At 36.6% G+C, this 57671-nt stretch carries 51 protein-coding genes (2 of these 51 only partly in view); 48 read left to right on the top strand and 3 right to left on the bottom strand.

Annotated features, from left to right (window positions below):
- The 41 genes from dapG to glnA all read left to right on the top strand — a co-directional run.
- A protein-coding gene (dapG, locus tag ACWPVE_RS21135) for an aspartate kinase (protein WP_453996850.1) crosses the window boundary here: on the top strand, positions 1 to 278 show its 3' portion. It extends 964 nt beyond the left edge of the window; 278 of the gene's 1242 nt are visible here — the last part of the coding sequence; its start codon lies off the left edge, out of view; the stop codon is at positions 276 to 278.
- 132 nt (positions 279 to 410) lie between these two features.
- Positions 411 to 1280: a 4-hydroxy-tetrahydrodipicolinate synthase gene (gene dapA / locus ACWPVE_RS21130; RefSeq protein ID WP_453996848.1), complete on the top strand. Its 870-nt coding sequence runs from the start codon at positions 411 to 413 to the stop codon at positions 1278 to 1280.
- A gap of 115 nt (positions 1281 to 1395) precedes the next feature.
- Positions 1396 to 2151, top strand: coding sequence for a ClpP family protease (locus tag ACWPVE_RS21125; RefSeq protein WP_453996846.1), 756 nt, complete (start codon positions 1396 to 1398; stop codon positions 2149 to 2151).
- A complete protein-coding gene (locus tag ACWPVE_RS21120) occupies positions 2148 to 2357 on the top strand; it encodes a YlzJ-like family protein (protein ID WP_453996844.1) in 210 nt (69 codons plus the stop codon). Before ACWPVE_RS21125 ends, ACWPVE_RS21120 begins: the two co-directional genes overlap by 4 nt.
- 94 nt (positions 2358 to 2451) lie before the next feature.
- Positions 2452 to 4782 (top strand): DNA translocase FtsK, encoded by a 2331-nt coding sequence (locus ACWPVE_RS21115; RefSeq protein ID WP_453996842.1) that lies wholly within the window; start codon positions 2452 to 2454, stop codon positions 4780 to 4782.
- Positions 4783 to 5377: 595 nt separating this feature from the next.
- Positions 5378 to 6103: a GntR family transcriptional regulator gene (locus tag ACWPVE_RS21110; protein WP_453996840.1), complete on the top strand. Its 726-nt coding sequence runs from the start codon at positions 5378 to 5380 to the stop codon at positions 6101 to 6103.
- 101 nt (positions 6104 to 6204) lie between these two features.
- Positions 6205 to 7308, top strand: a complete 1104-nt coding sequence (locus ACWPVE_RS21105; RefSeq protein ID WP_453996838.1) for a BMP family lipoprotein — start codon at positions 6205 to 6207, stop codon at positions 7306 to 7308.
- A 134-nt stretch (positions 7309 to 7442) separates the two neighbouring features.
- A complete protein-coding gene (locus ACWPVE_RS21100; protein WP_453996836.1) occupies positions 7443 to 8969 on the top strand; it encodes an ABC transporter ATP-binding protein in 1527 nt (508 codons plus the stop codon).
- A complete protein-coding gene (locus ACWPVE_RS21095) occupies positions 8966 to 10030 on the top strand; it encodes an ABC transporter permease (protein ID WP_453996834.1) in 1065 nt (354 codons plus the stop codon). The genes ACWPVE_RS21100 and ACWPVE_RS21095 overlap by 4 nt, the downstream gene beginning before the upstream one ends.
- A 1-nt stretch (position 10031) precedes the next feature.
- A complete protein-coding gene (locus tag ACWPVE_RS21090; protein ID WP_453996832.1) occupies positions 10032 to 10985 on the top strand; it encodes an ABC transporter permease in 954 nt (317 codons plus the stop codon).
- 258 nt (positions 10986 to 11243) lie between these two features.
- Positions 11244 to 12713 carry a sodium:solute symporter family protein gene (locus tag ACWPVE_RS21085; protein ID WP_453996830.1) on the top strand — a complete coding sequence of 490 codons (1470 nt, stop codon included), beginning with the start codon at positions 11244 to 11246 and terminating at the stop codon, positions 12711 to 12713.
- 178 nt (positions 12714 to 12891) lie between these two features.
- Positions 12892 to 14172 (top strand): EF-P 5-aminopentanol modification-associated protein YfmF, encoded by a 1281-nt coding sequence (gene yfmF / locus ACWPVE_RS21080; protein WP_453996828.1) that lies wholly within the window; start codon positions 12892 to 12894, stop codon positions 14170 to 14172.
- Positions 14172 to 15458 carry an EF-P 5-aminopentanol modification-associated protein YfmH gene (gene yfmH / locus ACWPVE_RS21075; protein ID WP_453996826.1) on the top strand — a complete coding sequence of 429 codons (1287 nt, stop codon included), beginning with the start codon at positions 14172 to 14174 and terminating at the stop codon, positions 15456 to 15458. Before yfmF ends, yfmH begins: the two co-directional genes overlap by 1 nt.
- A 55-nt stretch (positions 15459 to 15513) precedes the next feature.
- Complete coding sequence (gene ymfI, locus ACWPVE_RS21070) at positions 15514 to 16239, top strand: elongation factor P 5-aminopentanone reductase (protein WP_453996824.1); 726 nt, start codon at positions 15514 to 15516, stop codon at positions 16237 to 16239.
- An 85-nt stretch (positions 16240 to 16324) separates the two neighbouring features.
- Positions 16325 to 16570, top strand: coding sequence for a DUF3243 family protein (locus tag ACWPVE_RS21065; protein WP_453996822.1), 246 nt, complete (start codon positions 16325 to 16327; stop codon positions 16568 to 16570).
- 175 nt (positions 16571 to 16745) lie between these two features.
- Positions 16746 to 17531, top strand: coding sequence for a YmfK family protein (locus ACWPVE_RS21060; RefSeq protein ID WP_453996820.1), 786 nt, complete (start codon positions 16746 to 16748; stop codon positions 17529 to 17531).
- 92 nt (positions 17532 to 17623) lie between these two features.
- Complete coding sequence (locus tag ACWPVE_RS21055; protein ID WP_453996818.1) at positions 17624 to 18532, top strand: helix-turn-helix domain-containing protein; 909 nt, start codon at positions 17624 to 17626, stop codon at positions 18530 to 18532.
- Positions 18533 to 18622: 90 nt separating this feature from the next.
- On the top strand, positions 18623 to 19201 hold the full coding sequence (pgsA, locus tag ACWPVE_RS21050; RefSeq protein WP_453996816.1) for a CDP-diacylglycerol--glycerol-3-phosphate 3-phosphatidyltransferase: 579 nt from the start codon (positions 18623 to 18625) through the stop codon (positions 19199 to 19201).
- A gap of 17 nt (positions 19202 to 19218) precedes the next feature.
- Positions 19219 to 20466 carry a competence/damage-inducible protein A gene (locus tag ACWPVE_RS21045; protein ID WP_453996814.1) on the top strand — a complete coding sequence of 416 codons (1248 nt, stop codon included), beginning with the start codon at positions 19219 to 19221 and terminating at the stop codon, positions 20464 to 20466.
- A gap of 177 nt (positions 20467 to 20643) precedes the next feature.
- A complete protein-coding gene (locus tag ACWPVE_RS21040; protein ID WP_453996812.1) occupies positions 20644 to 20832 on the top strand; it encodes a hypothetical protein in 189 nt (62 codons plus the stop codon).
- Positions 20829 to 21476: a DsbA family oxidoreductase gene (locus ACWPVE_RS21035; RefSeq protein WP_453996810.1), complete on the top strand. Its 648-nt coding sequence runs from the start codon at positions 20829 to 20831 to the stop codon at positions 21474 to 21476. Before ACWPVE_RS21040 ends, ACWPVE_RS21035 begins: the two co-directional genes overlap by 4 nt.
- Before the next feature lie 808 nt (positions 21477 to 22284).
- Entirely contained in the window at positions 22285 to 23319 is a 1035-nt protein-coding gene (recA, locus tag ACWPVE_RS21030) for a recombinase RecA (protein WP_453996808.1), read from the top strand.
- Positions 23320 to 23849: 530 nt separating this feature from the next.
- On the top strand, positions 23850 to 25412 hold the full coding sequence (gene rny / locus ACWPVE_RS21025; RefSeq protein ID WP_453996806.1) for a ribonuclease Y: 1563 nt from the start codon (positions 23850 to 23852) through the stop codon (positions 25410 to 25412).
- 134 nt (positions 25413 to 25546) lie between these two features.
- On the top strand, positions 25547 to 26341 hold the full coding sequence (locus ACWPVE_RS21020) for a TIGR00282 family metallophosphoesterase (RefSeq protein ID WP_453996804.1): 795 nt from the start codon (positions 25547 to 25549) through the stop codon (positions 26339 to 26341).
- Positions 26342 to 26640: 299 nt separating this feature from the next.
- Positions 26641 to 26901: a stage V sporulation protein SpoVS gene (gene spoVS / locus ACWPVE_RS21015; protein WP_003181955.1), complete on the top strand. Its 261-nt coding sequence runs from the start codon at positions 26641 to 26643 to the stop codon at positions 26899 to 26901.
- A gap of 113 nt (positions 26902 to 27014) precedes the next feature.
- Positions 27015 to 27938: a dipeptidase gene (locus ACWPVE_RS21010; protein WP_453996802.1), complete on the top strand. Its 924-nt coding sequence runs from the start codon at positions 27015 to 27017 to the stop codon at positions 27936 to 27938.
- Positions 27939 to 28248: 310 nt separating this feature from the next.
- Positions 28249 to 30003, top strand: coding sequence for a 2-oxoacid:acceptor oxidoreductase subunit alpha (locus ACWPVE_RS21005; RefSeq protein WP_453996800.1), 1755 nt, complete (start codon positions 28249 to 28251; stop codon positions 30001 to 30003).
- Entirely contained in the window at positions 29990 to 30856 is an 867-nt protein-coding gene (locus tag ACWPVE_RS21000; RefSeq protein WP_453996798.1) for a 2-oxoacid:ferredoxin oxidoreductase subunit beta, read from the top strand. Before ACWPVE_RS21005 ends, ACWPVE_RS21000 begins: the two co-directional genes overlap by 14 nt.
- 347 nt (positions 30857 to 31203) lie before the next feature.
- Complete coding sequence (miaB, locus tag ACWPVE_RS20995; RefSeq protein ID WP_453996796.1) at positions 31204 to 32733, top strand: tRNA (N6-isopentenyl adenosine(37)-C2)-methylthiotransferase MiaB; 1530 nt, start codon at positions 31204 to 31206, stop codon at positions 32731 to 32733.
- A 1-nt stretch (position 32734) separates the two neighbouring features.
- Positions 32735 to 33166, top strand: a complete 432-nt coding sequence (locus tag ACWPVE_RS20990; RefSeq protein WP_453996794.1) for a RicAFT regulatory complex protein RicA family protein — start codon at positions 32735 to 32737, stop codon at positions 33164 to 33166.
- Between the two features lie 412 nt (positions 33167 to 33578).
- The gene (locus tag ACWPVE_RS20985) at positions 33579 to 34124 is read left to right on the top strand and encodes an outer spore coat protein CotE (protein WP_453996792.1); all 546 of its coding nucleotides are present in this window, start codon (positions 33579 to 33581) and stop codon (positions 34122 to 34124) included.
- A 245-nt stretch (positions 34125 to 34369) separates the two neighbouring features.
- Positions 34370 to 36967, top strand: a complete 2598-nt coding sequence (gene mutS / locus ACWPVE_RS20980) for a DNA mismatch repair protein MutS (RefSeq protein WP_453996790.1) — start codon at positions 34370 to 34372, stop codon at positions 36965 to 36967.
- 15 nt (positions 36968 to 36982) lie between these two features.
- Entirely contained in the window at positions 36983 to 38875 is a 1893-nt protein-coding gene (gene mutL / locus ACWPVE_RS20975) for a DNA mismatch repair endonuclease MutL (protein WP_453996788.1), read from the top strand.
- Positions 38876 to 39070: 195 nt separating this feature from the next.
- Positions 39071 to 40018 (top strand): tRNA (adenosine(37)-N6)-dimethylallyltransferase MiaA, encoded by a 948-nt coding sequence (gene miaA / locus ACWPVE_RS20970; RefSeq protein ID WP_453996786.1) that lies wholly within the window; start codon positions 39071 to 39073, stop codon positions 40016 to 40018.
- A gap of 93 nt (positions 40019 to 40111) precedes the next feature.
- Positions 40112 to 40336 carry an RNA chaperone Hfq gene (gene hfq, locus ACWPVE_RS20965; protein ID WP_057999880.1) on the top strand — a complete coding sequence of 75 codons (225 nt, stop codon included), beginning with the start codon at positions 40112 to 40114 and terminating at the stop codon, positions 40334 to 40336.
- A gap of 160 nt (positions 40337 to 40496) precedes the next feature.
- Positions 40497 to 41717 carry an ISL3 family transposase gene (locus ACWPVE_RS20960; protein ID WP_453996783.1) on the top strand — a complete coding sequence of 407 codons (1221 nt, stop codon included), beginning with the start codon at positions 40497 to 40499 and terminating at the stop codon, positions 41715 to 41717.
- 538 nt (positions 41718 to 42255) lie between these two features.
- Positions 42256 to 43200: a stage V sporulation protein K gene (gene spoVK / locus ACWPVE_RS20955; protein ID WP_453996781.1), complete on the top strand. Its 945-nt coding sequence runs from the start codon at positions 42256 to 42258 to the stop codon at positions 43198 to 43200.
- Between the two features lie 108 nt (positions 43201 to 43308).
- Positions 43309 to 44574 carry a GTPase HflX gene (gene hflX / locus ACWPVE_RS20950; protein WP_453996779.1) on the top strand — a complete coding sequence of 422 codons (1266 nt, stop codon included), beginning with the start codon at positions 43309 to 43311 and terminating at the stop codon, positions 44572 to 44574.
- Positions 44575 to 44587: 13 nt separating this feature from the next.
- The gene (locus ACWPVE_RS20945) at positions 44588 to 45868 is read left to right on the top strand and encodes a methionine gamma-lyase family protein (RefSeq protein WP_453996777.1); all 1281 of its coding nucleotides are present in this window, start codon (positions 44588 to 44590) and stop codon (positions 45866 to 45868) included.
- A gap of 158 nt (positions 45869 to 46026) precedes the next feature.
- A complete protein-coding gene (locus ACWPVE_RS20940; RefSeq protein WP_453996775.1) occupies positions 46027 to 46428 on the top strand; it encodes a MerR family transcriptional regulator in 402 nt (133 codons plus the stop codon).
- A gap of 143 nt (positions 46429 to 46571) precedes the next feature.
- A complete protein-coding gene (glnA, locus tag ACWPVE_RS20935) occupies positions 46572 to 47906 on the top strand; it encodes a type I glutamate--ammonia ligase (RefSeq protein WP_453996773.1) in 1335 nt (444 codons plus the stop codon).
- Between the two features lie 90 nt (positions 47907 to 47996).
- Here glnA and lexA read toward each other — a convergent pair whose 3' ends face one another.
- On the bottom strand, positions 47997 to 48623 hold the full coding sequence (lexA, locus tag ACWPVE_RS20930; RefSeq protein ID WP_453996770.1) for a transcriptional repressor LexA: 627 nt from the start codon (positions 48621 to 48623) through the stop codon (positions 47997 to 47999).
- 410 nt (positions 48624 to 49033) lie between these two features.
- Here lexA and ACWPVE_RS20925 point away from each other — a divergent pair, with 410 nt between their 5' ends.
- The 4 genes from ACWPVE_RS20925 to ACWPVE_RS20910 all read left to right on the top strand — a co-directional run bounded on the left by ACWPVE_RS20925 (position 49034) and on the right by ACWPVE_RS20910 (position 52274).
- Positions 49034 to 49264, top strand: coding sequence for a DUF896 domain-containing protein (locus ACWPVE_RS20925; RefSeq protein ID WP_453996768.1), 231 nt, complete (start codon positions 49034 to 49036; stop codon positions 49262 to 49264).
- A gap of 106 nt (positions 49265 to 49370) precedes the next feature.
- Positions 49371 to 51374, top strand: a complete 2004-nt coding sequence (tkt, locus tag ACWPVE_RS20920; RefSeq protein WP_453996766.1) for a transketolase — start codon at positions 49371 to 49373, stop codon at positions 51372 to 51374.
- A gap of 146 nt (positions 51375 to 51520) precedes the next feature.
- Entirely contained in the window at positions 51521 to 51961 is a 441-nt protein-coding gene (gene sirA, locus ACWPVE_RS20915; RefSeq protein WP_453996764.1) for a sporulation inhibitor of replication protein SirA, read from the top strand.
- An 88-nt stretch (positions 51962 to 52049) separates the two neighbouring features.
- Positions 52050 to 52274 (top strand): YneF family protein, encoded by a 225-nt coding sequence (locus ACWPVE_RS20910; RefSeq protein ID WP_453996762.1) that lies wholly within the window; start codon positions 52050 to 52052, stop codon positions 52272 to 52274.
- A gap of 365 nt (positions 52275 to 52639) precedes the next feature.
- On the opposite strand, the gene ACWPVE_RS20905 is transcribed toward ACWPVE_RS20910, so the two are convergent.
- Positions 52640 to 53029 (bottom strand): VOC family protein, encoded by a 390-nt coding sequence (locus ACWPVE_RS20905; RefSeq protein WP_453996760.1) that lies wholly within the window; start codon positions 53027 to 53029, stop codon positions 52640 to 52642.
- Between the two features lie 168 nt (positions 53030 to 53197).
- Between ACWPVE_RS20905 and ACWPVE_RS20900 the strand changes: the two genes are divergently transcribed.
- Complete coding sequence (locus ACWPVE_RS20900) at positions 53198 to 54946, top strand: ABC transporter transmembrane domain-containing protein (RefSeq protein ID WP_453996758.1); 1749 nt, start codon at positions 53198 to 53200, stop codon at positions 54944 to 54946.
- 3 nt (positions 54947 to 54949) lie between these two features.
- The gene (locus tag ACWPVE_RS20895; protein WP_453996756.1) at positions 54950 to 56725 is read left to right on the top strand and encodes an ABC transporter ATP-binding protein; all 1776 of its coding nucleotides are present in this window, start codon (positions 54950 to 54952) and stop codon (positions 56723 to 56725) included.
- An 8-nt stretch (positions 56726 to 56733) separates the two neighbouring features.
- Here ACWPVE_RS20895 and ACWPVE_RS20890 read toward each other — a convergent pair whose 3' ends face one another.
- The gene (locus tag ACWPVE_RS20890) at positions 56734 to 56907 is read right to left on the bottom strand and encodes a Spo0E family sporulation regulatory protein-aspartic acid phosphatase (RefSeq protein ID WP_453996754.1); all 174 of its coding nucleotides are present in this window, start codon (positions 56905 to 56907) and stop codon (positions 56734 to 56736) included.
- A 202-nt stretch (positions 56908 to 57109) separates the two neighbouring features.
- Here ACWPVE_RS20890 and ACWPVE_RS20885 point away from each other — a divergent pair, with 202 nt between their 5' ends.
- A protein-coding gene (locus tag ACWPVE_RS20885; RefSeq protein ID WP_453996752.1) for a cytochrome c biogenesis CcdA family protein crosses the window boundary here: on the top strand, positions 57110 to 57671 show its 5' portion. 146 nt of this gene lie beyond the right edge of the window; the window shows 562 of its 708 coding nt (coding positions 1-562); the start codon lies at positions 57110 to 57112; the stop codon falls past the right edge of the window.

Raw genomic sequence — 57671 nt, 5'->3', positions numbered from 1 at the left:
TTACAAAATTGAAGGAATTGGGCTATGATCCAATTGTAACCGAAAAATGTGCAAAAGTAGCAACAGTTGGCGCGGGAATGAATGGTGTACCTGGTGTTACCGCTAGAATTGTAACTGCACTTTCGGAAAAAGGAATCCAAATTCTTCAATCGGCAGATAGCCTTTCAACGATTTGGGTGCTAGTTAAAGAATCAGAAATGAAGGAAGCGATTAATGCTCTTCACAAGGCATTCCATCTATCTGATGGACCTGTTGGAGCAGAAGTGGTAGACTTCTAATTAAAAGGGCCCCCATTCGTATGGGGTGTCCCTTTTTAATCAATTCCATTTCAATTTAATATTTTTTAGAGCAAGCCTAGGTATTTAGTCTGATAAATACCTAGGGTAATTGATAGGAGTGGGTGTAGAAGCATGATTGATTTAGGAAGAATCTCTACGGCAATGGTGACACCATTTGATAGTAAAGGAAACATTGATTTCGGTAAGACAACTCAGTTGATCAACTATTTATTAAACAATGGTACTGAATCGCTGGTTGTAGCAGGTACAACAGGTGAATCTCCTACATTATCATCAGAGGAAAAGGTAGCTCTTTTCCGTCACGTAGTAAAAGTTGTGGATGGTAGAGTTCCAGTCATTGCAGGAACGGGAAACAATAATACGTACGCTTCAATTGAACTTACTAAAAAAGCTCAAGAAGCTGGTGTTGACGCAATTATGCTTGTTGCACCATATTATAATAAACCAAACCAAGAAGGACTTTATCACCATTTTAAAACAATTGCAGAAAGCACGAATCTACCTATAATGCTTTACAATATACCTGGTAGGTCAGTAATTAATATGTCTGTAGACACAGTCATTAAACTGTCTAAGATTCCTAATATTGTAGCCATCAAAGAAGCAAGTGGTAGCTTAGAAGCTATGACTGAAATTATTGCCAACACTGCTGAAGATTTTGTTTTATATAGTGGTGATGATGGAATCACATTACCAGCACTTTCCATTGGTGCAAAAGGTGTGGTATCGGTTTCTTCACATGTAATTGGAAACGAAATGCAACAAATGGTAAAGGCATTTTTTGAAGGTAATGTAACAGAAGCTACTAGACAGCACCAAAAGCTATTACCAATTATGAGAGGACTTTTTGCGGCCCCAAATCCTGTCCCTGTAAAAACAGCTTTACAAATAAAGGGTCTAGATGTTGGGTCTGTCCGTTTACCGCTTGTACCATTAAGCGAGCAAGAACGTGTTCAAATAACCAAATTATTATCAAATTAAATAGGAATAAGTTTAAAGTCAATCATAAGATTGGCTTTTTTCTTTGCCTAGATTTCAGAATGAAAAGGAAACATGTGTTTATACTAAATGGTAAATGGCTTGAAAGGAGAATATAATGAATAATAATCAATACATAAACGAACAACAACCTCAAGGGGATCAAGATAAAAAAGATGAAAAAAGCTCTACCTTGGTAGAAAAAATACAGGCATTAGGACAAACAAATGTCCCACAAATGTCAAATGACAGTAAAGTTCATTGCTTAACCATTGTGGGACAAATTGAAGGGCATATCCAATTGCCACCTCAAAATAAAACAACTAAATATGAACATGTTATTCCACAAATTGTAGCGATTGAACAAAATCCTAAAATAGAGGGTTTATTAGTCATACTAAATACTGTGGGAGGAGATGTTGAGGCAGGACTCGCGATTTCTGAGATGCTAGCATCACTGTCTAAGCCAACAGTCTCCATTGTTTTAGGAGGCGGTCATTCAATTGGAGTACCAATAGCCGTTGCATGCGATTATTCTTTTATTGCAGAGACCGCTACGATGACAATCCATCCAGTTAGGCTGACTGGCCTTGTTATCGGGGTTCCACAAACGTTTGAATACTTGGATAAAATGCAAGAGCGTGTTGTGAGTTTTGTGACAAGTCACTCCAATATTACGGAAGAAAAGTTCAAAGAATTAATGTTTACAAAAGGAAATCTAACGAGGGATATTGGAACAAATGTAATTGGTTCAGATGCGGTAGAATATGGACTTATAAATGAGATAGGCGGGATTGGTCAGGCAATCAAAAAATTAAACGAGTTAATTGAGGAACGAAATGTTACTGACGAAAGCGGGAAGATGATTCAATGATTTTGTATACAATGATGCCACAGGAGTTAATATATCCACAAACTGAGATGGAGGCAAGTAATTTTAAATATGTAGATGTTGATGGTGTTTCATTAGCTGTTAGTCAGGGATCAAATGGCGAATATACAATTGAGAGAGTCATGAGCACCAATCCACAACATTATTTAGACGGAAAGTATGCACCAGGGCAGAAAATAAGATTTTGAGACAAATTGGTATATTGTGTTATAATTTAAGAAGATTAACTATAGCAGCCATTATATGGCTGCTTTATCTATTGATTGGTAGAGTAGGTGTAGTATGGCAAAACGAAAACGAAGACAATCTAAACGAAAAGATGAATGGAAAAAAACACTTAAATTTGAATTACTTGGACTATTATTGTTAGCTCTAGCATGTATAGGACTTGCAAGACTAGGAACAGTAGGAGTCGGTCTGGTCTATTTATTTCGATTTTTCCTTGGAAACTGGGACATTCTTGGATTAATCGGACTTTTACTCGTTTCGCTTTATATCATTTGGAATCGAAAATGGCCGCAAATCATTACGAGACAATTACTAGGTGTCTACTTAATCATAAGTGCGATTTTGTTATTAAGTCATATTCCATTATTTAATTTGCAAACGAATGAAGGCAAATTCACAGACCCAAGTGTCATTAAAAACACATGGAGTATGTTTTGGGCAGTTGTGAATGGCAATACGAGTACAACTGATCTTGGTGGAGGAATGATTGGTTCACTTCTCTTTGCAATCTCTTATTTTTTATTTGATGAAGCTGGTTCGAAGATCATTTCTGTTTTTTTAATCGTAATAGGTGGTGTACTCGTAACTGGTAAATCACTTCATGACACGATTGCAAAAATCTTTGGTCCAGTTGTAAGATTTATTAGAAACCAATGGATCGCTTTTATTGAAGATATCAAAAATTACTTCCAGAAACGTAAAAACCAACCTAAAAAAGATAAACAAAAGAGGAAGAAAGATAAGGGTCTGGATGTCGAACCTGAAACAGATCATGTGATGGAAGAATCACCAGTTGAGATCCCAATCGAACCGATTATTTCAAACTTTGCCGATAAAGCTTATACAAAAGAAACTCAAGTACCTCTTGATAAAAAAGCGGATAAGCAACAAAAGGTCGATGAGGTTGACCATGATGAAAAAATCGCAATCACCTTTACAGAAGGTGAACACGAGAATGTAGATTATGAATTACCACCAATCGATCTGCTTCATCCACCAAAGCAAACGAGTCAAAGTGCAGAACATGAAAACATCTATGAAAATGCTAGAAAGCTAGAAAAAACATTTCATAGCTTTGGTGTAAAAGCAAAGGTTACAAAAGTTCACCTTGGACCAGCTGTAACTAAATATGAAGTGTATCCAGATGTTGGAGTAAAGGTAAGTAAAATCGTAAATTTAAGTGATGATTTAGCCCTTGCTTTGGCGGCTAAAGATATTCGGATAGAAGCACCAATCCCAGGGAAATCGGCTGTTGGTATTGAGGTTCCAAATTCTGAAATTGCGGTTGTATCATTGCGTGAAGTATTAGAGGATATTGATCCTACTCTTGATTCGAAATTATTAATTGGTCTTGGGCGTGATATTTCAGGTGAAGCAAAATTTGCAGAGCTAAATAAAATGCCTCACTTATTAGTCGCAGGGGCGACAGGAAGCGGAAAAAGTGTTTGTATAAATGGGATTATTACAAGCGTATTAATGAGGGCAAAACCTCATGAGGTAAAAATGATGATGATTGACCCGAAGATGGTTGAATTGAATGTTTACAATGGGATCCCACATTTATTAGCACCTGTTGTGACGGATCCAAAAAAGGCATCACAAGCCCTTAAAAAAGTCGTAAATGAGATGGAACGACGATACGAATTATTTTCACACTCACATACACGAAATATTGAGGGATATAACGAGTATATACGCCGTCACAACAACGAGGAAGAGGCGAAACAACCGACTCTCCCTTATATTATTGTGATTGTCGACGAGCTTGCAGATTTAATGATGGTTGCTTCATCAGACGTCGAAGATTCTATCACACGTCTAGCACAAATGGCACGGGCAGCAGGAATTCACTTAATTATTGCAACACAAAGACCTTCTGTTGATGTAATAACAGGTGTCATAAAAGCAAATATTCCATCCAGAATTGCATTTAGTGTTTCGTCCCAAACAGACTCTAGGACTATTTTAGATATGGGAGGAGCAGAAAAACTACTAGGCCGAGGTGACATGCTATTTCTGCCTGTAGGAGCTTCAAAGCCTGTACGTGTTCAGGGAGCTTTCTTATCAGATGATGAGGTTGAAGAGATTGTAAACTTTGTTATTTCTCAGCAGAAAGCTCAATATCAAGAGGAAATGATTCCTACTGACACTGTTGAAACAACCGAAGAAGTCGATGATGAATTATATGATGAAGCAGTACAGCTTATCATTGAAATGCAAACGGCATCTGTTTCAATGTTGCAACGTAGATTCCGAATTGGTTATACAAGGGCTGCTAGACTTATTGATGCAATGGAGGCAAGAGGTGTGGTAGGTCCTTATGAAGGAAGTAAGCCTAGAGCTGTACTCATAACGGCAAAAAAAGATGAAGACGTCGGAAGTTAAAAGAAAAGGACATTGCACATTGGGATAGATATTTATTTCAGTTTTTACTAATAAAGAAAGGCAATTGGTCTTCTTTCAGAGTGTAGACAAAGTCAAACTTGACTTTGTCTACACTCATTTTTATAGGAAACACTAGCAAGAATCACTTTCCCAGACATTATTAAAAACGCTTGTCAGACGAGGCGAGCAGCCGATCGAAGACGCGAATATAAGTTGCCTTCATGTGCGGACGAGTGAGGCTAGGAACGAAGTATGCGAGCGTTTGTCAACGGTTTGGAAGAAGGGTGAATGCTCTTCTTTTTTTGTTTTAAGGGTATAATAAGCATCCAACACTAGTCTCAAGACAAAAAGTAATTTTAAAAAAAGTTCATTACTCTTAAACAAAGACTTAGTACGACAGATAACATCTTATTGTTTAATACGTACTAGATAAATCTTGCAAAGCATGAAGGATGAGGAAATTCTACGCTTTATTTTTCGACAAATTCCGCAATTGTTATTTATTTCTTTATTAAAAAATGTTATATTAAATTTTGGTAATACCAGTCTAACATCAGAGGTCTGATGACTACACAAGATAACTGGGGGGAAGGCAATGACTATAAAAATAGATAATCGGCCATTGTACTTGCAAGTAATTGATAAAATCAGACTTGATATTGATAATGGCGTTTACAAAGAGAAGGAGAAACTACCATCTGAATTTCTCCTAGCTAAACAATTAGGAGTAAGTAGAGCGACATTAAGAGAGGCGTTACGAATTCTTGAAGAAGAGAACGTCATTATTAGAAGACATGGTGTTGGAACATTTGTAAATGCGAAACCTGTATTCAATTCAGGAATCGAGCAAATGAGCAGTATTACTGATATGATTATTCAAGCTGGAATGTCCCCTGGTACGATTTTTCTGTCAAAAACGATAAAGGGACCGACAGACAATGATATAAAAGGTTTTAATTGTTCAGATGATGAGGAAATAACTGTGATTGAAAGGGTCCGAACTGCAAACGGAGAGCCTGTCGTGTATTGTATTGATAAAATACTAAGTAAAAATTTGCCATCCAGCTATTCACATGAAGAATCAATTTTTGAATTACTAGAAAAGATAGCTGGAAGAAAAATAACATATGCAATTACACATATCGAACCTATCGGATATCATGAAACAATCTCACCGACTTTAAATTGTGAACCAGAAACGGCCTTATTGTTATTAAAACAGATGCATTATGATGAAAATGACGAACCTATTTTATTCTCATTAAATTATTTTAAATCAGATAAGTTTTCTTTCCATGTTGTAAGAAAGCGAATCTTGTAGAAATGGAAATAATCTATTTTAAGGAGGTGAATAAAGAATCTGTTACTAACAGATATTTATAGTATGGCAATACTTTAATTAAAATTTTAGGGGGTTAATCCATGTTTAAAAAGAAGGCTGGTTTTGGTCTTGCATTCCTTCTTGCAGCTGGAACATTGCTAGGTGCATGTGGAAGCACAGATGAAGAAGGGACAGGCACAGGAAATGAAAAAGGTGCAGATCTTAAAGTAGGTATGTCAACCGATGCAGGTACAATTGATGATAAATCATTTAACCAAGGTGCATGGGAAGGAATTCTAGCAGCTAAAGAAGAGTATGGGATCCAAGAAAAATATCTGAAGCCTGCAGGAACAACAGAAGCAGATTATCTTAAAGAAATTGGTAACTTATATGATGCTGGTTATAAATTTATCGTAACACCTGGTTTTAAATTTGAAACAGCAATCTATCATGCACAATCTAAATATGAAGATGCAAAATTCGTAATTTTAGATGGTACTGCTCATAAAGGTGACTTTGTTCCAGCTGTAGCTGACAATACGGTTGCTGTATTCTTCGCGGAGCATGAGTCAGGATTCTTAGCTGGTGTTGCTACTGCTCTGGAGTTAAAAGAAGGAGAAGCAGGATTTATCGGTGGGATGGAAATTCCAGCTGTTCAAAAATTCAACTGGGGCTTCCAACAAGGTATAGCCTATGCAAATGAAAACTATGGAACAAACGTAACGATTGACGAAAATAATGTCGTTTATACAGGAACGTTTGAAGATTTAAATATCGGTGGACAAATTGCGTCACAAATGTATGATCGTGGAGTAGATGTTATCTTTGTTTCAGCAGGTGGTGCAGGTAATAGTGCAATTACTGAAGCGAAAAACCGTGCTAAAGCAGGAGAAGAAATTTGGATCGTTGGTGTTGACGTTGACCAATATGCAGATGGAATTTATGATGGAGATAAATCTGTTGTCTTGACTTCTGCAATGAAAAAAATTAGCCATTCAACTAAAGATTTGATCAAAAAAGAACTTGATGGAGAATTCCCTGGTGGTGAAACCCTCACTTATAATGTGAAAAATGATGGTGTTGGTATCCCAGAAGAAAATCCGAACTTAAGCGATGATACCACAAGTAAAATTAAAGAAGTATATGAAAAGATTAAAGCTGGTGAAATCGAAGTCTCGGATGAACAAGGTGACTTAATCAAGTAATATTTTTTGTTGATCAAGAGACGGTTTCATCCGTCTCTTTTCTATGTAACCCTTTGTGTAACAACACATTTTTTGTCTATGATTGGGGACTCCTACTATTAAAGAATTGAGTCTAGAAAAAGGTGAGTGCTACTATGGAATATGTTGTAGAAATGCTTAATATAAGGAAGGAATTTCCTGGTATTGTAGCTAATGATAATGTCACTCTTACTTTGAAAAAGGGAGAGATACATGCTTTACTAGGTGAAAATGGAGCAGGAAAGTCCACGCTCATGGGTGTATTATTTGGTATGTACCAACCAGAACAAGGAATGATTAAGGTAAATGGGGAACAAGTACAAATCACGAACCCGAATGTGGCAAACCGTCTTGGTATAGGGATGGTTCATCAACACTTTAAGTTAGTAGAAAACTTTACAGTAACTGAAAACATTATTTTAGGTAATGAACCATTAAAAAGTGGGGTTGTCCTTGATATTCATTCTGCTGCAAAAAGAATCGAAGAGTTGTCTAAATATTACGGACTAAATGTAGACCCTCATGCAAAAATAGAAGATATTTCTGTGGGTATGCAACAACGCGTAGAAATCATGAAAATGCTTTTCCGTGAAGCGGATGTGCTTATCTTTGATGAGCCCACTGCTGTGTTAACCCCAAGTGAAATAGATGAATTAATGAATATTATGAAGAATCTAATTAAAGAAGGAAAATCCATCATTATTATTACTCATAAATTGAAGGAAATAAAAGCTGTAGCTGACCGCTGTACCGTAATCCGAAGAGGAAAGTACATAGGAACAGTAGATGTGGCTGAAACAAGTGAAGCAAGCTTAGCTGAAATGATGGTTGGTAGACATGTTTCCTTTAAAGTTGATAAAGAAGAAAGTAAACCAGGTGAACTGGTTTTAGAAATAGATTCACTTTCCGTAAAAAATAATCGAAAAGTCATGGGGTTAAAAAACTTTTCTCTTTCTGTACGAAAAGGAGAAATCGTTGGGGTTGCTGGAGTTGAAGGGAATGGCCAGTCAGAATTAGTCGAAGCAATTACTGGTCTTCGTAAAGTAGAATCTGGAAAAATTCTATTCAATGGTGAAGATATCACGAATCTTCCAGTACGTACTAGAATTGAAAAAGGTATAGCACATATTCCAGAAGACAGACAAAAACGTGGTCTAGTACTAGATTATACACTTCAATCCAACATGGTATTAGAGGTCTATAAAAAGCCACCATTTTCAAAACATGGACTATTAAATTTATCCGCAATGAAAGAATATGCAAAAAATATCATTGAAAAGTTCGATGTGCGCTCTGGTGAAGGTGAAGTCTCCATTGCTAGAACATTATCTGGTGGTAACCAACAAAAAGCGATCATTGGGAGAGAACTTGAGTTAGACCCTGATTTACTAATTGCCGTTCAGCCTACACGTGGTCTTGATGTTGGGTCAATCGAGTATATCCATAAGCGTTTAATTGAACATCGTGATAGAGGTAAAGCTGTACTGTTAATCTCGTTAGAATTAGATGAAGTCTTACAGCTTTCTGATCGAATTGCTGCCATTAACAATGGGGAACTCATAGGGATTGTCAATGCCTCTGAAACAAATGAGAATGAGGTTGGTCTCATGATGGCTGGTGTAAGTAAGGAGAGAAGTGTATGAGAAATACAATCATTTCATTAATTGCCGTACTTTTTGGTCTAATAGCTGGCGGTCTGTTAATGCTATTTATAGGGAGCAATCCTTTTGAAGGGTATCTTTACTTATTTCAAGGGGGATTGAAAAATATTTCAAGGTTTGGTGATACATTAGCAACTGCCACTCCGCTCATTTTTACTGGGTTATCTGTTGCTTTTGCATTCCGTACTGGCTTATTTAATATCGGTGCTTCTGGACAAGTTCTAATTGGAGGATTACTTGCTACTGCAGTTGGCTTAACATTCGACTGGTCACGTCCATTTTTATTACTTGTTATGATTTTAGTAGGTTTTCTTGGTGGAGCTTTATGGGCATTAATTCCAGGGGTACTTAAAGCTAGATTTAATGTACATGAAGTAGTTTCAACTATTATGATGAACTGGGTTGCCTATTGGACAGTTTATTATGTAGTTCCAGGATATTTTAAAGGTGAATTTCTTGAGACCGAATCAAGAAAATTACCTGATGAAGCTACATTACGAACACCATTTCTAACAGACCTTTTCCAAGGCTCTTATATTAACATTGGATTGTTTTTAGGTGTTATTGCAGTAATCGTCATTGGATTTATTATAAATAAAACGACGTTAGGTTTCGAATTAAAAGCTGTTGGATTTAACCGTCATGCCGCAGAATATGCAGGTATGCGAGTGAATTCAAATATTGTTTTATCTATGCTGATCTCTGGTGGTTTAGCTGGTCTTGGTGGAGTAGCCATGTATACAGGAAATGCAACGAGTATGCAAATTGGAATTTTGCCATCTCAAGGATTTGATGGAATTGCTGTAGCCCTATTAGGTGCTAATAGTCCAATTGGAGTATTCTTTGCAGCTGTCTTTTTTGGGATTCTATATTCGGGAACCGGTTTTATGAATGCCATGACTGAAATTCCACCTGAAATTGCGAATACAATCATTGCAATCATCATCTACTTTGCTGCTACTAGTATTTTAATTGAGCGATTACTAAATAAATTAAAGAAACGAAGAACGAACAGTACTGCTGTGAAAAAGGAGGAAGTGTAAAATGTGGACTATTATTGAACAGATCTTTCCATATGCTATTGTTTTTACAATTCCTCTTCTCATTACAGCACTTGGTGGATTATTCAGTGAACGAAGTGGTGTTGTCAATATTGGTTTGGATGGATTAATGATTTTTGGTGCTTTTGCAGCAGCTCTGACCATTAATGCACTTCAAGGAACGATTCCGAACCATAATCTAGTGTTATGGATTGGTGTACTTGCTGGAGCGGTTATGGGTATGATATTTTCTTTATTACATGCGTTTGCTAGTATCAACCTCAATGCAAACCAAATCATTAGTGGTACAGCGATCAATATGATTGCAGGGGCATTAACCGTATTTTTAGCTAGAAATATGACAGGTAGTGGAAATATCCGAATTACGAGTGGGTTTTTCCCAACAGACGTTCCAGTATTATCTTCTATACCTGTTATTGGTGATTTGTTTTTCACAAGAACCTACCCAACAACATGGTTTATTTTACTCGTTTTATTAATTAGCGCATTTGTATTGTTTAAGACAAAAACAGGACTTCGTTTACGTTCTTGTGGTGAATTTCCACAGGCAGCGGAAGCAGCGGGTGTAAACGTAAGAAAAATTCGATATTTGGGAGTTATCCTATCTGGAGCGTTTTCAGGTTTAGGTGGCGCCATTATTATTGTGACTTATGCAGGAGAGTTCACCGGGAATGTTTCTGGTTTAGGGTTTTTAGCACTTGCTGCCTTAATATTTGGTCAGTGGAAGCCGCTTGGAATTTTAGCAGCTACTTTATTCTTTGGATTTGCAACAACTGTTGCAAACGTATCGTCTGTTATACCAGAGCTTTCAGCGATCCCACCAATTTTCTTGAAGATTTTCCCATATGTAGTGACATTAATTGCATTGGTGATATTTTCTAAATCTTCACAAGCTCCAAAAGCTGCAGGGGAACCATTTGATTCAGGTAAGCGATAAGATAAATTTTTTAAAGGAATGGCAGTTTTGTCATTCCTTTTTTGAAATAAAAATGTACAGGAGGATACCAAATGAGCAACAAGGAGAAATTATGGGGGAGCATATGTCTCTTGTTAGTCCTGTTAGCCTATATTGTACCGTACATCTTTTTATCAGACGTGACAGCGTGGTATGGCAGTTTTTTTCTATGGCTAGTTTTGGGTCTGTTTATTATTTTAATTAATCACATCATAACTAGGAATTGGAGGTGATATATGTATGGATTTAACAGTAATTTGGTGGGGAATTATCATTTATATTGTACTTTCCTTACTTGTCGCCTACTTATCTAGAAGTGATAAACCGCTAAATATGGAAGGATATTTTTTAGGGAATCGGAAAATGAACGGTTTTGTTTCAGCCTTAAGCTATAGTGCAACAACGTATAGTGCATTCATGATGGTTGGTTTGGCTGGATTAACATATCGTGGTGGTGTTGGTGCGTTTGGGTTTGAAATTATTTATTTCATGGGAGTAAGCCTTGTTGCCTTTTTTGGACCGAGATTTTGGATCGTAGGGAAGAAATATGGGTATGTGACCCCATCTGAAATGTTAGGTGACCGCTACGATGATAAGCGGGTGGCGGCTGTTATTTCAATTTCTAGCTGTATTTTTCTTATACCATATAGCGCAGTACAACTAGCGGGAATTGGTTATTTACTTGAAGGGATGACTGGCGGTGGAATTTCCTTTACCACAGGCGCAGTTTTAGCAACCGTATTAGCACTCATTTTTACATATATATCAGGCATTCGCTCAGTAATGTGGACAGATTCCCTGCAAGCGCTCGTGATGATTGTTTCATCAACCCTTGTTGTAATCATACTTGTTAATGCTCTGGGAGGATTCGGAAGCTTTTTCAATGAATTAAGGACGAGCCATCCAGATTCGTTAACAGTTCCTGGAAATGGGTATTTTAGTTTTCCGACTTTCTTATCACTAACCATTCCGTGGATTTTCTTTAGTTTATCTAATCCACAAGTGAGCCAGCGACTGTATATGCCTGCTTCTTTAGGTAGTTTACGAAAAATGCTATTCGTTTTCCTTATATTTGGTTTTATTTATACGATTGTTTCGGTCATGTGGGGGTATTCAGCACTTTTATTATTCCCAGGCCTTGAAAATCCAGATGTGGCAACACCAACTTTGCTTTCATCTAAATATGTCCCAACGATATTAGGTGTAATTGTCATGGTTTCCATTATGGCGGCAGCCATTTCTACAATTGATTCCATTTTATTAACGCTTTCTTCTCTTTTTGCAAGAGATGTATATGGAATGTCCTCAAAAAATAAGGATGAAAAACGACAATTAAAAGTTGGTAAATTTATAATTCCAGTTATTGCTATACTTGCCTATGGATTTGCTGAATTACAGTTAGATTTAATAGCTGTACTCTCGGTGGCCTCTTCTGCAGGCTTAATTGTTGCTGTCCCAGCCATTATTGGAGCATTTTTCTGGAAAAGAGGGACTGCAGCAGGAGTTATGACGAGTGTAATCATCAGTGGATTAGTAGTAGTAATCCTTGAATCCATGCAACTTAAGCCGTTTGGATATGGTTCTGGTGTTTGGGCATTACTTCTTTCAATTGGATTATTTGTTGGAGTAAGTCTAGTCACTCGACCACCTGAAAAGAAAGCAAACGAATTCTTATCATATTTAAAGAGTGAACTTGTCAAAATTAAATAATGATAACAACAAACCAGGATCATTTCTGGTTTGTTTTTCTTTTTAAGGAAATAATAGGTGCCATTACTTGAATTAATTGCTATTCTGAGGTTATAGTGATTTTAAGATTATTTACGCAGGTTTAGTTGAAAAATAGCTATATAGGAATTGCAATGACCATAAAGGAGGCAATGCTTAGATGAATTTATTGGATGAAACTGAACATAAGTTAAATGGCTTTACTCTTCATACGATTAATACAGATAAATTTAAAACGAATACGCTTGTCCTTAGAATGAAAGCTCCGCTTGAGGAGGAGTATGTAACACAGAGAGCATTACTGCCCTATGTTTTGCAAAGTGAAACACCAAGCTATCCTTCTACAACAAGTTTACGCTCCTATTTAGATGAATTATACGGTGCAGTCCTTTATGTCGACCTCGCTAAAAAAGGGGAGCACCACATTATTACATTTTTTATTGAAATCGCGAACGAATTGTTTTTAAAAGACCAAACACCTTTACTTGACAAAGCAATTTCTTTATTACAAGAAATCGTTCTTTCACCTGTCACTGTAGACGGTGGTTTTAAAAATGAGGTCGTAGAAAGAGAAAAACGTAGCCTTAAACAACGAATACAGGCGGTCTATGATGATAAAATGAGGTATTCAAATTTACGACTAATAGAAGAAATGTGTAAAGATGAACCATATCATCTCCATGTCAATGGACGAATTGAAGACCTTGATCAGATTTCAGCCGAATCACTTTACAGTTATTATCAAAAAGCATTAGCAGAAGATGAGATAGATTTATATGTAATCGGGAATATTGAGCCAGAAAAGGTAAAAGATGCAGTTTCTTCTGCATTTGTATTCACAGATAGAAGTAAGCGTCCTCAACAAGAAACAAAAACAAACCAATTTGTTGAAGTGAAAGAGGTTATTGAAAAGCAAGATGTAAAACAAGGAAAACTTAATATTGGTTTTAGAACTAATACGACATATAGTGACCCAGATTATGATGCACTTCAAGTTTTTAATGGAATTTTTGGTGGCTTCTCGCATTCAAAGCTATTTATTAATGTACGTGAAAAAGAAAGCTTAGCCTACTATGCAGCTTCAAGGGTTGAAAGTCATAAGGGTCTACTAATGGTGATGTCTGGAATCGAATTTGCTAATTTTGATCGTGCAGTCACCATTATAAAGGAACAAATGAAAGCAATGGTTGTTGGCGATTTTTCAGAGGACGTATTAGCTCAAACTAAAGCAGTCATCATAAACCAACTATTAGAAACCATCGATACATCAAGAGGAATGGCAGAGGTTTTATATCACAATGTTATTTCTTCAAATGTAAGAAAACTCGAAGATTGGATTGCTGGAATAGAGTCAGTTACTAAGGAAGAAGTTGTCAAAGTTGCAAAGAAAATTGAACTTGATACCATCTACTTCCTTACTGGATTGGAGGGCGGTAAGTAATGGAGAAAATCTCATTTGATCAACTTCAAGAAGACCTTTTTCACGAAAAGCTACAAAATGGCCTAAACGTATACATCCTCCCCAAAAAAGGTTTTAATAAAACGTATGCAACTTTTACAACTAATTATGGTTCAGTCGATAATCAGTTTATACCACTAGGGAAGAATGAATATGTCCATGTACCCGATGGAATAGCCCATTTTTTAGAGCACAAGTTATTTGAAAAAGAAGATGGAGATGTGTTTCAGGATTTTAGTAAACAAGGTGCATCGGCCAATGCCTTCACTGCATTTACAAGAACTGCGTATTTGTTTTCAAGTACTTCTAATGTGGAACTGAATCTTGAAACTTTAATTGACTTTGTTCAAAGTCCATATTTCACCGAGAAAACAGTTGAAAAAGAAAAAGGTATCATTGGTCAAGAAATCACGATGTATGACGACAATCCTGATTGGAGACTATATTTTGGTGTAATTGAGAATATGTATAAAAATCATCCAGTTAGGATTGATATCGCAGGTACAATTGATTCAATTTCAAAAATAACGAAGGATATGCTGTATGAATGCTATGAAACCTTCTACCACCCAAGTAATATGGTGTTATTTGTTGTAGGTCCGATTGAGCCAGAAAAAATAATGGAACAAATTCGATCAAATCAAGCAAAGAAGGATTATAAAGATCAGCCCGAAATTAAACGCCATTTTGAGGAAGAACCAGTTGAAGTAAATGTAAAAAAGAAAGTGCTTGAGATGAATGTTCAATCCTCTAAATGTATGGTAGGCGTTAAGGCGTTGAATCCGTCACTTAGTGGTAATGCATTATTAAAACGCGAATTATCCATTACAATTATTCTTGATTGGCTTTTTGGAAAGAGCTCAAAGCATTATCAAGAATTGTATGAAGAAGGCTTAATTGACGATACCTTTTCTTACGATTATACCGAGGAACATGGATTTGGTTTTGCAGTTGTTGGTGGTGATACCCCAAATCCTGATGTATTGTCAAAAAAGGTAAGAAATATTATGCTTTCAAGCAAGGGTGCAGGGATCACCTCCGAGGAGCTAGAGCGAGTAAAGAAGAAAAAAATTGGAGCCTTCCTCAGGTCATTAAACTCACCAGATTATATTGCAAATCAGTTTACACGGTATGCCTTTAATGATATGAATTTATTTGATGTAGTACCAATGATGGAAAGTTTAACAGTTGATGATATTACGAATACTGTGAATGAGTTTTTCGATGAAATTCGAATGACAGAGTGTCAAGTGGTACCTAAAAAATAAGTAAGTCTTAAGCATCCTTTATAAAATAAGGATGCTTTTTTAAGGGGAAATCAGGATGAAAAAATATGCATTAATAACAGGAGCTAGTGGAGGGATTGGCAGCGCGATTGCAAGAGAAATTGCAGCTTTAGGTTTTTCACTCTATCTCCATTTCAATGAGAACGAAAAAGCAGTAAGAAACTTATCAGATGACTTAGCAAAAGAGGGTGTAGAAACATACCTGGTTAAGGCTGATTTTAGTCAACCAAATGGAGTTGAACAGGCAGTCAACCAAATTCAGCACCCGATTGATGCAATTATTCATAATTCGGGTAAAAGTTTATTTGGACTTATGACTGATTTTAGCCAAGAAACAGTTGATAAGATGGTGCAGTTACATGTCACTTCTCCCTATCTTTTAACAAAAGCTTTACTTCCTACCATGATTACGAAAAAAAGCGGGAATATCATCGTTGTTTCATCGATTTGGGGAATCACTGGTGCATCATGTGAAGTACTTTATTCGATGGTGAAGGGTGGTCAAATTTCGTTTGTTAAAGCATTAGCAAAGGAGGTCGCAATAAGCGGTATACGTGTAAATGCTGTTGCTCCAGGGGCAATTCATACGAATATGCTTCAAGAGTTTTCTGCTGATGATTTAGAAAGCATTAGTCATGATATCCCAATGGGGCGAATAGGGAACCCAAAAGAGGTAGCGGGTGCTGTTTCATTTTTACTTTCAAATAAAGCCTCTTATATTACAGGACAAGTATTGTCTGTAAATGGCGGGTGGCATTGTTAGATTTTTTGAACCGTTAATTATTACGAATAATTTATTATACATTCGACAAACTAACAATGTACTAACCTAATAAGGAGGGTCACTTATGTCAGTACTAGACAACTTTGAAGAGTGGAAAGATTTTTTAGGTGATCGTTTGCAGCATGCAAAATCACAAGGAATGGATCAAAACGTTATCAATGATATGGCTCATCAATTAGGTGACTACCTAGCGAGTGAGGTTGAGCCGAAAAATGCTCAAGAAAAAGTGTTACGAGATCTTTGGAACGTTGCATCTGAAGAAGAGCAGCAAGCGATTGCAAATGTTATGGTCAAGCTTGTCCAAAGCTAAGATGTATCAATGCGAAGTAGAGAGGATTTTCCTCTCTTTTTTTTAGGTAAAAATTCGATCAATTTTTTTCCTCCTCTATAAAATATGAAATGATTCGTTTATAATGAAAATGATGCAATCTTTTATATTTTAGAGACTATAACCACAACCTATTGGTGATGAGGGGCTGGGAAAATTGGAGAAAAAAGAATGGTATTTAGAATATGAAATAGCAAAAAACCGTCCGGGACTTCTAGGTGATATATCTTCTCTATTAGGGATGCTTTCAATAAATATTGTGACAATAAATGGTGTAGACGATCGTAGAAGGGGTATGCTTTTATTAAGTGATTCGAATGAGCAAATTGAAAGACTGGAATCAATTTTGCATACGATGGATACGATAAACGTTACGAAACTAAGGGAGCCTAAGCTTCGTGACAAGCTTGCTGTAAGGCATGGAAGATATATACAACGTGATGGTGATGATAAAAAAACCTTTCGCTTTACTCGGGATGAATTAGGGTTGCTTGTTGATTTTATGGCTGAACTCTTTAAACAAGAAGGTCACAAGCTAATTGGGATTCGTGGTATGCCAAGGGTTGGTAAAACTGAATCAGTTGTTGCGGCAAGTGTTTGTGCACATAAAAAGTGGTTGTTTGTTTCATCTACTTTACTAAAACAAACCATGAGAAATGAACTTATTCAAGATGAGTATAATGTAGATAATCTTTTCATTATAGATGGAATTGTTTCAACAAAGCGTGCAACGGAAAGACATTTACAGCTAGTGAGAGAAATAATGAGGCTGCCAGCAGTCAAATTAGTAGAACATCCCGATATGTTTGTTCGTCACACAGAGTATACATTGAAGGATTTCGATTATATCATCGAACTTCGCAAAGAACCTGATGAGGAAATTACATATGATTTTGAAGATGGACATTTTTCACAATCTAATTTTTCAGGTTTTGATTTTTAATAAGTAAAAATCTTTACTGAAAAGGATAAAAATGCTAGTATTATGAACGCAAATACACCAATAGATATCTTGAGAATTGGTAGGTGAATAAAATGACAGAGTTAGGATCCCGACTTAAAGAAGCGAGAGAACAAAAAGGTTTAAGTTTGGATGATTTACAGCACATGACAAAAATCCAAAAAAGGTATTTGGTAGGGATTGAAGAAGGAAACTATAGTGTGATGCCTGGTAAGTTCTATGTTCGTGCATTCATTAAACAATATGCGGAAGCTGTAGGGATAAATCCTGAGGAATTATTTGAAGAATTCAAGTCGGAAATTCCCGGAACGCAAAATGATGAAATTCCTGAGCAGATTTCTAGAGTACAATCAAGAAGACAGATTTCATCAGCAAGTTCGAAAATGATAGATAAGGTACCGATGATCATCTTGGCCCTTTTTCTTATTGGCGGTGCAATGACAATTTACTGGTTTGTATCGAAAAAGGATGTAGCCCAAGAACCAGATACCCAAATTGAAAATCCAGCAACAGAATACGATGAATCAGATGAGCCACCACCTACATCTGCTGAAGAAAAAGAAAAGTCAGATGAAGAAGAGAAAGTAGCTGGTGAAACAGATAATGCTCCTTCAGATGATGAGGAATCAGTTGATGAGCCTCCTACTCAAGAACTAGTTGAACTTGAAAGGGGTAAAAGTACTGCAACCTATGAGTTAAAAAATACCGATTCGTTTAAGGTCAAACTTACAGCTAAAGAAGGTGGGCAAGCGTGGGTTGCTGTCACCAATAAACAAAATGAAAGATTTGTCTGGAAAAACATTGCGGATGGTCAAACAGAGGAAGTAGATTTGTCTAACCAATCAGAAATTAATTTTAATATTGGAAGATCCTCAGATCTTGCAATCGAAATTAATGGTGAACCATTCCAATATCCATTTAACACTGGAGAAGTTGTTCAACAGATTATTAAGGTGAAATTTACTCCTGTAACAGGGGAATAACAAAAAAGTCATCATAGTGATGGCTTTTTGTTTCGTATAAGTGGTATTATCACTATTATAGATATTTTAGTATTACCTGGAGGTATGAATGTGAATTTACCAAATAAGATTACTGTAGCAAGAATTTGTTTAATCCCACTTTTTTTAATTGTCATGTTTGTTCCATTTGGATGGGGAAATGTTGAGGTTGGTTCAATGTCTATCCCTGTTGCCCATTTAGTGGGTGCGATTATATTTATCGTAGCTTCTAGTACAGATTGGATTGATGGACATTTGGCAAGAAAGTATAACTTAGTAACAAATCTTGGAAAGTTTTTAGACCCTCTCGCTGATAAGTTACTTGTATCAGCGGCATTGGTCAGCTTAGTTCAGTTTGGACTTGCACCTGCATGGATGGTTGTCATTATCATAAGTAGGGAATTTGCCGTTACGGGCTTACGACTGTTACTGGCTGAAGGTGGCGAGGTTTCAGCAGCGAAAATGCTTGGGAAAATTAAAATGTGGGCTCAGGTAGTTGCTGTTTCGGTTCTATTATTACATAATTGGCCATTTGAATTTCTTTCAATCCCGTTTGATATGATTGCACTTTGGGTTGCTGTCATTTTTACTGTTATTTCTGGTTGGGATTATTTTGCAAAAAACAAAGGTGTGTTTGCAAACTCAAAATAGGATGGTGATCTAATCGAATGAATGCTGAAATAATTGCAGTAGGCTCTGAGCTCCTACTGGGTCAAATCGCTAATACAAATGCACAATTTCTATCCAAACAACTTGCTGAGATTGGAATCAATGTCTATTACCATACGGTTGTAGGTGACAATCCAGCTCGATTAGCAGATGTCATTAAAATCTCACAATCTCGTTCAGATTTAATCATTTTCACAGGTGGCTTGGGACCAACTAAGGATGACTTGACAAAAGAGACAATCGCCAAGATGTTGGATAAGCAACTCGTGTTTGATGAGGATGCATTACATAGTATTGAAGATTATTTTAAGAGAACAAATCGTCATATGACCGAAAACAATAAAAAGCAAGCACTCGTAATTGATGGATCAACTATTTTACCAAATGATCATGGGATGGCACCAGGAATGGCATTAGAGGTTAATAAGATTACATATATGCTTTTTCCTGGTCCACCAAAAGAGTTAAATCCAATGTTTTTATCCTATGGAGCACCTTTTTTATTAGAATCACTTGGTGTTGTGGAACGCATTGAATCAAGAGTACTCCGTTTTTTTGGCATTGGGGAATCACAGCTTGAAACAGAGCTTGAGGATTTAATTGATAATCAAACAAATCCAACAATCGCACCTTTAGCAGGTGATGGAGAGGTTACCATTCGCTTGACGGCAAAACATAGTTCACTAGAGGCTGCTAATCAACTATTAGATGAAACAGAGGCTGAGATATTAAAAAGAGTTGGCCCTTTCTTATACGGGTATGATTCGACTTCGTTAGTTAGTGAGGTTATGAACAAACTCAAGAGTACAAAGTTAACGATTGCTAGTGCTGAAAGCTTAACAGGTGGGTTGTTTACTGAGGATCTTACCAATCTAGCGGGTTCTTCTGCCGTCGTGAAGGGCGGAATAGTTTGTTACACAAATGAAGTGAAGGAACATGTCCTTCAAGTTAAGAAAGAAACACTTGCAACAGATGGAGCTGTTAGTTGTAAAGCAGCTGAGCAACTTGCTGAGAATGTCAAGAAGCTCTTACAGTCTGATATTGGAATTAGCTTTACAGGAGTTGCAGGGCCTAGTGAATCGGAAGGAAAACCAGTAGGTACTGTCTATATTGGGATTTCATATTTAGATCAGCCAACTAAAGTTTATTCTTTACAATTGGCTGGTTCCCGTCAAGGTATTCGAAATAGAACAGTCAAATACGGTTTTTATTACTTACTACAATTATTAAATGAACAGAATAGCTAATTAATTTTACAAGACGATCTTTTAGGTCGTCTTTTTTTCAAATGTATGTAAGTATGGCTAAATATAAACGTCTTGTCTTTGTCTAAATTTTTACATACCTTTCTTCAGTTAAATTATTAGAAATCAAGGGGAAATTCATATAAACTAATCATAGCGGTAATAAAAGGAGGAATACCTGTGTTAAATGACAAGCAAACTAAACCTGTTGAATTTTCAACAGAAGGTAAAGGTAGTCAAGGAACTCTGAACGAACAAAAAAGTATCAAGAAATTCAAAAGCTTGGAATTTGACAGTTCCTCAGGATTTATTTGCGACATTAATACTGGAATTTGTGGTCCAGTAAAAAAGGAAGAGGGAAAAGAATGAAAATAACAATATGGTCCGATTTTGTATGTCCCTTCTGTTTCATTGGAGAAGCACATCTTAATAAAGCATTAGAGAATTTCACCCATGCTAATGAGGTGGAAATCGAGTATAAAAGCTTCTTATTAATGCCAGATGCGAAATATGTTCCAGGGCATAGCTATGCTGAAACATTTTCTAGCATGAAAGGTATGCCAGTTGAGCAAGCGCAAGCAATGCTTAAACAAGTGACTGACATGGCTGAGAACTCTGGAGTTAAAATCAACTATGATATAGCAAAACTCACGAGTACGTCTGATGCACATCTTGTTTTTCAATATGCAAAAGAGCAAGGAAAAGGAAATGAATTTTTCAGTCGTTTCTATAAAGCTCACTTTCAAGAAGGTGAAATGATTAGTGATATAGAATCGATTGTTCGATTGGCGGAAGAGGTTGGACTTGACGGCACTGAGGTAAGGCAGGTTATTAACAGTAAGGACAATATGGATAAAGTAACAAATGATATCTCTGAAGCACGTTCAGTTGGTGTACAAGGTGTTCCTTTCTTCGTATTTGATAATAAGTATGCTGTCTCTGGTGCACAGCCAGTTGAAGCGTTTAGTCAAGTACTTGATAAAGTTTGGGATGAAGAACATTCTAATAAGTAGTTACTCGCATTGTCTCTAATATAGTCTTAAATAAGGAATGGTGTAAGCTCCAAATGCTTACGCTATTTTTTTATAGGAAATAAAATGCAATCATGTGGTTATTAATTGGCTTTTTTCCAGGCTGTTTTCGATTATTGACATAATTGATTTCCGCTGCAGGTCGACGCTCCTGAGCGGGCGTGGCTTGAGCCTCCTCAACGAAATGTGGAGGAGGCTTGCAGTCAAAACGAGAAAATTGGCCGAATAAAATCGCAACGTCCTCAGTCTAGTCGGCACCAAGCACGTCCTGTGCGTCGGAGACTCGGTCAAAGAGGCGTATTTTGCCTCTAAAGGAGGAGTTGAAATTACTCGAGTTTCTAGCTGGTGCAACTGAACAAGTCGCTAAACGCTCCTGGGGGGTCTCAGGTCTCACGCTTGTCTGAGCAGGACTTTAAAAAGCTTCCTTGAATCAACCTACGCACGAAGAAAATGTGAATACATTTTCGAGGAGTCGCCACATTCCGCTGAAATCAAAAGATTGTTGTTATGAATTGTTGGACTTTCACAGGACAAGGGAGCTGTAAGAGCAGCAGGATCACCTTGAAGGTGATAGCGTAATAGTTCTTATGTTTAAATTTTTTTAATGTATAATCTTCCAATTTGGTAGTCTTACTTTCTAAGAAAATATAATTATCTACCATTAAAATTGGATTTATGGGAAAAAACTATTAATGAAAATAATCGAATGAATGTTCGACTTTTTGCTTGGCAAATCGAATAAAACATTGTATAGTAATAATAGTGTTTCACGAATAAAGGAGGAAAAATAGTGAGTGATCGTCAAGCGGCCTTAGAAATGGCATTGAAGCAGATAGAGAAACAATTTGGTAAGGGCTCAATCATGAAGCTCGGAGAACAAACCGATCGTATAATATCCACTGTATCTAGTGGTTCACTTGCAGTAGACGTAGCATTAGGTGTTGGAGGATATCCAAGAGGACGGATAATTGAGATATACGGGCCAGAAAGTTCTGGTAAAACAACTGTAGCACTTCATGCGATCGCTGAAGTACAAAAAACAGGTGGACAAGCTGCGTTTATTGACGCAGAACATGCATTGGATCCAGTTTATGCACAAAAGTTAGGTGTAAATATCGATGAACTATTATTATCTCAGCCTGATACTGGTGAACAAGCACTAGAAATTGCTGAAGCATTAGTACGAAGTGGTGCTGTTGATATTTTAGTAGTTGACTCTGTTGCAGCACTTGTTCCAAAAGCGGAAATCGAAGGTGAAATGGGAGACTCCCATATGGGGCTACAAGCTCGTCTCATGTCACAAGCACTACGTAAGCTATCTGGTGCAATTAATAAATCAAATACAATTGCAATTTTCATTAACCAAGTCCGTGAAAAAATTGGCGTTATGTTCGGAAACCCAGAAACAACTCCAGGCGGACGTGCGCTTAAATTCTATTCTTCTGTAAGACTAGAGGTTCGTCGTTCAGAACAATTAAAGCAAGGTAATGAAATTGTAGGGAATAGAACAAAAGTCAAGGTTGTCAAAAATAAAGTAGCGCCTCCATTTAGAACGGCAGAAGTAGATATTATGTACGGAGAAGGTATCTCAATTGAAGGCGAAATAATTGATATCGGATCTGATCTCGATATCGTCCAAAAGAGTGGTTCTTGGTATTCTTATAATGATGAGCGAGTTGGTCAGGGTCGTGAGAATGCAAAACAATTTTTAAAAGAAAATCCTGATGTGCGTAGCGAAATTCTTCAGCAGATTAGAGATCATTATGGCCTTGATGGTGTGAAAACTGCTCCTGAAGATGAAGAACAAGAAGAATTTGACTTATAAAATTTATAAAGAAGGAGACACATTACTCGTGTCTCTTCTTCCTTTTCCCCTCTCTACAGTTTTATCACTTCTACAGATAAAAATTTTCCAATAAGAAAAGCGTAAATCCACAATTTTTCTACCCGAAATTTCCATTTTCATGCAACACTATTTCTGACAGGTCTTGACAATAAAAATTCACACATTTACAATTAAAATGTATATTTTATACTTTGTTAGTATTAAAACGTTAGAAGCAAAACTCGGTTTGAGCTTTTGCTATTCAGACCCGGAGTAGCATTTAAGTTGCTTTCGGTCGTAACCTAAGAATCTGATTAGCTTAAAAAGCCTTTGTGCTGTATATTGTCTAACTTTATTTAGCAGGCTTTTTAAATCCTGTTGAATAAAGTCTAAGCCGTTGGTGTAGAAATACGATTAATCGAGAAGACTCGAAAAAATCTGAGTACACATACGCCAAGGTGCATTGATTATGTACATGCCGACATTTTGATCTAGCAAGAAAAAGTTCATAGCAAGAGGAGGTGAAGAAGATGGATCCCATTTCTATAATCATCTCCGCTTTGTTTGGCCTAATCGTCGGTGCGATTGTTGGCTTTTATGTTCGTAAGTCTATTGCCGAAACTAAAATTGCAGGAGCAAAAAGTGTTGCCGATCAAATTATTGAAGATGCGAATAGGGAAGCAGATTCATTAAAGAAGGAAGCACTGTTAGAGGCAAAGGATGAAATTCACAAACTTCGTACAGAGGCAGAAAAGGAAATCCGAGATCGAAGAAACGAACTACAAAAACAAGAAAATCGTTTATTGCAGAAAGAAGAGAACCTTGATCGTAAGGATGAAACATTAGATAAACGTGAATCCGTATTAGAGAAGAAAGAGGATTCTCTCGCTCAAAGACAACAGCATATTGAAGAGATGGAAAGCAAAGTGGAAGAGATGGTGCAAAAACAACAAGCTGAACTTGAGCGTATTGCTAGCTTAACACGCGATGAAGCAAAGCAAATCATCCTTGAACGCATTGAAAATGAGCTTTCCCATGATATAGCCGTGATGGTGAAAGAAGCAGAAAGTCGTGCAAAGGAAGAATCAGATAAGAAAGCAAAAGAAGTGCTTTCGCTTGCTATTCAAAGATGTGCCGCTGATCATGTAGCAGAAACTACTGTATCTGTAGTGAACTTGCCAAATGATGAGATGAAAGGACGTATTATTGGTCGAGAAGGAAGAAATATCCGTACGCTAGAAACATTAACGGGTATTGACCTAATCATTGATGATACACCTGAGGCAGTCATATTATCTGGATTTGATCCAATTCGACGTGAAACAGCAAGAATTGCGCTTGAAAAACTTGTTCAAGACGGACGTATTCACCCTGCACGTATTGAAGAGATGGTTGATAAATCTAGACGTGAGGTAGATGAATATATTCGCGAAGTGGGTGAACAAACAACCTTTGAGGTTGGTGTTCATGGACTCCATCCAGATTTAATTAAGATTTTAGGTCGCTTGAAGTATCGTACAAGCTATGGCCAAAATGTCTTAAAACACTCAATGGAAGTATCAATCTTGGCAGGATTAATGGCTGCTGAGTTAGGTGAAGATGAAACCTTAGCTCGTCGTGCTGGTCTATTACATGATATCGGTAAAGCTATTGACCATGAAGTGGAAGGTAGCCACGTTGAAATTGGAGTAGAACTAGCAATGAAATATAAGGAGCATCCAGTAGTAATCAATAGTATTGCTTCCCACCATGGTGATACAGAACCTACAACGATTATTGCTGTTCTAGTAGCTGCTGCTGATGCTTTATCTGCAGCAAGGCCAGGTGCAAGAAGTGAGACACTTGAAAATTATATCCGTCGCTTAGAAAAGCTTGAAGAGATTTCAGAGTCCTATGATGGGGTTGAAAAATCCTTCGCTATTCAAGCGGGACGTGAGGTAAGAATAATTGTAAAACCTGATGCAGTCGATGATTTAAATGCACATCGACTAGCCCGTGATATCCGTAAACGAATCGAAGAAGAGTTGGATTATCCAGGCCATATCAAGGTAACCGTTATTCGTGAAACAAGAGCAGTTGAATATGCAAAATAAGAGCGGACTTTTGACCGCTCTTATTTTTTTGCCTATATAGGAAACATTTAGATCGAATTTTATTGGAAATCTCCCTTTGATTATTGAGATTTTTTTCTATTTGTGCTTCACTTAATGATGAAAGGGGCTTTTACATGAAGATTTTATTTATTGGTGATGTAGTTGGATCACCAGGAAGAGAGATGATTCAGGAATATCTTCCGAAACTAAAAGCAAAATTCCATCCCACATTGACAATTGTGAATGGAGAAAATGCTGCATCAGGTCGAGGAATTACAAAAAAAATCTATAACCAATTTCTCGAAAACGGTGCTCAAGCAATAACTTTAGGTAATCATACATGGGACAATAAAGATATTTTTGAGTTTATTGATACAGCAAAAAACATGATTAGACCAGCGAATTTCCCAGAGGGAACGCCAGGTCAAGGAATGATGATTAGCAAAGTGAATGGACAAGAGGTGGCCATCATTAATCTGCAGGGAAGGACATTTCTTCCAGCGATTGAGGATCCTTTTAAAAAGGCCGATGAATTAATTGAACAAGCGAAAAAAAGAACTTCTATTATTTTTGTTGATTTCCATGCAGAGGCTACAAGTGAAAAAATCGCAATGGGCTGGTATTTAGATGGGCGGGTTACTGCTGTTGTTGGAACACACACACATGTACAAACAGCTGATAACCGTGTTTTACCACAGGGAACAGCATTTATCACTGATGTCGGAATGACAGGACCTTATGATGGGATATTAGGGATGGATAAAGAGGCTGTCATTCAAAAATTTAAAACCGCATTACCTGTACGCTTTGAGGTCGTTAAAGGAAGAACTCAATTAAATGGAGTTCTTATTAATGTAGACTCTAAGAGTGGTAAGGCAAAAGGGATTCAACGTATCCTTATAAATGACGATCATCCATTTTTCGATTAAATGTAATAAAAAGGTAGTCTAACCAAGATAAGCCATAATTATCTTGGTTTTTTAATGGAATGATTAAGTTTTTGAATTTTTAGAAAAAGATTAGAAACAAGCAGGAATACAAGTAGTTTCTAGTGAATATAGTAGTTATGGGATCATTATTCGTTGTTCAATAGGACTCGGTAATCCCTGTTAACTTTATATGCCATGGTAGATTTGCGATGATCGTAAAATTACTGATGGTGTGTTAGTGGGTATGGTTCTACCAATCACTCAGGGAAACATTGTAAAGAACAAGGAGGAAAGTAGAAATGGAAATATTAAAAGTTTCAGCAAAATCTAATCCTAACTCTGTAGCTGGGGCACTTGCGGGGGTATTACGTGAAAGAGGAGCTGCAGAAATTCAGGCGATTGGTGCAGGTGCATTAAATCAGGCAGTGAAGGCAGTAGCGATAGCTAGAGGGTTTGTGGCACCGAGTGGAGTGGACCTAATTTGTATTCCAGCGTTTACTGATATTCAAATTGATGGTGAAGAAAGAACAGCTATAAAATTAATCGTCGAACCACGATAATGGTATGTACTTATATAAAAGTAAGGTAAGTGACGGGTGATTGCCTGTTTGTCAACCAAGAGACAAACAGGTATTTTTGTGTACAATAGACAAAAGAAGGAGTTGATCTCGACTTGAAAATATTTGATGCCCATTCAGATGTTTTATATAAAATGTGGATGGATCCTACGATCGATTTTAGAAATTCATCGAAATTACATATTACCTATGACCAATTAAAAGCAACTGGTAGTAAGGTACAATGCTTTGCGATTTATATTCCTGAAGGGGTAAAACCTGAGAGTCGTTTTGAAGTGGCGTTGGAAATGGTAGAGATTTTTTATCAAAAAGTAATTGCCCCATTTCCTTTATTAAAAATAGTAAGAACTAGGGAAGATATCTTATCTTTAAAGGAGGGTGAGATTGGGGCTTTCTTAACCCTAGAGGGCTGTGATGCGATTGATCAGAGTATCGTAAAGCTACAGTCATTAATTAGGCTTGGAGTTTCTTCTGTGGGACTAACATGGAATTATGCCAATTTTGTTGCCGATGGGGTAGGTGAGCCACGAGGAGGAGGATTATCTAGTTTTGGTGTTGAAGTAGTAAAAGAACTCAACAACGCATCTATTTGGACAGATGTCTCTCATTTGTCAGTAAAAGGGTTTTGGGATGTCATGGAAGTAGCTGATTATCCAATTGCTTCACATTCAAATGTAATTGAAATTTGTAATCATCGTCGAAATTTAAACAAGGAACAGATTGAAGCATTAATTAAAAAGAATGGTATGATTGGAATCACATTTGTTCCACAATTTTTACAAAATCAAGGTGATGCATCCATTGAGGATGTTGTGAAGCATCTCGACTATATTTGTTCATTAGGTGGAGAAAATAATGTGGGATTTGGCTCTGATTTCGATGGAATTACAGATACTACAATGGGGCTTGAAAATTACAAAGGATATGAAGCACTGATTAATAAATTATTAAAACATTATTCTGAAAAACAAGTAAAAAAATTCTTGTATGACAATTTTATAGAAAATTTACCTGTGTAAAAAATAAGTAATTGGTTCATAAAGTATAATTTATTGAAAAGTTAAAAAATAATTATTTTTCACTGTTATTTTCTTTGCTAAGGGTTGCTTTTTTTCCTTGATAGGTCTAGAATTGAAAGCGTTTAGTACATATCCAACCAAATAAAATTGGACAGCTTATTGCACCAAAAATTCGGGAAATTTAACCACTCTGTTGTTAAAAAAAGTCCATTTTTATTCCTATAGAAAAATGTACAACTCAGTTGGTAGGTGCTATTCACTGAATATCCAAAAGATAATATATAGAATGTATTCCAAAGGGGTGTAAATCATGATCAATCAACTTTCGTGGAAAGTTGGCGGGCAACAAGGGGAAGGAATTGAAAGTACTGGGGAAATCTTTTCCGTCGCTCTAAACCGTCTAGGTTACTATTTATATGGATATCGCCACTTTTCATCGCGTATTAAAGGTGGACATACGAATAACAAAATTCGTGTAAGTACAACTCAAGTTCGTTCTATCTCTGATGATCTTGATATTTTAGTAGCTTTTGACCAGGAAACAATTGATTTTAATTTTCATGAACTTAGAGATGGTGGAGTAGTGCTAGCGGATGCAAAATTCGGACCTACTATTCCAGAGAATACTAAAGTTCGATTGTATGCTGTACCTTTTACTGAAATTGCTACGGAACTTGGGACTTCCCTCATGAAGAACATGGTTGCGATTGGTGCAACTAGCTCATTATTAGACCTGGATTTGAATGTCTATCTCAATGTAGTAGAAGAAATCTTTGGTCGAAAAGGTCAGCAAGTTGTAGAGAAAAATATGGAAGCAATCAAAGCTGGGGCAGAATTCCTAAATAACCAACTTAGCGAAGACGTAAAGATGAAGCTAGAAAAAGCAGATGGAAAGCAGCGCATGTTTATGATTGGTAATGATGCTATTGCTTTAGGTGCTCTAGCAGGTGGAGCAAGATTTATGCCTGCATACCCAATTACCCCTGCCTCTGAAATCATGGAATACTTAATTAGCAAATTACCTGAATTTGGGGGAACAGTTATTCAAACAGAGGACGAAATTGCAGCTTGTACGATGGCAATTGGGTCCAATTATGCAGGTGTTCGTGCATTTACTGCTTCTGCTGGACCAGGACTATCATTAATGATGGAATCAATCGGTTTATCGGGTATCACAGAAACTCCACTTGTTGTTATTGACACACAACGCGGAGGACCGAGTACTGGCCTTCCAACAAAGCAAGAGCAATCTGACTTAATGGCGATGATCTATGGTACTCATGGTGAAATACCTAAGATTGTGATGGCGCCAAGTACTGTACAGGAAGCATTTTATGACATCATTGAAGCATTTAACCTTGCGGAAGAATATCAATGTCCAGTTATTTTCCTAACAGATTTACAGCTTTCACTAGGTAAGCAAACAGTTGAACCGCTAGATTATTCAAAAATTGAGATTCGACGCGGCAACCTGATTTTAGATGATGATAAATTACAAGAGTTAGATAAAAAAGAATACTTTAAGCGTTATGAAGTGACAGAAAGTGGTGTATCTCCACGCGTCGTTCCAGGTGTAAAAAATGGAATACACCATGTTACTGGTGTTGAACATAATGAACAAGGTAAACCATCTGAGGTTGCAAGTAACCGTAAAGACCAAATGGATAAACGCCTTAAGAAGATTAATAACATTCAATTCAAGACACCTGTCCATAAAAATGTGAAGCATGATGAGGCGGACCTTCTGTTAGTTGGTTTTAACTCAACTCGCGGTGTGATTGAAGAAACAATGACTCGTCTTGAGGAAGATGGTATTAAAGTGAATCATGCACAAATTCGTTTAATCCATCCATTCCCAACGGATGAAATGTTGCCTTTAGTTGAATCAGCTAAAAAGGTATTGGTCGTTGAACATAATGCTACTGGTCAGCTCGCAAACATTATGAAGATGAATGTAGGACATGCAGACAAGATTACTAGCTTCTTAAAATATGACGGTAATCCATTCCTACCTCATGAAGTTCATACAAAATGTAAGGAGTTGTTCGAATATGGCAACGTTTAAAGATTTTCGTAATAATGTAAAACCTAACTGGTGTCCAGGGTGTGGAGACTTCTCCGTACAGGCAGCAATCCAACGTGCCGCTGCAAATGTTGGACTTGAGCCTGAACAGTTAGCTGTTATTTCAGGGATTGGATGTTCTGGACGTATTTCTGGATATATTAATGCATACGGATTACACGGAATACATGGACGTTCATTACCAATTGCGCAAGGTGTAAAAATGGCAAACCGGGATTTAACTGTCATTGCTTCTGGCGGAGATGGTGACGGATATGCAATTGGAATGAGCCATACGATTCACGCAATCCGTCGTAATATTGATATCACATATATTGTCATGGATAATCAAATATACGGTTTAACTAAAGGACAGACTTCACCACGAAGTGAGATGGGCTTTAAAACAAAAAGTACGCCTAAAGGATCAATTGAATCCGCCCTTTCGGTAATGGAGATGGCATTAACTGCTGGAGCTACATTTGTCGCACAAAGTTTTTCAACAGACCTTAAAGATCTAACAGCAATCATTGAAGCTGGAATCAAGCATAAAGGTTTCTCTTTAATTAACGTATTTAGCCCGTGTGTAACGTATAACAAAGTCAACACATATGACTGGTTCAAAGAAAATCTAACAAAGCTAGCTAATGTTGAAGGATATGATCCAACAGACCGATCCATGGCTATGCAAACATTAATGAAGCATAATAGTCTTGTAACAGGAATCATCTATCAAAATACTGAAAAACCTTCTTATCAAGAACTTGTACACGGTTATAGTGAAACACCACTTGTGCATGCAGATTTAAAACTGGATAAAGAAAAGTTTGATAAACTTGTTGAAGAATTTATGTAAAACAAAATGACCCTACTGAGGCAGATTCCCTTAGTAGGTTTTTTCTTTGTCTAGGTAACCACATTGAAAGTGTAATACTCTTCTGTCAGAAGGTTAAGTTGTAAGAGTGAGCATTTTTTTGATAACACATAATGGCTAAGGTGCCTATACATTTCTATATCTTTACTCGTCGTTTGTTGAGTGATAAAATAGGCATGTATGTCTTGTCTATCAATAATGTACAATTTTCTACAATTTTATGGTTTTATTGTAATAAAACATATTAAACCTTATACTAGTAAAATGTGTAGGTTTTGTAGCGAAACTTAAACGTCAAAGATAGTGTTGAAAGAGGAAGGAGATTTTGCATGAACGAAAAACAACGTCTTGAAAGTACCCAAGTAAAGCCTGCGGACAAAAAATCCGAGAAGGATTACAGTAAGTATTTTCAGGCTGTTTATCAACCACCTTCATTAAAAGATGCGAAAAAACGTGGTAAAGAACAAGTCAATTATTTAAAAGAATTCTCAATTCCTGAAGATATGAAAAACGCAGGAAAAGGAAAACGCTTTTTAATCCGTACGTATGGTTGTCAAATGAATGAACACGATACAGAAGTCATGGCAGGTATATTCATGGAAATGGGCTATGAGCCAACTGAAAATACCGAAGATGCGGACATTATTTTACTAAATACATGTGCGATTCGTGAGAACGCAGAAAACAAAGTATTTGGTGAAATCGGCCATCTTAAACCATTAAAACTTGAAAAACCAGATCTTTTAATTGGTGTTTGTGGATGTATGTCCCAAGAAGAATCAGTAGTTAATAAAATTCTTGAAAAACATCAATTTATCGATATGATTTTTGGTACACACAATATTCATCGCCTTCCTTACATTGTAAAAGAAGCAATGTTCAGTAAAGAGATGGTTGTTGAAGTGTGGTCGAAGGAAGGAGACATCATCGAAAACCTTCCAAAAGTACGTAAGGGTAATATAAAAGGTTGGGTAAATATTATGTACGGATGTGATAAATTCTGTACGTACTGTATCGTCCCTTATACTCGTGGTAAAGAACGTAGTCGTCGCCCTGAGGATATTATTGAAGAAGTCCGTCATTTAGCACGACAAGGGTACAAAGAGATTACCTTACTTGGTCAAAACGTAAATGCTTATGGGAAAGACTTTACTGATATGAAATATGGTTTGGGAGACTTAATGGATGAGATTCGTAAAATCGACATTCCACGTGTTCGATTCACAACAAGTCATCCGCGTGATTTCGATGATCATTTAATTGAGGTACTTTCAAAAGGTGGAAACCTCATGGAACACATTCATCTTCCAGTTCAATCAGGAAGTTCACAAGTGTTAAAATTAATGTCTCGAAAATACACTAGAGAATCCTATCTTGAGTTAGTTCGCAAAATGAAGGAACGAATCCCAAATGCATCCTTTACGACTGATATTATTGTTGGTTTCCCAAATGAAACGGATGAGCAATTTGAAGAAACCCTTTCTTTATATAGAGAGGTAGAATTTGATTCAGCATATACCTTCATTTATTCACCACGTGAAGGTACACCAGCAGCAAAAATGGAAGATAACATTCCGATGGAAGTGAAAAAAGAAAGACTTCAACGTCTAAATGCATTAGTTAATGAGATTTCTGCGAAGAAAAATCGTGCATACCAAGGGCAAATCGTTGAAGTGCTTGTTGAAGGTGAAAGTAAAAACAATCCTGATGTTTTAGCAGGATACACAACTAAAAATAAATTGGTCAATTTCATAGGACCAAAATCAGCAATTGGTAAAATTGTAAAAGTAAAAATAACACAAGCAAAAACTTGGTCATTGGATGGGGAAATGATCGAAGAACCGGTAGAGGTGAAATAACATGGCACTATACACAAAAGAGCAAATTGTAGAACGCGCAACAGAACTAGCAAAAATGATTGCAGAAACTGAAGAAGTTGATTTCTTCAAACGTGCAGAAGCACAAATCAACCAGAATAAAAAAGTTCAGGAAATTATCGAAACCATTAAAAGCTTGCAAAAACAAGCTGTTAACTTCCAACATTATGGAAAGTCTGAGGCGTTAAAGCAAGTTGAAGATAAAATCGATCAATTACAAGAAGAACTAGACAGCATTCCAATTGTTGAAGAATTTAAGAATTCACAAATTGAAGTGAATGACCTTTTACAACTTGTCTCACATACAATTTCAAACAATGTCACAAATGAAATTGTTTCATCGACAGGTGGAGACTTGTTAGCAGGTGAAACGGGATCTAAAGTAAAGAATAAAAGTGGATGTGGCTGCCACTAATCGAACGAAAAAAAGCAAAAGCGTAAAGCTTTTGCTTTTTTTATTGTTTTAAAGTGATTACGTTTTAACCTTACATATGATTTGAATAAGGGCTTCTGCATTTGTTCTATTAGGGGATGGTTATATCAAGTTTTTCATTTTGGCTTGTACGCTTTTAAAAAATGGTACATAAATGGGCGAACGCGCATACAATTAATTATACGGTAATCGTAAGTTCATCTATAAAAAGAAGGACAATGCGTATTTTTAGGTACTTACTCTACATTTCAAATTTACCCTTTTTTGAGTGTACATCAAGAAGGAACATCGAAGTGACTTGTAAAAAGTTTTGAAAAAGAAATCAGTCTTTAGCACACTAGTCAAATGTCCCGCATAGGATGAATTGAAGATTGATTGAGGAGGGTTTGCTCGAATGTCTAATAAATACAGAGAGATTATAACAAAAGCTGTTGTAGGTAAAGGACGTAAGTTTTCACAATCTACTTATACCATTAGTCCACCACACCACCCATCAAGTATTTTAGGGTGTTGGATCATTAATCACCGTTATAAAGCCGAGAAAAAAGGTAATACGGTAGAGGTGCATGGCACATTCGATGTCAACGTGTGGTATTCGTTCGGTAACAATACAAAAACAGAAGTCGTTACTGAAACACTCTCATACACAGACCATATCAAATTGAAGTATAGAGATGAGAATTTCTTAGGCGATAGTTGTGATGTAATCGTTGAAGTGTTACAACAACCAAATTGCTTAGAATGCACAATTTCACCTAATGGAAACAAAATTCTAGTAGAAGTGGAAAGAGAGCTTCTTGCAGAGGTAATTGGTGAAACAAAAGTATGTGTTCATGTAAATCCTGATGGATGTTATGAAGACATCAAAGATTGGGATGTTGACGATGAAGATTTTGAGGACTTAAATCCTGATTTCTTAGTTGGAGACTTAGAGGAATAATTGAAACTAGGAGGCATGACTTCCTAGTTTTTTTTCATGTTTTGGAAGACAAGTCCTGCCCAACTCAATTTTAACTTATGTTATAATATGAAAGGAATTAATCTATAGAGTCGGTATCCGACTTTATAAGATAAAGCCTCTGGCAGATGCCACGATTTTTAAATGGAAAGTTTTCGGATAAGCCGAAATAAAATCGGGCGCAAATACGCCAAGGCGGATTTGAAAAAGTGTTGGGGGATTTATAGATGGCAGAGTATACGCCGATGATAAAGCAATATTTAAGGATTAAGGCAGACTATAAAGATGCCTTTTTATTTTTTAGACTTGGTGATTTTTACGAAATGTTTTTTGAAGATGCAATCAACGCATCTCAAATTTTGGAAATTACATTAACAGCTCGAGATGGCGGTTCTGATGAAAAGATCCCAATGTGTGGGGTTCCATACCACTCAGCTGCAGGATACATCGAACAATTGGTGAATAAAGGATATAAAGTTGCAATTTGTGAACAAACAGAAGATCCAAAACAGGCAAAAGGTGTTGTAAAACGTGAGGTAATCCAATTAATTACTCCTGGAACTGTCATGGAGGGTAAAAACCTTCTAGATAAAGAAAACAATTTCTTAGCATCTATTTCTAGTTTTTCAGATGGTTCTTTCGGATTTGCTTTAACTGACATATCGACTGGAGAAAATCGTGTAACATTATTATCTTCCCATTTTGAAGATGTTATTGGAGAAATCTATGCGAATGGGGTCAAAGAGGTTGTGGTATCCTCTGAATTTGATGAGGATAACCAAAAAGCAATTATCGAACGGTGTCACGTTACAATTTCTTATGAAGACAATTGTGAGGTAGCAAATGAATTTGAACAACTAACAAAGGACCTTGAAGATGAAAAATTGGTCCACACGTTTGGAAGGTTATTAAATTATTTAATAAAAACTCAAAAACGTTCACTTGATCATCTGCAACAGGTCCGTATTTTTTATACAAATCAATTTATGAAAATTGACCTGTATTCAAAGCGAAACCTAGAACTAACTGAAACAATTCGAAGCAAAGGTAAGAAAGGTTCTTTACTATGGCTATTAGACCAAACGGTTACGGCAATGGGTGGACGCTTATTAAAACAGTGGATTGATCGACCGCTATTAAATAAAAGCGAAATTGAATCTCGTCATCATATGGTTCAAACCTTTATTGATCACTACTTTGAAAGATTAGAATTAAGGGATTTATTGAAGGAAGTATATGACCTTGAACGTCTTGCAGGAAGAGTGGCATATGGGAATGTAAATGCACGAGACCTTTTGCAGTTAAAAAAATCGCTTGAACAGGTACCAGGTATTTATCAACTTGTGACACAGTTACAGCACCCTTATGCAAACAATCTTGCGAAGCAAATGGATTTATGTGAGTCATTAACTGATCTTCTTCAGCGTTCCATTAAGGATTCACCACCGATGTCCATTAAAGAAGGGGATATCATTAAAGATGGTTTCAATGAAACCCTTGACCAATATCGGGATGCAAGTCGGAATGGAAAATCATGGATTGCTTCGTTAGAAAAACGGGAGCGAGAAAAAACAGGGATTAAGTCTTTGAAAATCGGTTATAACCGCGTGTTTGGTTATTATATTGAAGTAACAAAGGCGAATTTACAATTTCTTCCTGAAGGTATGTATGAAAGAAAACAAACGTTAACAAATGCGGAACGATTTATCACGCCAGAGCTAAAAGAAAAGGAAACACTCATTCTTGAAGCAGAGGAAAAGATTGTCCAATTAGAATATGATCTGTTTCTTGATATTCGAGAGCAGGTTAAAAGTTATATACCTAGACTTCAGGCTTTAGCGAAGGTCATTAGTGAGCTTGATGTGCTGCAATGTTTCGCGACGATTAGTGAAGAGCGCCATTATTGTATGCCACAGTTTTCTAAAGACAAGCTCTACATTAAAGATGGCCGCCACCCTGTAGTCGAAAAAGTCATGCAAGCTCAGGAATATGTTCCTAATGATTGTGTGATGGAAAAGGGGCGTTCCTTACTTCTCATAACAGGACCAAATATGTCAGGTAAAAGTACGTATATGAGACAAATTGCACTAACTTCAATCTTGGCACAAATTGGTTGTTTCGTCCCAGCAAGTGAAGCAATCTTACCGATTTATGACCAAGTGTTTACACGAATTGGTGCAGCAGATGATTTGATTTCTGGACAAAGTACATTTATGGTTGAAATGCTTGAAGCAAAAAATGCAATCGTGAATGCTACGTCAAATAGCTTGTTATTGTTTGATGAAATTGGGCGTGGGACATCTACGTACGATGGAATGGCCTTGGCTCAAGCAATCATAGAATACATTCACCAACATATTGGATCACACACTTTATTTTCCACTCATTATCATGAGCTAACAGATTTAGAATCACAACTTGAGAATTTAGTAAATGTTCATGTAAGTGCAATAGAAGAAAACGATAATGTTGTCTTTCTCCATAAAATTAAAGAAGGTGCAGCGGATAAAAGCTATGGGATACACGTTGCAAAGCTTGCCGATCTTCCCGATCGCTTAATTGAACGTGCAAATGAAATATTAAACCAATTAGAACAAGGTGAAAAGGAAGTAGTTGTAACGAAAGAGGAATCTACTTCTTTAACCGATCAATTACAGCTTTCATTTTTTGAGGAATCAAGAACCTCTTATAAAAGTGAAGAAAAACATGTGTCATCAAAGGAAAAGGATGTCTTGAAATCTATTAAAGAGATGGATATTTTAGGCCTTACACCTTTGGAGGCTATTAATAAATTATACGAAATTCAAAAACAACTTAAAGGATAAATGTGAGGTGAAGGCATGGGTAAAATCATTCAACTGGATGACCTTCTTTCAAATAAGATTGCAGCTGGTGAAGTGGTTGAGAGGCCAGCTTCCGTTGTAAAAGAATTAGTAGAGAATGCCATTGACGCAAACAGTACTGTAATCGAAATTGAAATTGAAGAAGCAGGCCTTTCCAAAATTCGGATCATTGACAACGGAGACGGAATGGATAGTGAAGATTGTATAAATGCCTTTCATCGTCATGCAACTAGTAAAATAAAGGATGAAAATGATCTATTTCGAATTCGGACACTAGGGTTTAGAGGAGAGGCACTACCAAGTATTGCCTCTGTCTCCGAACTTGAAATGAAGACAAGTACTGGGGACAATTCTGGTAGTCATATTATCATTAAGGGTGGACAATTTATTGAGAAGAAATCAACAAATAGTCGTAAGGGAACTGATATAACGGTTTCTAACCTCTTTTTTAATACACCTGCTCGTTTAAAATATTTAAAAACTGTTCATACAGAATTAGGAAATATTACCGATGCAGTGAATCGAATCGCCCTTGCACATCCAGAAATATCATTCCGCTTGCTTCATAATGGAAAACGCCTTTTATATACAAGTGGCAATGGGGATGTTAGACAAGTTCTTGCTGCGATATATGGACTTTCAATTGCAAAACAAATGGTTCCAATTAATCTGCAATCCTTAGATTTTACAGTAAAAGGCTATGTCTCGATGCCTGAAGTGACTAGAGCATCGAGAAACTATATTTCAACCATAATTAATGGTCGTTATATTCGTAATTATCCACTTGTAAAAGCCATTCAACAAGGCTATCACACCCTTTTGCCAATAGGAAGGTATCCGATTGTCTTGTTAGATATTATAATGGATCCATTGTTAGTAGATGTGAACGTGCATCCAGCAAAACTCGAAGTACGAATTAGTAAGGAGCAGGAGTTAAATCAATTAATTGATGAAGGGATTAAAGATATATTTAAACACAAACAATTAATCCCAGATGCTGTAGCTCCTAAAAAGAAAGAAACACCAAAAACAGAACAGCAGCAATTTGTGTTTCAACATTCGCTAAAAACCGAACCGAAAGAAATGCAACCATTCATTCCGCAAGTTACTGATTTTAACGAAGAAGTTTCAAAAAAGCAGGAAATTCCGATCGAAACTCAAACGCAGGCGATACCAACATCCTATGAAGAATCAACAGAAAGGAAAAAAATGGTAATTGCAGAAAGTGATGAAGAGTCAATCGATACTTTTGAAGACGGTGAAGAGCGGGATTTTACAGGCATTAATACAACCGTAACTGAAACAGAACGCGTGCCTGTCATGTACCCGATTGGTCAAATGCATGGTACCTATATTCTCGCTCAAAATGAAAAAGGTCTATATATAATTGACCAACACGCTGCACAAGAACGAATTAAATATGAATATTTCAGAGAAAAAGTAGGAGAGAACATCACAGATCTCCAAGAACTACTACTTCCAATCACTTTGGAATATTCAACTGATGAGTGTATCAATATAAATGCTCACAAGCATGAGTTAGAGCAGGTGGGGATTTTCCTTGAACCATTTGGTCATAACAGTTATATTGTTCGATCTCATCCACAATGGTTTCCTAAGGGCGATGAAAAAGAAGTAATTGAGGAAATCATTGAGCAAGTACTGAATGATAAAAAAATAGATATTAAGAAATTAAGAGAGGCAGCAGCCATTATGATGAGCTGTAAGGCATCTATTAAAGCAAATCATCATTTGAGAAATGATGAAATTTTTGCTTTACTTGAAACTCTTCGTAAAACAAGTGATCCCTTTACATGTCCGCATGGACGGCCAATCATCATACACCATTCGACCTATGAAATGGAGAAGATGTTCAAACGTGTGATGTAAAGGTTAGTATAATATATAGTTGAAAGCTTGCTCTTTTTGCGAGTTTTCAACTTATAAGCCAAAAGTAGTATGTAAGTTTTGTTAATGTTAGAAAAATATGTTATTTTCTAAGTCAATTTGGATATAATAATTTAGTATTCGTCTTATTATCTATGTTACGATAATAGTATGAATTGAAGTAAAGGTAGTGGTTGATTGGAAGACATGAATAAAGAAAAGCTAGTTGTTCTGATTGGACCAACTGCTGTTGGAAAAACAAAGCTAAGTATTGAACTTGCAAAAAAATTAAATGCTGAAATCATTAGCGGAGATTCCATGCAAATTTATAAGGGGATGGATATTGGTACAGCCAAAATAACATCTGAAGAAATGGAAGGGATTCCTCATCATCTCATTGATATTAAGGAACCCCATGAAAGTTTTTCGGTTGCAGAGTTTCAAGAAGTGGTACGAAAATTAATTACAGAAATACATAAGCGGGGCAAATTACCAATGATTGTCGGAGGAACTGGGCTATATATTCAATCAGTTATATTTGATTATCAGTTTACTGATGATGCTTCAGATCCAAAATACCGAGAAATATTAGAACAACAAGTTGCCGAAGAGGGCGTTGATACTCTTTATCAAGAATTGCAACAAATTGACCCTGACAGTGCAAAACGAATCCACCCTAATAATGTAAGAAGAGTCATTCGAGCGCTAGAAATTTTTAAAACAACTGGGAAAACGATGACGGAATATATGGATGACCAAAAACAAGAACTCGTTTATGATCTTGCGCTCGTTGGTTTAATGATGGACCGAGAGTTGTTATATGAGCGAATCAATAAAAGGGTCGATCTGATGATTGAATCTGGCCTGCTACATGAAGTAGCTCGCTTCTATTCTCAAGGTTTAAGAGATTGTCAGTCAATCCAGGCAATCGGATATAAAGAGCTATATGAGTTTCTTGATGGAACTATTTCGCTTGAAGAAGCCATTTCTAAACTCAAGCAAAATACACGTAGATATGCGAAGAGGCAATTAACGTGGTTTCGAAATAAAATGAATGTAAAATGGTTCGATATGGGTTCGAAAAATAGTTATAAAGAAAATTTTAATGAAATTTATAAATATATTGCAGGAAAGCTAGGAATTTAAGAGAATAGTTAATAATAGGATTATTCGTTTTATCCAAAAAAGGGCAATGACAGTTCTGAGCATCTTGCTTTAAAGTTTAGAGGAGGACATTTCATGAAACAAGCAATCAATATTCAAGACCAAATTTTAAACACTCTACGAAAGGATGGGACATTTGTAACTGTATTTTTATTAAACGGATACCAATTACGAGGATTAGTAAAAGGTTTCGATAATTTTACAGTTTTATTAGAAACAGAAGGGAAGCAACAGCTTATTTATAAGCATGCAATCTCTACTTTTGCGCCACAAAAAAATATTAAATTAGAGCTTGAATAAGAATAAAAAACAACCTTACTTTTTTTAGTAAGGTTGTTTTTTTTGGCTCTATAATATTTGTTGGGGTTTAAACAAAATTTTGTGTGCATAAAAAAACACGCAAACTCCTCATTCTCTTATACTTGAATTGTCCAGAAACAAGTCTAAAGAATGGAGTTGCGTGTATATGGATTTTACCATGATTATTCCTGGATTAAAAGGGTCTATCCTAACCAATGTTGAAGAAGTGGGCGAAGTTATCCGCCTGTACGTTGAATTGGAGCGAAAAGTACATCGGTGCCCTAAATGTAACCAAAGGACGAGTAAAATTCATGACTATCGTATACAAAAAATTCAACACTTAAAGTGGTTTGAAAGAAAAACCCAAATCTTTTATAAGCGTAGACGATATGTCTGTGAATGTGGGAAACGTTTTTCAGAGAAAAATCCTTTTGTCATGCGTTATCAACGTACCTCAATAGAATGGAATCAAGCTATATCAATTAAAGCAATTAAAGGAAAAACATTTAAGGAAACAGCTGAAATCTACGGGTGTTCATCTTCAACCATTATACGTCGATTCGATCAAATTTCACGAAGTGAAATTCGTCCGGTGGAAGAATTACCTACAGTTATAGCTATTGATGAATACAAGGGTGATACCCGCGAAGGGAAATACCAGTTAATCATTGCGAATGGGATAACAAAAGAACCGATTGATATTCTACCAAATCGTTATAAACGTACGATAAAAGACTACTTAAGAAAGCACGGATCTAGAGTGCAAATAGTCATAATGGATATGAATCATTCCTTTAAAGCAGCCGTTCAAGAGGCATTGGGTAAACCTGTTATTGTAGCTGATAGATTTCATTTTTGTCGTTACATCTATTGGGGGCTTGATGGAGTAAGACGTCGAGTACAAAACCAATTTCATGGCTACGACCGTAAAAAGTGTAAACGTATGAAACATGTCTTTCATAAAGACTGCCAACGCTTAACTAAGGATGAGAAATGGCATTTAAATCGTTACTTGGAGATGTCGAATGAACTCAAACAAGCATATGAAATTAAAGAGGCATATCGTACTTGGTTTTTACGTGCTAAAGAAAACGGAAAAAACAGTATCAGTTTGGTTAAAAAGGAATTGGAAGAACTATATAAGTTAATTGAGGATTCAAAGATACCTGAAATGATTAAAGCAATAAAGACCATACAAAATTGGCAAGTTGAAGTATTAAATAGCTTTGCCTATGAATATTCAAATGGGTTTTTAGAGGGAATTAATAATTCAACCAAAGTTCTAAAGAGAAATGCTTATGGATTTAGAGTTTTTGAACGCTTTAGGGCGAAGATTTTATTAACACACAAGTATAAAAGAATTGGGGTACATATTGGTTAACCGAGTTGGTGTGATTCTCCTCTATAAAAAATGATGAATGGTATCATCCATCATTTTTTATAGAGGCCACCAAGCGTAGCGCGGTAGCCTAAAACCCCAACATTTGATTTAGAACCTTTTTTTTCATCTTGTCTATTTTTTCTTCAAGATTTATAAATTACCTCATATACATATATAGTGAAGGAAATTTATTTTCTGGGAAAGCGCAATCTTTGACAAAAAGCACACGTTATTTGTAATAAACACGAAAAAAATGTTGAAATAAAAAGGAAAAACGTATGTATGTGTTAGGTCTAGCTGCAGGCGCCATCGTTCTCTGTTCTGGGCTAATAGCTTCGGAAGGTAATAGAGCACCTTCTGTTAGTTTAACTTATGCTTGCCGCCTCTGCCAGGACGGCAAGGATGACAGCTTTATGCGCAGGATGTGCCTACCCCTAGCTGTAATTGGGTCGCCTTACGCTTTTGTTTTTTCCTTGGGCTTTTGTCACGAAATAACACTAACAACGTATAATGTACACAGAATGAGAGGTGAGAGCTCTTGGATCAACCAATTAAAATGAAAAATAATGGACAAATAAATGTTGTTTTGAATGGAGAAAAAAAGAAACTAAAGGTACTTCATTCAACACCAAAGGACGAATTCTCAACAAGAATCCAAACAAAACATGCAGCTCTAAAAGAAATCGAAGAAGAGATGAACACACTTGTTGGTATGGAAGAATTGAAGAAAACAATTAAAGAAGTATATGCTTGGATATATATAAATAAAAAAAGGGAAGAACAAGGTTTAAAGGTAGGTAAGCAAGCATTGCACATGATGTTTAAAGGTAATCCTGGGACAGGAAAGACCACTGTCGCTCGATTATTAGGGAAATTATTTTTGCAAATGAATGTTCTTTCAAAAGGCCATCTGATTGAGGCGGAACGAGCAGACTTGGTTGGCGAATACATTGGTCATACCGCTCAAAAAACAAGGGATCTAATTAAGAAAGCAATTGGCGGTATTTTATTTATTGATGAGGCTTATTCACTGGCAAGAGGCGGTGAAAAGGATTTTGGTAAGGAAGCAATTGATACCCTTGTAAAACATATGGAAGATAAACAACATGAATTCGTGTTGATTTTAGCGGGATATTCAAAAGAAATGGATCATTTCCTCTCTCTTAATCCAGGACTATACTCTAGGTTTCCCTTAGTGATTGATTTTCCTGATTATACGGTCGATCAGTTGATGGAAATTTCAGCAAAGATGATGCGCGAGCGTGAATATGTTTTTAGCCCAGAGGCAGAGCGTAAATTGCGTGAGCATTTACAAGCTGTTAAAATGGAGTCGTTTCCTGGTAAATTTAGCAATGGCCGTTACGTACGAAATATAATTGAAAAATCAATTCGGACACAAGCAATGAGATTATTGATTGATGACTCGTATAGTAAACAAGAGCTTCAAACCATTCGAACTCAGGACTTGATTTTCAAAGAATAACATGCCGCCTATTTGAATAGGCGGTTATTTCATTTCAAGTTGGTGTAACTACAAGAAATTTGATATGATAGCTAAAGAAAATGACCTTTCATGAAAGTAGGTAAATGAATGGCAAACGAGCAAAAGCAAGAAATGGAAAAAGCTATACTTGTAGGATGTCAAGTTCAAACTGAAGATGATAGTCGTTTTCAGTACTCTCTGGAAGAATTGCAGTCCTTAACTAAGACAGCAAAAGGACAGGTTGTCATGACCATTACCCAAAAGCGTGAGCGTGTGCATCCTGCTACATATATTGGTAAAGGTAAAGTAGAGGAGCTTGTGAACCTTGAGGAAGAATTAGAACCTGATGTGATTATTTTCAATGATGAATTATCACCAAGCCAGGTTAGAAATTTATCAGCAAAGTTTCAAGCGAGGGTGATTGACAGAACACAACTCATACTTGATATTTTTGCCTCTAGGGCTAACTCTAAAGAAGGTAAATTGCAAGTGGAATTAGCCCAGCTTCAATATCTACTTCCACGACTAATCGGAAAAGGGATAGAATTATCTAGACTCGGTGGAGGAATTGGAACAAGAGGACCTGGTGAAACAAAACTAGAGACAGATCGACGACACATTCATAAACGCATCGATGACATCAAAAATCAATTATCAGTCATCGTACAACATCGTGAACGGTACCGTGAACGAAGAAAAAAGAACAATACATATCAAATCGCATTAGTGGGTTACACAAATGCTGGGAAATCTACTTTGTTTAACCGATTAACGGAAGCAGATTCATTTGAGGAGAATTTATTGTTTGCGACACTTGACCCGATGACTCGTAGGATGATACTTCCTGGTGGGATAACGACCCTTTTAACGGATACAGTTGGATTTATCCAGGATCTACCAACTTCGTTAATTGCAGCATTTCGCTCCACATTGGAGGAGGTGAAGGAAGCTGATTTAATCCTTCATGTAGTTGACTCGTCTAACCCAGATTATTTTAACCACGAACAAACAGTTAGTAAACTATTGGATGAGCTGGGAGTCGAATCAATACCGATCCTGACACTCTATAATAAAAAAGATAAAATCCTCCCTGATTTTGTGCCATCATCAAATACGAAATCAATTTTGGTTAGTGCATTTGAAATCAGTGATTTAGTCCTTATCAAAACTAGAGTAGAGGAATCGATGGTTGAGCAGATGACAGAATACAAGGTGTCATTACCTAGTTCAGAAGGCAGGCTATTGGCCCTTTTGAAGCAAGAAACCATTTTAAAAGAATTATATTACAATGAAGAATCGGAGAAATATGAATGCAAAGGTTTTATTTTTCCGAATCATTCCTTACTAGGACAACTAAGGGATTTTTATTCATAAAGGGGAAAACAACATGTTTACAGAATTAGATTATGGTCAACTAATTTCGGAATTAGTTGATGAGACAGAGCAGAAAATTAAAGATGTACATATGAAGATTGAACAAATGATTGATTATAATCAGTTCCGTGTATTAAAAAGCTTTCAAGATAATCGTGTGAGTGATTTTCATTTTAATCCATCCACGGGCTATGGCTATGACGATAGTGGCCGAGATACTTTAGAAGATGTGTACGCGCATATCTTCGGTGGTGAAGCCGCTCTTGTCCGACCTCAAATAATTTCAGGTACCCATGCAATTTCGATTGCCTTGTTTGGAGTCTTACGGCCGAATGATGAATTGCTTTATATTACTGGAAATCCATATGATACATTAGAGGAGATTGTTGGCATTAGAGGTTCAGGTAATGGATCATTAAAGGAGTTTCATATTGGCTATAATACTGTTGATTTAATGCCGAATGGGAGACCTGATTTTGAAGCGATTAAAAATGCCATCAATGAAAATACAAAAATGATTGGTATTCAACGTTCAAAAGGGTATGCAACTAGACCATCTTTTACAATTGCTGAAATAAAAGAAATGGTAGAGTTCGTTAAAGAAATTAAACCAGACGTTGTTGTTTTTGTTGATAATTGTTATGGAGAATTTGTAGAAAAACAAGAACCTTGTCATGTGGGGGCAGATTTAATTGCTGGTTCTCTCATTAAGAATCCAGGCGGTGGGCTTGCTAAAACAGGTGGATATTTGGTTGGAAAAAAAGAGTTAGTTGAAGCTTGTTCATATCGGATGACGTCTCCTGGAATTGGGTCAGAAGCAGGAGCATCACTTTATACATTGCAAGAAATGTATCAAGGATTATTCCTTGCTCCACATATTGTTGGACAGGCCTTAAAAGGAGCTGTATTTACAGCAGCTATTTTAGAAAAGATTGGCTTAAAAACAGAACCTAGCTGGGATAGTGAACGAACGGACTTAATTCAATCTGTTCAATTTGATAATAAGGATATGATGGTAGCATTTTGCCAGGCTATCCAATTTGCATCACCTGTAAATTCACATGTAACGCCATATCCAAGCTACATGCCAGGGTATGAGGATGATGTAATCATGGCGGCAGGTACATTTATTCAAGGAGCAAGTATTGAATTAACTGCAGATGGGCCAACGCGTCCTCCGTATGTAGCGTATGTACAAGGTGGTCTTACTTATTCACATGTCAAGATTGCGATTTGCTTAGCGATCAATCAATTACTTTCTAAACAACTGCTTTCAATACAAACAGAGGGGTAAATTCCCTCTGTTTTTTTTGTGATCTTTATAGGTATTCCAAACTAATTTAGGCAAGATCATTTTAAAAAGTTTTCATGTCAGATTTTCTAACATTGTGTTGACAGATAATCTGACATCATATAAAATCTAACTATTCATTGCAATGAGGAGGGTCCCATATGAGTGATGAAATTAGGCGTTCCATGCCACTCTTTCCGATTGGAATTGTCATGCAATTAACGGAATTATCTGCTCGGCAAATTCGATATTATGAGGAAAATGGTTTGATTTCTCCTGCAAGAACAGAAACAAATCGAAGACTATATTCATTTAATGACGTGGATCGATTACTTGAAATCAAAAGCTTAATTGAACAAAAGGTTAACTTGGCTGGAATAAAACAAATTTTTGCAGTTCAAAAACAGGGAAAAGAAATAGAAGAAAAACCTGTGGAACCTGTGAAACAAGAAATTTCTAATTCTGAGCTAAGAAGACTTTTGAGAAATGAGATCTTACAAGCAGGAAGATTTAAAAAGCAATCAAGTCCACATCATGGTGATATGTCGAGATTTTTTCATTAGGCTCTTTTCTTAAAGATTGTCGGGGAATTGGAAGTTCGTGTATCAACACATCTAACTAATAACAATGTTTATGAAAATAGCCTATATAAATAGCAACAGATGACAAAACTATACTTACAACTAGGTTTGGGGAGGAAGACTTAATGTCCAAATATACGAAAGATGATATTTTTCGTTTAGCAAGTGAAGAAAATGTGAAATTTATTCGTTTACAATTTACAGATATCCTTGGAACGATTAAAAATGTTGAAATTCCTGTAAGTCAATTAGAAAAAGCATTGAGCAATAAAATGATGTTCGATGGCTCTTCCATTGAAGGGTTTGTGCGCATTGAAGAATCAGATATGTACCTTTTTCCTGATTTAGACACATGGGTTATTTTCCCATGGACTGCCGAAAAAGGAAAAGTTGCTCGTTTAATTTGTGATATCCATAATGCAGATGGTACCCCATTCGAAGGGGACCCGCGAAACAACCTTAAAAGAGTCTTGAAAGAAATGGAAGAGTTAGGATTTACGGATTTCAATCTCGGACCCGAACCTGAATTTTTCTTATTTAAACTAGACCAAAACGGCGAACCGACTCTTGAGCTTAATGATAATGGTGGTTACTTTGACTTAGCACCTACGGACCTAGGTGAAAACTGCCGTCGTGATATCGTATTAGAGCTTGAAGAAATGGGATTTGAAATTGAAGCTTCTCACCATGAGGTAGCACCTGGACAACATGAAATTGATTTTAAATACGAGGATGTTCTTACGGCTTGTGATGAAATTCAAACGTTCAAACTTGTTGTAAAAACCATTGCACGTAAACATGGTTTACATGCAACCTTTATGCCGAAGCCATTGTTTGGTGTAGCTGGATCTGGTATGCACTGTAACCTTTCATTGTTCAAAGGCGAAAAAAATGCATTTTTTGATCCAGAAGGCGACCTTCAATTAAGCGAAACAGCGAAACAATTTATAGCTGGTATTCTAAAGCATGCTCCGAATTTTACAGCTGTAACAAATCCGACTGTTAACTCTTATAAACGCTTAGTTCCTGGTTATGAAGCACCATGTTATGTGGCATGGTCTGCTCAGAATAGAAGTCCACTTGTTCGTATACCAGCTTCACGTGGATTAAGTACTCGTGTAGAGGTACGTTCTGTCGATCCTTCTGCAAATCCATATATGGCCATGGCTGTATTACTCGCTTCTGGTTTGGATGGTATTAAGAATAAATTAACGCCACCTGCACCAGTAGACAGAAATATCTATATCATGAATAAAGAAGAGCGCAATGAAGCGGGAATCGTAGACTTACCACCGACACTATCTCTAGCATTAGATAAGCTTAAGCAGGATGAGGTGTTAATCAAAGCGTTAGGCGGACATTTATTCGAACATTTTGTTGAAGCAAAAGAAATTGAATGGGATATGTTCCGTACTCAAGTTCATCCATGGGAAAGAGAACAATATATGAAAATGTATTAATAAAATAATAAGAACCCTTACCATTCGTGGTAAGGGTTCTTTGATGTTAGCGAGAAAGAACATTTCGATAACGAAATGTTCTTTTGCTACTTAATGAATCGTACGGTATACGCCAACCACTTTTCCAAGAATGCTTACGTTCTTTAGAATAATTGGTTCAAGCATAGAATTTTCGGGTTGCAAGCGAATATGGTCTTTTTCTTTAAAGAAACGTTTTACGGTCGCTTCATCTTCTTCTGTCATCGCAACGACAATATCCCCGTTATTTGCTGAATTCTGTTGTCTAACGATTACATAGTCTCCGTCGAGAATTCCAGCTTCTATCATACTGTCACCCATGATTTCTAGCATGAAAATTTGGTCGTCATGAGCAGCGAAACGATCAGGCAATGGAAAGTACTCTTCAATATTTTCTACCGCTGTAATGGGTTGACCAGCAGTGACTTTACCGATGACAGGAACATTTACGACATTTGCAGTCGGAATTGTTTCATTTTCATCGACATGTAAAATTTCGATGGCACGAGGTTTTGTCGGGTCTCTTCGGATTAACCCTTTGCTCTCAAGTCTGGACAAATGGCCATGTACTGTTGAACTTGATGCAAGTCCAACAGCTTCACCAATTTCCCTAACGGAAGGTGGGTATCCTTTATCTTTCACTTCTTGTTTAATGTAATTCAATATATCTTGCTGTCTTTTTGAAAGCTTAGTTGTCATCTACACTCATCCCCTAACTATAAATATTCTTTTTATATGTATGTTTCGTGTTTATCTTCTTTGGTTTATTTATCTACACGATTACGACAAATACCGAAATTCTTAAATAAAGTATAACATGTTTTACTATGTTATACAAACATAAGTTCGAATTATTGTTGACAAAAACATTTGTTCGGTATATGATAAAAACATAAAATGCGAACAAACATTCTATAGGAGTGAGAAAGATGTTAAAAAATATAAAAGACGGGTTTATCTATTATGTACTTTTTGTTTTATTAAGCATGGGAATGGTGTTCATTACTGCAAGCTAAAGGAAAAAGACAATTAGTAGAACACTTGTAAAATTTCCTTTCATCTAGTACTATGTACTATGATTTAGAAATGAAAATACAAGGAGTCATACTATGCTTTCAAAAGATAAAATTGAGCGGATCAACGCACTATCAAAGAAGTCTAAAACAGTAGGCCTTACTGATAAAGAAAAAGAAGAACAACAAGAACTAAGGCAAGAGTATTTACGTGTTTTCAGAAGTTCAATGACTAATACATTACACTCAGTAAAGATTGTCGATCCTGAGGGTAATGATGTAACTCCAGAAAAATTAAAAGAGAGTAAACGTAAAAATTTACATTAACAAAGAATACATAGATTTCTATGTATTCTTTTTTTTTGTGCATACTACACAAGAACCCATTATTTTTACATGATAAAGAACAAAACTTGAAAGGATGAATTGCTTAATGACACATTCAATTACTGATTTATCAATAGCCTCGATTCGAACACTTTCAATCGATGCAGTAGAAAAAGCAAATTCAGGACATCCAGGGATGCCAATGGGCGCTGCGCCGATGACGTATACACTTTGGACACGACATATGAAACACAATCCGAAAAACCCAAACTGGTTTAACCGTGACCGCTTTGTTCTTTCTGCTGGACATGGATCTGCGCTTTTATACAGCATGCTACATTTATCAGGTTATGACTTAACGATTGACGATTTAAAGCAATTTCGTCAATGGGGAAGTAAAACACCAGGACATCCCGAATACGGTCATACAGCAGGTGTAGATGCTACAACTGGTCCGCTTGGTCAAGGTATTGCTATGGCTGTAGGAATGGCAATGGCAGAACGACATTTAGCAGCTGTTTACAATAAAGACCAATTTGAAATCGTTAATCATTATACATACGCCATTTGTGGCGATGGTGACTTGATGGAAGGAGTATCTAGTGAGGCATCATCAATGGCTGGCCATTTGAAACTAGGTCGCTTAATCGTTTTATATGATTCCAATGATATTTCACTTGATGGAGACCTTGATCAGGCTTTCTCTGAATCTGTAGAGCAAAGATATAAGGCATATGGCTGGCAGTACATTCGTGTTGAAGATGGAAATGATATTGATGCAATTGATAAGGCGATTCAAGAAGCAAAAGGGGATTTAGATCGACCAACACTCATTGAGGTTCGAACAACAATTGGTTATGGCTCACCGAATCGCGCAGGAAAATCAAAGGCTCATGGGGAACCATTGGGAGCTGATGAATTAAAATTAACGAAGGAAGCATACAATTGGACGTTTGAAAATGATTTTCATGTTCCAAATGAGGTTTATACTCATTTTGAGGAAACAGTGCAAAAAACGGGAGCAGAGAGTGAGCAGGAATGGAACAATTTATTCAGTAGCTATAAGGAAAGTAACCAAGAGCTTGGAAAACAGTTGGAAATGGCTATAAATGGTACTCTCCCAGATGGTTGGGAAAAATCATTGCCTGTTTACGAAGTTGGGAAAAAGCTAGCAACTAGAGCATCATCTGGCGAGACATTAAATGCCATTGCGCAAAGCGTGCCACAATTTTTTGGTGGTTCGGCTGATTTAGCGGGGTCAAATAAAACGATGATCAATGGTGCATCTGATTTTATGCCTCATGATTATAGTGGTCGCAATATATGGTTTGGGGTTCGTGAGTTTGCAATGGGGGCTGCCTTAAATGGAATGGCTCTCCATGGTGGTTTAAAGGTGTACGGTGGGACATTCTTTGTATTCTCTGATTATTTACGTCCAGCAATAAGACTTGCCGCACTTATGAAAGTACCTGTCACATACGTATTTACGCATGACAGTATTGCAGTTGGTGAAGACGGACCAACACATGAACCAATCGAACAATTACCTGCATTAAGAGCAATGCCAAATTTATCAGTTATCCGACCTGCAGATGGAAATGAAACAGCTGCAGCATGGAGAGTTGCGATCGAGTCAAAAGAGGTTCCAACTGCACTAGTCTTAACAAGACAGAACTTACCGACATTAGAAGGAACGGCTGAAAAAGCATATGAAGGTGTACAAAAGGGTGCTTATGTCGTATCTCCTGCACCATCAGGACAACCGGTAGCCCTACTGTTAGCAACTGGTTCGGAGGTTAGTCTTGCCGTTGAAGCACAAAAACAACTAGCAAGTGAAAATATTGAGGTATCGGTTGTAAGTATGCCATCATGGGATCGCTTTGAAGCTCAGTCACAAGAATACAAAAACTCTGTAATCCCTAAAAATGTAAAAAAACGACTAGCGATCGAAATGGCTACTCCACTTGGCTGGGAGAGATATACAGGCGATGAAGGTGATATTATTGGAATTCATGAATTTGGCGCCTCTGCTCCTGGTGAAATTGTGATGAGAGAATATGGATTCTCCGTAGAAAATGTGGTGAATCGAGTCAAAAAATTACTTCAATAATTTAGAAAGGGGGTCTAAAAAGCCCCCCTTTTTTACATAAGTAACGCTTTCGACAAAACTAGACGATTCTTACTCCAGTATAAGACAAAAAGCACAGACTCTTTCAAATATACTATTTGTAACAGGTAATAGTAGGAGGAAAGAGTATGAGAGAATACCACATATATTTAATAGAAGAGGAATTTGCCACTCATTACTTTGGTCGTGAATCACTAATCTATCATCTGTTTTTAGAACATAATCAATCCAAACATGAACGAAAAGAAGTGTTAACGAAACAAATAGAGTTTATTACAAGAACAATTCCATCGTTACGGATCCAACAGAAGATCGAATCAAGCCTAGCTCATTATTCCGTTTATAAGCATCAAAGCCATATACATACTCTAGAATGGAATGAATTTAATAGTTACGCCAAACTAGCAGTCAATAAAAATTTTATTCATCTTCAATCAACAGGCAGCTATGAAGCTGAAACAGCTTTCTTTGAAATCCTTCGAAAATATGATCGCTGTTTTTTAGCAATGGATTTTACATCAAATAAATATGGATGGTTAAACCCTATAAAAGAAAGAAAGTTTGTATAAAAGGCTAGGAAAACACTAAACAAATATTGTATAATTGCTATTGGTTTAGTACACTGTAGTGAGACAACATGAAGGAGGAAGTTTTGGTATGGAATTATGGTTAGCTATCTTACTAATCGTGGTAGCTTTACTTGGTGGCGTAGCATTAGGTTTCTTTATTGCACGTAAATACATGATGAACTATTTAAAGAAAAACCCACCAATCAACGAGCAAATGCTAAAAGTAATGATGATGCAAATGGGTCAAAAGCCAAGTCAAAAGAAGATCAATCAAATGCTAAAAGCTATGAATGGTCAAATGGACAAGCAATAAACATCAGGGGTTTTTGGTCAATTACTAGTGAGGCATATATAAATATCTAGATTAGATGTAATTTGCCTCATCACTTTGATGTATTTTACGCTTTCACAATCAAAAAACACTTTTTCTGTTGAAATATCAACTAGAAAGGGTGTTTTTTTATGTCTAAAAATATTGAACGAATTAGAATCGTGTTTTCTTTTTATAGTTCGAAAAAATTAGCTAAGAATGATTGCTAACAACAAAAGAAAATGTCAAATACAATGAATGGTCAAATGGACAAACGATAAAATCGGACAAGCATATCTGCATCCAACTACAATCAGTGCCACTTTTCTAGTGTGAAATCACTAAAAAAGTGGCTTTTGTTTTTCCTTTTATAACTCTCTTTGAGGCACGTTTAACTCAATGATATTTCCATCAGGATCGGTGCAAAAAATTTGGGCGAAACCACTGGCGCCGTCTGGTTTTTCAAGAACAGGTACATTGTTCATGGATAACCAATTCAGTGTATCATAATAGTTATCAATTCTTAGTGCCACATGACCTTCACGGCTACTAATGCTTTTGTCTTTGCGAATCGTTTGTGATTCAGGCAAAACAATTAAATGTATTTGTTGATTTCCAACGGCATACCACGCACCTGGAAAATCAAAACCTGGGCGTTCAAGCTCTTCTAAACAAAGAATATTGCTATAGAAATCCTTTGCTTTTTCAAGATTTGTTACCGATAAACTCACATGATGAAGTTCCTTATATTTAATCATTCCTAATCACCTCAATATATCATCTAACGAACATTATAGTTGAAAATTTTAAGAAATAGAATGATTTCCTTTTATTTTTTCAATTATTGCTTGGTTTATCTTTCTAGAATTATAAAAATTTGGTAAACTATTATGGCTCACTTATTTCGTCTTTCGGAGGATTATAGGATGAAAATCTTTATTGATTTAATGTGGTTTTTTAAGCAGGAGAAAAAATCATACCTGATGGGAATCATTTTATTGTTAATTGTGGCTTTGTTGGAGCTTGTACCACCAAAAGTTATCGGCATGACAGTTGATTTTATTACACAAGGAACGTTAACGAAGGAACGTTTATTTAAATGGTTGGCTATCTTGCTAGGAACCGCATGCACGGTATATATTGTTCGCTTCTTCTGGCGAGTCATGATTTTTGGTTCGTCTGTTAAGCTAGCAAGATTGCTGAGGAACCAATTGTATGAACATTTTACCAAAATGTCTCAAGGTTTTTTCCAGAAGAGAAGAATAGGTGACCTAATGGCACATTCTACAAATGATTTACAGGCTATTCAACAAACAGCAGGCTCTGGTGTCTTAACTTTAGTAGATTCACTTGCTACAGGTGGTTTTGTCTTATTGATGATGGCTTTTACAATTAGTTGGAAACTTACATTAATCTGTCTTATTCCTTTACCATTTATGGCACTGTCTACAAATTATTATGGGACCCTTTTACATAGACGTTTTCATAAGGCGCAGGAAGCCTTTTCAAGTTTGAATGATAAAGTGCAAGAAAGTGTTAGTGGGATTAAGGTCATTAAGACGTTCGGTCAGGAAGAGGAAGATATCGAGTCATTTCGAAAACAGTCCGACGACGTAGTCAAAAAAAACCTATCTGTAGCAAAGGTAGATGCTCTCTATGATCCGACGATTTCATTGATAGTCGGAATCTCCTTTTTTCTAGCGATTGTATTCGGGTCCAGGTATGTACTGGCAGGCGAAATGACTTTAGGAGAACTAGTCTCCTTTACAACCTATCTAGGACTATTAATTTGGCCACTACTTGCTTTTGGCTGGTTATTTAACATAGTGGAGCGGGGAAGAGCATCCTATGATCGTGTTCAAAACCTTCTCAACGAGCCCATTGAAATAACAGATTCTAAAGAACCAAATGAAAAAACTCCAACAGGTCATATTACATATTCCATCTCCCACTTTTCATATCCAGGAGAACAAAAGCAAAGCCTTGGGGACATTCATTTTAGCTTAAATAGAGGTCACACACTTGGAATTGTTGGGAAAACAGGTGCAGGAAAAACCACTTTGCTAAAACTACTTATACGTGAAATAGAGGGCTATGACGGTCAGATACTAATAGGTGAAAACGAGATTAAATCTTATACCTTAAATGCGTTACGTAAAGGTATTGGCTATGTTCCACAGGATCATTTTCTTTTTTCAGCTACAGTTGCAGACAATATTGCATTTGCAAAACCAAATGCCTCGATGAAGGAAATTATGGAAGCGGCAAGTTTAGCTAATATTCATGAGGATATCCTACAATTCACAGATGGCTATGAAACCGTAGTTGGTGAGCGTGGTGTTTCACTATCAGGTGGGCAAAAACAGCGGATTTCAATTGCTAGAGCATTATTGTTGAATCCAGAAATCTTAATTCTTGATGATTCCTTATCTGCTGTTGATGCTAAGACGGAAGAAGAAATATTACGTGCCCTACGGGAAAATCGGAAAGGAAAAACTACGATTATTACCTCACATCGATTAAGTGCAATCCAACATGCTAATCAAATTCTTGTCCTAGAAGATGGAAATATCGTACAGCGTGGTACACATGACGAGCTTATGGAGAATGAGGGTTGGTACCGTGATATGTATCAGCGACAGCAACTTGAATCTCTTGTTGAGCATGGGGGTTAAATCATGACGAAAATGACTAAAAAAGACCAAAGGCGTGCCATAGTACGGCTGCTTTCTTATACAAAATCACATTCGAAAGAATTCATCATTGCCTTTTCCCTATTAATACTTGCCACGATTGGGGATATCATTGGTCCCATAATTATAAAAGTATTCATTGATGAATACTTAACACCTCGAAACCTACCAGTTGAGCCATTGGTATACTTAGGTGCGTTATACCTATTTATTCATGTAACGAAAGTCATTCTTCAGTACTTTCAATTGGTAAAGTTCCAGGAAATTGCATTAAAAATTATTCGAGAAATGCGAGTCGAAGTATTTTCAAAGGTTCATAAACTCGGGCTTAAATATTTTGATAAAACACCAGGCGGAAGTATAGTCTCAAGAGTGACAAATGATACAGAGGCTATAAAAGACATGTTCGTTGAGGTTGTTGCAACCTTTGTCCAAAATGGTGTGTTATTGATTGGGATTTTTATTGCGATGTTTTATCTAAATGTACAACTAGCACTCGTTTGTTTATTACTAATACCCATTCTCTTTGTACTAATGCAAACATACCGTAAATTTAGTTCAAGGTATTACCATGATATGCGTGAACGATTAAGTCAACTAAACGCAAAGCTTAATGAATCACTTCAAGGAATGGCGATTATTCAAGTGTTCCGTCAAGAAAAAAGATTACGTCGGGAGTTTGCTGAAATTAATGAGGCACATTACCAAGCTGGGATAAAAAATATTAAGCTAGATGGTCTCTTATTAAGACCAGCAGTAGATTTCATCTATATTATAACCATTATTATGGTATTAAGCTTTTTTGGTATTTCAGCTCTTGAGAGCCCGATAGAAGTAGGTGTTCTTTTTGCATTTGTTAATTATTTAGAACGATTTTTCGAACCAGTGAACCAAATGATGATGCGCTTATCTCTCCTTCAACAAGCGGTCGTTGCATCCCAGCGAGTATTTGAGCTTCTCGATCATGATGAACTAGCACCGCAAACAATCGGTAATAAGAATCCAACGATAGAAAAAGGAGAAATTGAATTCAAAAATGTTAGCTTTTCCTATGATGGAAAGCGTGATGTCTTAAAAGATATTTCATTTACTGCAAAAACAGGGGAGACTGTTGCAATAGTAGGACATACGGGCAGTGGAAAAAGTTCTATTATTAATCTTTTAATGAGATTTTATGACATTGAACATGGTGAAATATTAATTGATGGACATTCGATTAAAACATATGAAAATAGTATGCTTCGTCAAAAAATAGGTCTAGTCCTTCAGGATCCGTTTTTGTTCGTCGGGACAATAAGGGAAAATCTTCGGTTAAACAATCCAGACATTACGGACCAGGAAATGGAGGAAGCAGCCAAATTTGTTCAAGCAGATCATTTTATTTCTCAGCTGGAGGGTGGTTATGATTATCATGTGGTTGAACGAGGAGCCACTTTCTCAAGTGGACAAAGGCAATTGCTAGCATTTGCACGAACAATTGTTATGAATCCGAAAATCCTTATTTTAGATGAGGCTACAGCTAACATTGATACAGAGACGGAAGAGGAAATCCAAAAGGCCCTTGAAAAGATGCGACAGGGAAGAACGACAATTGCGATCGCTCATCGGTTGTCTACCATTCAAGATGCTGATCTCATTTTAGTTTTACACCAAGGGGAAATAGTAGAGAAAGGTACACATCAGGAGCTTTTAGCTAAAAAAGGATTATATTATAAAATGTTTTTACTTCAGAATGGTAGTATTGAAAAAGCGGTCATGTAAGAAGCCTCTCATGAATTTGAGAGGCTTTTCTGTGTTCTTTCAGTATTATATTGGTTTAAAAGGCCATCTAAATCTTGGCTTACTTTAATAGTAACTGCAGCTGTATACCCATGCTTCAGAACTATTTCTACCAGTTCAGTTCTTTTTTGTTCAATTTTAAGAAGAAGTTGTTCTTTAGACACAAGGAATAACCCTTTCTTGACATATTATCAAAGTCGTCTTACGAATTATGTATAGTATAACATATAATGGGAATTGAAAGATATATAAGTTGTTTGGAAATATCTTCAACATGAAAGACACAAAATGTTCATATGAAAAAATTATGAATATATATTATTATTTGCTAGAATGATAATGAACATCATTTTAGGAGTTGTTACAATGGCAGATGTAAATGCGTTTCTTGCTTTTGGTGCAGGATTTTTATCGTTTATTTCACCTTGTTGTTTACCGTTATATCCAGCATTTTTATCCTATATAACGGGTGCATCTGTAAGTGAATTGAAAACAGATAATGCAATGTTACAAAGACGGAGTATTTTACATACGATTTTCTTTTTAGTAGGATTTTCGGTTATTTTCATCATGCTAGGTTTTGGAACATCATTTGTTGGTCGAATTTTTAGTGAGTATCAAGATTTAATTCGCCAAATTGGGGCCATTTTTATAATATTCTTTGGTCTTGTTGTGCTAGGTATTTTAAAGCCAAGCTTTCTAATGAAAGATCGTAAAATTGAATTTAAAAATCGTCCAGGTGGATATATAGGATCAATCTTTATTGGAATGGCTTTCGCAGCGGGATGGACACCATGTATGGGACCTATCTTAATGTCTGTTATTGCACTAGGTAGTACAAATCCTGATTCGGCGATGTTGTACATGGTATTGTATTCACTAGGATTCTCCATTCCATTTCTCATTCTTTCATTTTTCATTGGACGTT

It is taken from the genome of Bacillus nitroreducens (genome assembly GCF_964021195.1).
This window is presented reverse-complemented; position numbering and strand designations above follow the sequence as displayed.

What these genes read in the sequence shown, in the direction of transcription:
- dapA (WP_453996848.1), top strand. Translation starts at nt 411, where the DNA reads ATGATTGATTTAGGAAGAATCTCTACGGCAATGGTGACACCATTTGAT.
- ACWPVE_RS21125 (WP_453996846.1), top strand. Translation starts at nt 1,396, where the DNA reads ATGAATAATAATCAATACATAAACGAACAACAACCTCAAGGGGATCAA.
- ACWPVE_RS21120 (WP_453996844.1), top strand. Translation starts at nt 2,148, where the DNA reads ATGATTTTGTATACAATGATGCCACAGGAGTTAATATATCCACAAACT.
- ACWPVE_RS21115 (WP_453996842.1), top strand. Translation starts at nt 2,452, where the DNA reads ATGGCAAAACGAAAACGAAGACAATCTAAACGAAAAGATGAATGGAAA.
- ACWPVE_RS21110 (WP_453996840.1), top strand. Translation starts at nt 5,378, where the DNA reads ATGACTATAAAAATAGATAATCGGCCATTGTACTTGCAAGTAATTGAT.
- ACWPVE_RS21105 (WP_453996838.1), top strand. Translation starts at nt 6,205, where the DNA reads ATGTTTAAAAAGAAGGCTGGTTTTGGTCTTGCATTCCTTCTTGCAGCT.
- ACWPVE_RS21100 (WP_453996836.1), top strand. Translation starts at nt 7,443, where the DNA reads ATGGAATATGTTGTAGAAATGCTTAATATAAGGAAGGAATTTCCTGGT.
- ACWPVE_RS21095 (WP_453996834.1), top strand. Translation starts at nt 8,966, where the DNA reads ATGAGAAATACAATCATTTCATTAATTGCCGTACTTTTTGGTCTAATA.
- ACWPVE_RS21090 (WP_453996832.1), top strand. Translation starts at nt 10,032, where the DNA reads ATGTGGACTATTATTGAACAGATCTTTCCATATGCTATTGTTTTTACA.
- ACWPVE_RS21085 (WP_453996830.1), top strand. Translation starts at nt 11,244, where the DNA reads ATGGATTTAACAGTAATTTGGTGGGGAATTATCATTTATATTGTACTT.
- yfmF (WP_453996828.1), top strand. Translation starts at nt 12,892, where the DNA reads ATGAATTTATTGGATGAAACTGAACATAAGTTAAATGGCTTTACTCTT.
- yfmH (WP_453996826.1), top strand. Translation starts at nt 14,172, where the DNA reads ATGGAGAAAATCTCATTTGATCAACTTCAAGAAGACCTTTTTCACGAA.
- ymfI (WP_453996824.1), top strand. Translation starts at nt 15,514, where the DNA reads ATGAAAAAATATGCATTAATAACAGGAGCTAGTGGAGGGATTGGCAGC.
- ACWPVE_RS21065 (WP_453996822.1), top strand. Translation starts at nt 16,325, where the DNA reads ATGTCAGTACTAGACAACTTTGAAGAGTGGAAAGATTTTTTAGGTGAT.
- ACWPVE_RS21055 (WP_453996818.1), top strand. Translation starts at nt 17,624, where the DNA reads ATGACAGAGTTAGGATCCCGACTTAAAGAAGCGAGAGAACAAAAAGGT.
- ACWPVE_RS21045 (WP_453996814.1), top strand. Translation starts at nt 19,219, where the DNA reads ATGAATGCTGAAATAATTGCAGTAGGCTCTGAGCTCCTACTGGGTCAA.
- ACWPVE_RS21035 (WP_453996810.1), top strand. Translation starts at nt 20,829, where the DNA reads ATGAAAATAACAATATGGTCCGATTTTGTATGTCCCTTCTGTTTCATT.
- rny (WP_453996806.1), top strand. Translation starts at nt 23,850, where the DNA reads ATGGATCCCATTTCTATAATCATCTCCGCTTTGTTTGGCCTAATCGTC.
- ACWPVE_RS21020 (WP_453996804.1), top strand. Translation starts at nt 25,547, where the DNA reads ATGAAGATTTTATTTATTGGTGATGTAGTTGGATCACCAGGAAGAGAG.
- spoVS (WP_003181955.1), top strand. Translation starts at nt 26,641, where the DNA reads ATGGAAATATTAAAAGTTTCAGCAAAATCTAATCCTAACTCTGTAGCT.
- ACWPVE_RS21005 (WP_453996800.1), top strand. Translation starts at nt 28,249, where the DNA reads ATGATCAATCAACTTTCGTGGAAAGTTGGCGGGCAACAAGGGGAAGGA.
- ACWPVE_RS21000 (WP_453996798.1), top strand. Translation starts at nt 29,990, where the DNA reads ATGGCAACGTTTAAAGATTTTCGTAATAATGTAAAACCTAACTGGTGT.
- miaB (WP_453996796.1), top strand. Translation starts at nt 31,204, where the DNA reads ATGAACGAAAAACAACGTCTTGAAAGTACCCAAGTAAAGCCTGCGGAC.
- ACWPVE_RS20990 (WP_453996794.1), top strand. Translation starts at nt 32,735, where the DNA reads ATGGCACTATACACAAAAGAGCAAATTGTAGAACGCGCAACAGAACTA.
- ACWPVE_RS20985 (WP_453996792.1), top strand. Translation starts at nt 33,579, where the DNA reads ATGTCTAATAAATACAGAGAGATTATAACAAAAGCTGTTGTAGGTAAA.
- mutS (WP_453996790.1), top strand. Translation starts at nt 34,370, where the DNA reads ATGGCAGAGTATACGCCGATGATAAAGCAATATTTAAGGATTAAGGCA.
- mutL (WP_453996788.1), top strand. Translation starts at nt 36,983, where the DNA reads ATGGGTAAAATCATTCAACTGGATGACCTTCTTTCAAATAAGATTGCA.
- hfq (WP_057999880.1), top strand. Translation starts at nt 40,112, where the DNA reads ATGAAACAAGCAATCAATATTCAAGACCAAATTTTAAACACTCTACGA.
- hflX (WP_453996779.1), top strand. Translation starts at nt 43,309, where the DNA reads ATGGCAAACGAGCAAAAGCAAGAAATGGAAAAAGCTATACTTGTAGGA.
- ACWPVE_RS20945 (WP_453996777.1), top strand. Translation starts at nt 44,588, where the DNA reads ATGTTTACAGAATTAGATTATGGTCAACTAATTTCGGAATTAGTTGAT.
- ACWPVE_RS20940 (WP_453996775.1), top strand. Translation starts at nt 46,027, where the DNA reads ATGAGTGATGAAATTAGGCGTTCCATGCCACTCTTTCCGATTGGAATT.
- glnA (WP_453996773.1), top strand. Translation starts at nt 46,572, where the DNA reads ATGTCCAAATATACGAAAGATGATATTTTTCGTTTAGCAAGTGAAGAA.
- lexA (WP_453996770.1), bottom strand. Translation starts at nt 48,623, where the DNA reads ATGACAACTAAGCTTTCAAAAAGACAGCAAGATATATTGAATTACATT.
- ACWPVE_RS20925 (WP_453996768.1), top strand. Translation starts at nt 49,034, where the DNA reads ATGCTTTCAAAAGATAAAATTGAGCGGATCAACGCACTATCAAAGAAG.
- tkt (WP_453996766.1), top strand. Translation starts at nt 49,371, where the DNA reads ATGACACATTCAATTACTGATTTATCAATAGCCTCGATTCGAACACTT.
- sirA (WP_453996764.1), top strand. Translation starts at nt 51,521, where the DNA reads ATGAGAGAATACCACATATATTTAATAGAAGAGGAATTTGCCACTCAT.
- ACWPVE_RS20910 (WP_453996762.1), top strand. Translation starts at nt 52,050, where the DNA reads ATGGAATTATGGTTAGCTATCTTACTAATCGTGGTAGCTTTACTTGGT.
- ACWPVE_RS20905 (WP_453996760.1), bottom strand. Translation starts at nt 53,029, where the DNA reads ATGATTAAATATAAGGAACTTCATCATGTGAGTTTATCGGTAACAAAT.
- ACWPVE_RS20900 (WP_453996758.1), top strand. Translation starts at nt 53,198, where the DNA reads ATGAAAATCTTTATTGATTTAATGTGGTTTTTTAAGCAGGAGAAAAAA.
- ACWPVE_RS20895 (WP_453996756.1), top strand. Translation starts at nt 54,950, where the DNA reads ATGACGAAAATGACTAAAAAAGACCAAAGGCGTGCCATAGTACGGCTG.